Source organism: Xanthomonas sp. 3498 (assembly GCF_014199795.1).
Lineage (GTDB): Bacteria > Pseudomonadota > Gammaproteobacteria > Xanthomonadales > Xanthomonadaceae > Xanthomonas_A > Xanthomonas_A rydalmerensis.
Window position 1 is genome coordinate 337331 of sequence record NZ_JACHOH010000003.1, and the last position, 54527, is coordinate 391857.

Below are 54527 nucleotides of genomic sequence, written 5' to 3' on the forward strand. Positions count from 1 at the left end.
CGCAGTGGTATTTCCAGCGCCACATCGCGCACCTGCCGGCCGCCGGCGAGATCGTGCTGATGGACCGCAGTTGGTACAACCGCGCCGGCGTGGAGCGGGTCATGGGCTACTGCAGCGATGCCGAGTACCACGCCTTCCTGCGCCAGACCCCGCTGTTCGAGCGGCTGCTGGTGGACGATGGCATCCGCCTGTTCAAGTACTGGCTGTGCGTGGACCAGGCGCAGCAGGAAAAGCGTTTCGCCGAGCGCCTGCACGACCCGCTGAAGGGCTGGAAGCTGTCGCCGGTGGACCTGAAGTCGCGCAGCCAGTACGCCGACTACACCCGCGCCCGCGAAGCGATGCTGGAGGCCACGCATCGCGACTATGCGCCGTGGACCCTGGTCGACTTCAACGACCAGAAGCGCGGCCGCCTGACCCTGATCCGGCACCTCCTCGATCAGTTGCCGGAAACCCGCCTGCACGAACCGGACCTGGACCTGCCGCCGCTGAAGCACAAGCTGCACAAGGAAAAGTTCGGGCTGCTGCAGCCGATTCCGTCGTATGAGGCCGGGAGTGGGGATTAGGGATTGGGGATTGGTTGAGGCGCGCGGTCGTCGCCTTCCGACAGCGCCTCGCTTGGCGCGCCCACCCAGGGATAGTGCGTCGCGGCTGAAGCCGCTCCTACAGCGATTCGACCGCGATCTGAGGCGACCTGATGGCGCCTCCGCACGCACGCAAGCGCGCATTCCAATCCCCAATCCCGAAGGCCCAGTCCCAGGCGGCGACCACGCCGCCCAGCCAACCGACACCCTCACCCCGCCGCCTTCCCCTTGCCCTGACCGGGTGCCGGGCCACCGGCAGCGGCGATCGCGCTTTCGATGTCCTTCGCGTTGACCGGCCCCAGGAACTGCTTGGCGACCTTGCCGTCGGGCGCGATCAGGTAAGTCATCGGCAGCCCGCGCGGGGTGGCGAAGTCCGCCGGCGGCGCATAGGTGTCGACGATGACGATCGGGTAGGCGACCGGATGCTGCTTCAGGAACGCCTGCATCTCCGCCGGCTCGATGTCCTCGTAGGCCAGGCCCACCACCTCGATGTTGTCGCGCATGACATGCAGGGCCGACAGCTCCGGCATCTCCTTCAGGCACGGCGCGCACCAGGTGGCCCAGAAATTCACCACCACCCACTGCCCGCGATGCGCGGCCAGGTCGTACTCGCGGCCGTCCACCGCCTTCATCTTCAGGGTCGGCTCGGGGCGGGTCTCCTGCACCACGGACGGTCCGGCCGCCGGGGTGGCGGGGGCCTCCGGCGCTGGCGGAGCGGGCGGCGGCTTGGGCGCGGAGGATGGCGCGGTGGTCGCGGTGCCGTCGGCCGGCTTGGGCGTGGGCTGGCGGTCGCACCCGGCCAGCAAGGCGGCGGCGGCGAACAGCGGGAACAACAGGCGCATGGCGGTCATGCAAGGTCTCCGATCTCGGTGTAGAGGTCGCCGACGCGACGCTTGAGCACGTCGCGCAGCGGCAGGCGCAGTTCGTCCAGCGCGCGGCACGCCGCCTGGCCCAGGGCGTCGTCGCGGCACGGCAAATAGGTCTCGACGACGGGGATGCGCAGCTGGCAATTCTCGTACAGCTCGGCCACCGGCAGGTCGCTCAGGTCGCGGGCCAACAGCCAGTCGCCCTGCTCGGTACGGCGGAGCAGGCGGATGCGTTCCAGTTCGCACAGCAGTTGCTGCATCAACGAGTCGGTCAGCATCGGCTCCAACTGCAGGATCTGGTCCTCCTGCAGCCCGCAGCCCTGCTTGCGCGCCTGCGCGAAGCGCCCGAGCAGGCGCAGCAGGCCATAGATCTCGTAGCCGGCCGGCAGGCGCATCGAGGCCGGCTGGTAGCGGAACGCGGCGATCGAGGACGACACCGAGGCACCGAGCAGGATCGCGATCCAGCTCAGGTAGATCCACAGCAGGAAAATCGGCACGAACGCGACCGTGCCGTAGATCCGCTGGTACGACTGGAAGCTGCCCAGGTACAGGCTCAGCCCCCACTTCACCAGTTCCAGCAGCAGCACCGCCAGCAGCGCGCCCGGCACCGCGTGGCGCAGCTTGACCGTGTGGTGCGGCACCACCCTGTACACCAGGGTGATGCAGACGAACTCGATCAGCACCGGCGCCACGCTCAGCACCACCTGCGCCAGCAGCCGGCCCTCGCTGGTCTTGAACAGCGGCAGCGCGAAGAACCGTGCCGACACCGCCAGCGATGCCGCGGCCAGCAGCGCGCCGAGGGTCAGCACGGTCCAGTACACCAGGAAGCGGGTCAGCTGCGGCCGCGCCGACACCACCCGCCAGATCTGGTTGAAGGTCTGCTCGACGCTGTTGAGGGTGATCAGCAGCGAGACCACCAGCGCGACCACGCCGGCGGTGGTCAGTTGCCCGGCGCTGGCCGAGAACTGGCGCAGGTAGGCCTCCACCGAGCGCGCGGCGGCCGGCACGAAGTTGGAGAAGATGTAGTCGCTGAGCTGGTCGCTCCACTTGTCGAACACCGGGAACGCCGACAGCACCCCGAACACCACCACCGCCAGCGGCACTAGGGCGAAGATGGTGGTGTAGGCCAGCGAGGCCGCGGCCTGGAACAGGCGGTCGTCGATGAAGCGCCGCCACAGGAAGCCGGCGAAGCTGCGCATGCGCGCGCGGTCGCGCAGGCGATCGGCCCAGAGATTGACGGTGTCCAGCGGCTGCATCGGGCAAGGGTACCCGATGCGCATGGACGCCGGCATCGTCGATACTGGCGGTCGTTTCGATCCACGAGAGGGCCGCATGGCCGAGATTCTGGTCCTGTACTACAGCCGCGGCGGCTCGGTGGCGCGACTGGCGCGGCAGATCGCGCGCGGCGTCGGCGAGGTGCCGGGCATGGCCGCGCGCCTGCGCACCGTGCCGCCGGTGGCCGCGGTCACCCAGACCAGCGCACCGCCGGTGCCCGACAGCGGCGCGCCGTACGTGGATGCCAGCGACCTGCGCGACTGCGTGGGCCTGGCGCTGGGCAGCCCGACCCGCTTCGGCAACATGGCCGCGCCGGTCAAGCACTTCATCGACGGGCTCGGCGCCGACTGGGCCAGCGCCACCCTCGCCGGCAAGCCGGCGGCGGTGTTCACCTCGACCGCGTCGCTGCACGGCGGCCAGGAAGCCACCCTGCTGTCGATGCATCTGCCGCTGCTGCACCACGGCTGCCTGATCGTCGGCATTCCCTACACCGAACCGCTGCTCAGCAGCACCCGCAGCGGCGGCACGCCGTACGGGGCCAGCCACGTCGCTGGTGCCGACGACGATCCGCAACCCAGCGAGGAAGAAGCGCAACTGGCGCGCGCGCTCGGCCGGCGCCTGGCCGACATCGCGCAGCGACTGGCGGCACCATGAGCGGGGGGCGCCTGCGGGTGGCGCTGGGGGTGACGCTGCTGGCGCTGGCGGCGCTGTTCGCGGCCTGGTTCCACGACGATCGCCACCGTCTCGCCGCCCTGCTGGTGTTCGCGCTGCCGCCGCTGCTGCTCGCCGTGGGCGTGCTGCGCGGCTCGGCGCTGGCGCGGTTCTGGAGCGGCGTGGGCGCGCTGCTGTGGTTCAGCCATGGGGTGATGACCGCCTGGAGCCACCCGCCGCAGCGCGGCTACGGCTGGGCCGAACTGCTGCTGGCGCTGCTGGTGGTGGGCCTGTCCAGCGCGCCGGGCATCCGCGCGCGTTTCGCCCGCCGTCGCGGCGCCGCCGGGCGCGACTGAGCGGCCATCCCGCCGCGCCCGGTATCATGGACGGCCTGCGCGGCCACGGCCGCGTCCCGACATGCTTCTAGGAACGCCAATGGAAGAACTCCTGATCGTCACCACCGGCGGCACGATCGACAAGATCTACTTCGACGACAAGTCCGACTACCAGATCGGCGACCCGCAGATCGGCCAGATCCTCAAGGAACTGGGCGTGACCTTCCGCTTCACCGTGATCCCGATCATCCGCAAGGATTCGCTGCACATCACCGACGAGGACCGCGAGCTGATCCGCGCCACCATCGCCGCACAGTCCGCGCGGCATGTGCTGATCACCCACGGCACCGACTCGATGGTGCAGACCGGCAAGGTGCTGCAGGCGATCGAGGGCAAGACCATCGTGATGACCGGCGCGCTGAACCCGGCGCGCTTCCGCGGTTCCGACGCCGAGTTCAACATCGGTTGCGCGGTCGGCGCGGTGCAGTCGCTGCCGGCCGGCGTCTACATCGCCATGAATGGGCGCATCTGGGACCCGCAGAAGGTACGCAAGAACGTGGCGGCCAACCGCTTCGAAGCCGCCTGAGCGACCGCGATGTCCAAGGCGACGCGCGCAACCAAGGCGTTGGACGCGGCCGGCATCGTCTACCGGCTGCATCCCTACGACTACGCCGCCGAAGCCGGCGCCAAGGGCCTGCAGGCCGCGCAGGCGCTGGGCCTGCCGCCGGAGCGGGTGCTGAAGAGCCTGATGGCCTGGGTCGACACGCGCGCGGTCTGCGTGGTGGTCCCGTCCGATCGCCGGGTGCAGTTGAAGAAACTGGCCGCGGCCGCGGGCGGCAAGGCGGCGCGGATGATGGAGGCGGCCGAGGCCGAGCGCCGCACCGGCTACAAGGTCGGCGGCATCAGCCCGCTGGGCCAACAGCGGCCGGCGCCGGTGCTGGTGGAGCAATCGGCATTGGGCGCGGGCAGCGTGTGGTTCAACGCCGGGCAGCGCGGCCTGCTGCTGGAGATGGACGCCGCGCAGATCCTCGATGCGCTGCAGGCGCGTGCCTGCGATCTGTGCGAATGATGGCGACGCAGGAGCGAATGGCGTAGAGCGTGCTCCCGCCGATCGCCGTGCCGGGCAGCGTCCTGTCCGTGGCATTGGCACGCACCGAAGCCCACGCCGTCGTGCCAGCGGCCGGATCCGCACGACAAGTGCAGCGATGGCTGACATGGCGTAGCGCGGTGGCACGCCACGCGACAGCGAGCCCCTGCGCCCATAAAAAAGCCCCGCGCCGAAGCGCGGGGCGACCGAGAGTGGCAGCATCGGCGTCCTGCCGAGCGCTGCGATCCGGCACCGGGAGGTGCGCGGCGGCCATGGCGGCCGCCGCGACGGATGCCTCAGTAGTCGGCCTTCAGGCTGAGCCCGGAGAACGTGCTGTACGCCTTCACCCGCACGTAGTAGGTGCCGGCCTGCGGGGAGTTGAAGGTGCAGCTCTCGTTGTTGCCGTTCTTGTACGGACGGCAGTCGTAGGCCGAATCGGTCGGCGCGCTGCCGAAGCGCACGTACAGGTCGGCATCGCCGCTGCCGCCGGAGGTGGTGACCACCAGGCTGCTGGCACCGGACGGCACCTTGACCGTGTAGTTCAACGAAGAGCCGCTGTTGGCGCTGAGGTTGGTGACCGCCACGCCGTCCTGCAGCTCGTTGCTGCTGCTGCCGCCACCGCCGCCGCTGCTGCCGCCGTTCTGCGCCGCGGTGACCGCCGCGTTGGCATCGAGCAGGCCGGCGCCGCACCCCTGCGAGCAGGAGAAGCTGGCAGCGGTGTTCTTGATGGTGCTTTCCACCTGCGCCGGGGTCAGCGCGGTCGGCGCCACCGACTGCATCAGCGCAACCACGCCGGCCACGTGCGGGGTCGCCATCGAGGTGCCGTTGTACGAGGCATAGCTGGGGTTGCCCGGGGTGGTGGTGCCGTCGTTGAGGGTGGACAGGATGTTCGAGCCCGGCGCGGAGATGTCGATGCCCGCGCCGTAGTTCGAGTAGCTGGCCTTGGCCCGCGACGAGGTGGTGGCCGCCACCGCGATCACGTTGTTGCAGTTGGCCGGCACCGAGCTGGACACGTTGGTCGAGCTGTTGCCCGCCGCCACCACCACCGTGGTGCCGCGGCCGACCGCGCCGTTGATGGCGTTCTGGTAGGTGCTCGAGCAGGTGCCGCTGCCGCCCAGCGACATGTTGATCACTTCGGCCGGGTTCTGGTTGGCCGGCACGCCGCTGACGGTGCCGCCGGAGGCCCAGGTGATCGCATCGGCGATGTCGGAGGTGTAGCCGCCGCACTTGCCGAGCACGCGCACCGGCAGGATCTTGGCCTTGAACGCGGTGCCGGCCACGCCGGTGCCGTTGTTGGTGACCGCGGCGATGGTGCCGGCCACGTGGGTGCCGTGCCAGCTGGAATTGGAGGCCGGCGAACCGGAGTAGCACTCGCCGGCGGCGGCCCAGTCGCCTTCGTCGGACGGGTCGCTGTCGCGGCCGTTGCCGTCGCGTGCGGCATCCGCATCGCTGATGAAGTCGTAGCCCTGCAGGACGTTGGCGTTGAGATCGGGGTGGCTGGTGATGCCGGTGTCGATGACCGCCACGACCACGCCGTCGCCGGTGGCCTTGTCCCAGGCCGAGCGCACGTTGATGCCGGCATTGCTGGTGCCGAAGGCCCACTGGTCGCCCAGGCGCGGATCGTTCGGGGTCAGGGCGATGGTCATGCGCTGGTCGACCTCGACGTACTCGACGTTCGGGTCGGCGGCGATCTGCCGCATCAGCGTCTCGGCCTCGGCACGGTCCAGTGGACGGCTGGCCTTGACCACTTCCGGCCCCACCGCCAGGCGGCGCAGGCTGGTCAGGCCGAGCGCGCGGCCGTTCTTGGCCGGCAGCGCGGCGGCGGCCGATTGCAGCGTCGCGCGCAGCGCCGCCGAGGGCGCGGCAGCGGCCGCGGAGGCGCTGGAGATGCTGACCGGCGCGGCGTCGCGGGTCTTGACGATGAAGCGCTGCACGGTCGGTTCGGAAGACAGGCCGGAGAGGTTCACGTCACCGGCAAACGCTGGGGTGGCCAGCAGCAGCGAGGTGAGAGCAGAGGCGCCCAGCACCACCAGCCACGGACGCTGGCGCGAACCACGATGCGACATTTCGGACATTCGGACTTCCTTTCGGTTGAGTAGCCGCCTGACGGCGGTGTTCCGCGCTGCACCGGCCCGGCCTTAACCTGAACCTGGCATGCATTGCGAGCCCGGTCGACCCCTGTGTTGCCGACCATTCATCGAACCTAGCTCAGTACAAGTGCGTATGGAGCGGGCTGTGACGGAAATCCGTTGTACAAAACAATGAAATGCAATGGGATTCGATGTAATAAAGTGATTATTACCTCATTTTTGCTGCAGTGCAGCATGCCAAGACGCCAAATTTGGCAAATTCAGGGCAGCCTTTTGGCACTCGCGCGACGTCTCGGCAAGACAAGAGACAACAGATACAGACAGGCCGGGAGGGTCGGCAGGACACCTCGCCGCACCGGGATGGACACGAAATGTCCAGCGCGCGGACTCCTCCGTTGGAGAGGACAGGAGCGCGTCGGGCGCATGGACGGGGCACCGACGCCTCAGGCGCCGCGCCACCAGCGCGGATGCCGCGCGCGATGGTGGACGCCATCGCCGGACACCCCTGCGCCTGGGGCGCGAAACCCGCACGCCAGGGCGGCCGATGCCCCCCCGGCGTCGGGGGGCGGGGCTCAGCCCAGCCGCACCAGCCAGCCGTGGCGATCGGCCACGCGACCGTACTGGATGTCGGTCAGTTCCTGGCGCAGCGACAGCGTCACCGGGCCGGCCGAGGCGGTCAGGTCGCCGACGGCGAAGTCCTTGCCCTTGAGCTGGCCGATCGGGGTCACCACCGCGGCGGTGCCGCAGGCGAACACCTCGGCGATCTCGCCGGAGGCCACGCCGTCGCGCCACTCGTCGATGCTCACCTGCCGCTCCACCACCCGCATGCCGCGGTCGCGGGCCAGTTGCAGGATGCTGTCGCGGGTGATGCCTTCCAGGATGCTGCCCGACAGCGCCGGGGTGACCAGGCTACCGTCGCGCATCACCAGGAACACATTCATGCCGCCCAGTTCCTCGATGTACTTGCCCTCGACCGGGTCGAGGAACAGCACCTGCGAGCAGCCCTGTGCCTGCGCCTGCTGCTGCGGCAGCAGCGAGGCGGCGTAGTTGCCGCCGCACTTGGCCGCACCGGTGCCGCCCTTGGCGGCGCGCGCGTAGTCGGTGGACAGCCAGATCGCCACCGGCGCCACGCCCTTGGCGAAATAGGCGCCCGCCGGGCTGGCGATGACGTAGTAGCCTGCCTTCTGCGCCGCGCGCACGCCCAGGAACGCCTCGTTGGCGATCATGAACGGACGGAAATACAGGCTGGTCTCCGGCGCCGACGGCACCCAGGCCGCATCGACCGCGATCAGCTGCCGCAGCGATTCCACGAACAGCTCCACCGGCAACTCCGGCAGCGCCAGGCGCTGCGCCGAGCGCTGCAGGCGCTTGCCGTTGGCCTCCGGGCGGAAGGTCCAGATCGAGCCGTCGGCATGGCGATAGGCCTTGATGCCTTCGAAGATCTCCTGGCCGTAGTGCAGCACCGAGGCGGCCGGGTCCAGCGCCAGCGGGCCATAGGCACGCACTTGCGCGTCGTGCCAGCCCTGCTCGCGGCTCCATTCGATGGCGACCATGTGGTCGGTGAAATAGTTGCCGAAGCCCGGCGCGGCGAGGATCTGCGCGCGCGCCTCGGCGCTGCGCGCGGCGGTGGACGGGATCAGGCGGAACTGCGTGGACGGCTCGGTAGCGGACACCGGGAATTCCTGTGGTAGTCGAGGGATGGCCAGGGCCGCCGGGCATGGCGGCCGCGGCGGCGGCGCCCGATCCGGGCTCCGGCACGACGCGCGGGGCGTCGCGCGTGGGTCAGAGCATGCCGGTTTCCAGGCGCGCGGCCTCGGACATCATATGCCGGCCCCATGGCGGATCGAACACCAGCTCGACGTCGGCCTCTGCGATGGTCGGGATCATTTCCAGCTTGCTGCGCACGTCGTCGACCAGGATCTCGCCCATGCCGCAGCCCGGCGCGGTCAGGGTCATCTTGACCTCGACGGTGCGCTGGCCATCCTCGCGCGCGTGCATGGTCACGTCGTAGATCAGACCCAGATCGACGATGTTGAACGGGATCTCCGGGTCGAAGCAGGTGCGCAGCTGCTGCCAGATCAGCGCTTCGACCTGCTCGTCCCCGGCATCGTCGGGCAGTTCCAACCCCGGCGGCGGCTCCTTGCCGATGGCATCGCCGTCCTTGCCGGCGATGCGGAACAGGTTGCCCTCCACGAACACCGTGTAGCTGCCGCCCAGGGCCTGGGTGATATAGCCATAGCTGCCGGCCGGCAGGGTCACAACGTCGCCCTGCGGCACCATCACCGCCGCGCAATCGCGTTCGAATTGGACAGGTTCACTGCTGCGTGAGTACATGGGGGCGATATGGGGACGGGCCCCGCCGGTGCAAGTCGTGCAGTTTATCCGAGTGCGCGGGGCGCGCGCCGGAAGTATCCTGTACGCCTTCTCCGGGAACATCGAATGCCGCCTTCCTCCACGCCGGCCAGGCCCTCGCACTGGCTGTGGCCCCTGCTGCTCGCCATGGGCTGTTTCACCGCACTGATCGCCTGGTTGCTGGTGGCGCTGTCGCTGGGTCGCCAGGCCGGCTGGATGGCCGTGGTGGTGGCGCTGGAGAGCGCCTGGATGCTGCGCCTGGGCAACCTGCCGCGCGGCCCGCTGCGCATCGCGGTGGCGATGCTCGCCACGGTGCTGGTGATCGTCGCCGCCAACTGGGGCATCGCCGCCGCGCAGATGGGCGCGGGGCTGGGCCTGAACGTGTGGGATTCGTCGCTGAAGATGGGCGCCCAGTACGCCTGGACCCTGACGATGCTGGCCAATAGCCCCAGCGATCTGCTGTGGCTGGGCATCGGCGTGGTCACCGCGTACTTCAGCGCGCGCTGAGGCGGCGGGTCGCGGTAGACACCGCGCCTACGAGCGAGGCAAGCCGGCTGGCCGCGGCGACAGGCCTCTCTCATCCTCCCTGCTTTCGCCACGCACGACGTTGGCATTTGTAGGAGTGGCTTTGGCCGCGAGGGGCGTTACCGGTAACGCCCCTCGCGGCCAAAGCCGCTCCTACGGTTCCTGCGAGCGCACCTGCGATCGCTGTCCGAAACTTCCTTGAACGCGACAGCAGGAGAGGTCCCAGAGCGCCGTCCCTGCCTCACTGTCGCGCCCGCGGCACTCAATGCCCGCCGCCGTCCAGCGCCTTCAGTTCGCTGACCAGGGCACCGGCCGCCTCGGCGCCGTCGCCGTAGAGCATGCGGGTGTTGTCGGCATAGAACAGCGCGTTCTCGATGCCGGCGAAGCCAGTGCCCTTGCCGCGCTTGATGACGATGACGTTCCTGGAATTGACCACGTCCAGGATCGGCATGCCGTAGATCGGGCTGGCCGGGTCGGTCTTGGCCACCGGGTTGACCACGTCGTTGGCGCCGATCACCAGCGACACGTCGGTGCTGGCGAACTCGGGATTGATGTCGTCCATGTCGGCGATCAGATCGTAGGGCACGCCGGCTTCGGCCAGCAGCACGTTCATGTGTCCGGGCATGCGCCCGGCCACCGGGTGGATCGCGAACTTGACCTTGACCCCGCGTTCGATCAGCCGCTGCGCCAGTTCCCAGATCTTGTGCTGCGCCTGCGCCACCGCCATGCCGTAGCCCGGCACGATCACCACGCGCTCGGCGTAGGCCATCATCGCCGCCACGTCGCCGGCCTCGATCGGCTTCTGGCTGCCGGCGATCGCCTGCGTCTGACCACCGCCGCCGAAGTTGGAGAACAGTACGCCGCGGATCGGCCGGTTCATCGCCTTGGCCATCAGCCGGGTCAGCAGGATGCCGGCCGCGCCGACCATCATGCCGGCGATGATCAGCGCCTCGTTGCCGAGCACGTAGCCCTCGAACGCCACCGCCAGGCCGGTGAAGGCGTTGTACAGCGAGATCACCACCGGCATGTCGGCGCCGCCGATCGGCAGCGTCATCAGCACGCCCAGGGCCAGCGCCAGCACGAAGAACAGCACGATCGCCAGCGGACTGAGGCTGATCGCGGCCCACGCACCCACGCCCAGCATCGCCACGCATACCAGCAGGTTGAACGCTTGCTGCCCGGGGAACGTGACGCGCTTGTCCAGGCGCCCGTCGAGCTTGGCCCAGGCGACGATCGAGCCGGACAGCGACACCGCACCGATCGCCGAACCGATCACCGCCAATGCAAGCGTGGTCGCATCCGGCTGGCGTGCGGCCAGCGCGGCGATCGCGGCCTCGCTCCAGTGGGTCGTATCGCGGCGCATCAGGAACGAGAAGCGCAGCAGTTCCACCGCACCGATCGCCGCCGCCGAGCCGCCGCCCATGCCGTTGTACAGCGCCACCATCTGCGGCATGTCGGTGATCGCCACCTTCTTGGCCGAGATCCACGCCGCGGCGGTGCCGAGCGCGATCGCCAGCACGATCAGCGGCAGGTTGTGCAGGCCCGGCAGCAAGAAGGTGGCGGCGGTCGCCAGCAGCATGCCGAAGCCGGCCCAGCGGATACCGCTGCGCGCGGTCCTGGGCGAGGCCATGCGCTGCAGGCCAAGCAGGAACAGGGTGGCGGCGACCAGATAGCTGCTCTTGATCAGGATCGGCAACAGTTCCATCAGCAGGCGTGCTCCGAAAAAGGACATCTGCCCGAGCGGCAGCAAGTGGGAGAGAACGCCCGACGCGATGCCGAGCAGCAGCACGAGCAGGGCGACGGCGACCAGCGCCGCGACGATGCGCAGGGGCCGCGCATTCAATCCTTCGCCTTGGTCTTGGAGGCGTCCGGCTTGCTGGACTTGAACATGTCCAGCATGCGCTCGGTCACCACGTAGCCGCCTGCAGCGTTGCCGGCGCCGAGCAGCACCGCGACGAAGCCGATGGCTTTTTCCAGGGTGGTGTCGGCATGGCCCAGTACCACCATCGCGCCGATCAGGACGATGCCGTGGATGAAGTTGGAACCGGACATCAGCGGGGTGTGCAGGATCACCGGCACCCGCGAGATGATCACATGCCCGGCGATGGCCGCCAGCATGAAGATGTACAAGGCCACGAACCCGTCGCTCATCGCACCGTTCTCCCGGGCGCCGCGCCCGTCCGCCGCATCATAACCGCCTGCTGAACCGCTGTGCGATGCCGCCATGCGGTGGCGCAAAGACGCGCGGCGCCGGCCGGTCAACCGCGACCGCCATGGCGCGTTTACCACGGCATCCCCCTGCCAGGAAGCTAAGCTGTGCTGGTGAGCACGCCCGCCCTCGCACCGCCGTCGACCGATGCCGATCCCGAACAGCGCCCGTTGCCGGCGTCGCTGGATGCGTTCCTGGCCGAGATCGGGCCGCGCGCGTTCCGCTTCGCCGAAGCCGGCCTGCGCCAGCGCGAGGACGCGCTGGACGCGGTGCAGGACGCGATGATCAAGCTGCTGGCCTATCGCGAGCGCCCAGCGCAGGAATGGACGCCGCTGTTCTGGAGCATCCTGCGCCGGCGCATCATCGACCTGCAGCGCCGCCGCAACTTCCGCCTGCGCTTCTGGGCACCCAACAGCGAGCGCGATTCGGACAGCCCGCCGGACTGGGCCGACGACGGCCCCAATCCGTCCGAGCAGCACGAGCGCCGCCAGACCCATGCACGGCTGGTGACCGCCCTGCGCGCGCTACCGGCGCGGCAGCGCGAGGCCTTCACCCTGCGCGTGCTGGAAGAGCTGGACGTGGCCACCACCGCACGCGCGATGGGCTGCTCGGAAGGTTCGGTGAAAACCCATCTATCGCGCGCCCGCGAGGCGCTGCAGAAACATCTGGAGGACGTCCGATGACATCCGCTCCCACCCGATCCGCGGACTTCGATGCGCGCCTGCGTGCCGTCCACCAGGCAGGTTTGCAAGCCCTGCCCGCCCCGACCCTGGCGCGGCTACGCGCCGCACGCCAGCAGGCCAGCCAAGCGCACACGGCGCCGGGCCGGCGCTGGGGCTGGCTGCTGGCAGCGGTGCCGGCGCTGCTCGGTGCGGCGCTGGGCGTGCACCTGCTGCTGCGCCCGGCACCCTCGGTGCCGACCAGCACCGCCAGCGTGGCCACCGACACCACCGCCGCCGCGACCACGTCGGCGCGCGCCGGCGCGAGCACCGACACCGACCAGGCCGCGACCGCGATGCTGGACGAAAATCCCGACCTGTACCTGTGGCTGGGCTCCGATACCTCGCTGGCAATGGAATGAACCCGATGACTCGCTTGATCCGTCTTTCCCTGGCGCTGGCGCTGCTGGCAGGCAGCGCCGTCCCGGCCGTGTTCGCCGCCCCGCCCCCCCCGGGGCCGCCGCCACCGCCGTCCGCGGCCGATCGCGACGACGATGCCGGCCCGCCACTGCCCGACTGGGAGCATCTCAGCCCGCAGCAGCGCGAATTGCTGATCGCCCCCCTGCGCCAGCGCTGGAACGATGCCCCGCAGCAACGCCGGCGCATGTTCGAGCACGCGCAGCGCTGGCAGTCGATGACCCCGGAGCAACGCGACCGCGCGCGCAAGGGCGCCCGCCGCTATGAGGACATGACCCCGCAGCAGCGCGAAGAGGCGCGGGTGCTGTTCGACCGCATGCGCGCGCTGCCGCCGGACCAGCGCAAGGCGCTGCGCGACCGCTGGGAAGCGATGACGCCGGCACAACGCGCCGCCTGGATCCGCGCCAATGCAGGCCCGGACAGCGTGCCGCCGGTGGAGTCTGCCAGGTAAGCGGACGGCGCTTTCCCTCCGCGCCGGTCGAGGTTGATGCGCACGTCGCGCGGTGCCTTGCGGTACGTGTTGGGTGATGGCTTCCAGGGAGACCGTCGCGGGACAACCTGTAGGAGCGGCTTCAGCCGCGACGGCGTTCCCGGGAACGCCCGTCGCGGCTGAAGCCGCTCCTACATGGGAAAAGCAACCTGCGAGGTGCTGGATCAAGTGGCCTGCAATGACGCCTGCCAGTTCGCCCGGTGTAGTAACGCGGATATCGGCGTCTGGAATGCAGCCCCCCCTCTCACCGGCTCAACGACCCACAACGCCAGCTCACGCCGTCCAGCGCGTCTTCGCCAGCAGTTCGTCGTTCCAGTCGTAGGCGATCGCGCCGTCCTTCAGGAACAGCGCGACGAAGTTGTAGACGTTGCGCGCGTACATCTCGCTGGCGTGCACCGCGCCCATGCTGGCCAGGTCCAGCGGACCGGCGATAGTCACGCCGGCGTGTTCGATGGTCTCGCCCGGCCGGGTCAGTTCGCAATTGCCGCCGGTCTCGGCGGCCAGGTCCACCACCACGCTGCCGGGTTTCATGCCGGCGACCATCGCCGCGCTGAGGATCTTCGGCGCCGGCCGCCCCGGCACCGCGGCGGTGCATACCACCACGTCGATACCCTTCAGGTGCTCGGCGAGGCGCCGCTGCTGCTCCGCACGCTCGTCGTCGGTGAGTTGCCGCGCGTAGCCGCCCTCGCCGGCGGCGCTGACCCCGAGGTCGAGGAACTTGCCGCCCAGCGATTCGATCTGCTCGCGGGTTTCCGGGCGCACGTCGAAGCCCTCCACCTGCGCACCCAGGCGCTTGGCGGTGGCGATGGCCTGCAGGCCGGCCACGCCGGCACCGACGATCAGCACCTTGGACGGGCGGATGGTGCCGGCCGCGGTGGTCAGCATCGGGAAGAAACGTGGCGCCAGCTGCGCAGCGATCAGGGTCGCCTTGTAGCCGGCCATGCCGGCCTGCGAGCTGAGTACGTCCATCGCCTGCGCGCGGGTGGTGCGCGGCAGCCGTTCCAGCGGGAAGGCGACCAGTTGCCGCGCCTGCAGCGCCGCTGCACGCGTCGGATCGGCCTGCGGCTGCAGGATGCCGACCACGCCGGCGCCCTCCTTGAGCTGCTCCAGCGCCAGCGCCGGCAGCGGCTGCACGCACAGCACCAGATCCGCCTGCGCCGGGCTGTCGGCATCGGCCAGGCTGGCGCCGGCAGCCAGATAGGCCGCATCGACGAAGCCGGCCGACACGCCGGCCTGCGGTTCGACCCGCACCTGCGCACCCAGGGCGACCAGTTTCTTGACCGTCTCCGGCGTGGCCGCCACACGGCGTTCGCCCTGCGCCGACTCCTTCACCACCAGCACCTGCACTGCCATGCGATTCCCCGTGCCTTGCCCGTCGTCCGCGCCGATCCTACAGGGTCCGCACGCCAGGTGGAGGCGAAGCGCCCACTAGGCGGGCATCCGTGGACAGGCACGCTGGCGACGCGCGCCCGATAGCGCGGACCCACGCGCCGCAATCGGTACAAGCCAAGCAACGCGTGACCACGTTTGACGCCACGGCAGCGCTCATCCACGCCCCCGCGACGGCCCGCTCAGTGCAAGGTCGCGCTGTGCGGATCGAGGCGATCGATGACGCCCTGCATGGCGCTGTCGAAGGCACCGTCGTCGACGTGCGCGCGCAGCCGGCCCAGCCGCACCATCACCGCCAGTTCTTCCGGCGAGGCAACGCAGAAGCGCACGCCGCGCCGGTTGACGAACAGCAGCCGCGACGAGATCGGGCTCACCCACGACAGCTTGCCGGCCTGCATCTTGCCGTCGCGGTCGACGAAATCCAGCCAGGTGCCGATGGGCATCGCGCGGAAGCGGTCGGCGTCTGCATTGTCGAAATCGTCCATGGTCTGCGGCGGCGCCACCTCCACCGGCTGCGCCTCCTGCACCGGCGGCTGCGGCAGCGCCACCTGCGGCAGTTCCGGCAGCGGCCGCTCCAGTTCCGGGCGCAGTTCGGCCACCGCCTGCAGCGTGTCGTGCAGCGCATCGATCGCCGCCGTCGCGGCTTCGGCATGCAGGCCGACGCTGGCGAAGACCCGCTGCAGCGCCCCCTGCCAGGCCTGTAGCCAGGGCTTGCCGACGATGTGCCGCTGCGCCTCGGCGGCTTCCTCGAGCAGGCCGTCGGCCAGCGCCAGTGCATCGCGCACGCCGGGGCCGCCCTCGCCTTCGCGCAGCATCGCCATGGTCAGATGGTGTTGCCACGGCTGGCGCAGGAAATCCTGCAGCGCCTGCGGTAGTTGCCGGCCCTGCAGGCGCACCTGCAGTTCGGCCTCGGCGCGCTGCCGCGCCAGTTCCAGTTTCTCCTGGCCGCGCTGGGTTTCGGCGGCACGGCGCTCGGCGATCTCGATGCGGCGGCGGTGCTGCACCAGGAAATCGCGGAACTCCTCTTCCAGGGTCAGGAAGATCGCCAGGTTCTCGTTGAAATCGGCCACCAGCCGGTCGATGATCTCCTCGACCTTGCCCATCAGCACGCGCTCGGCCTGGCTCTCGCCGGTGTTGCCCTCGCAGGCCTCGGCCAGCGAGTTCAGCAGGCGCCGCGCCGGATGGGTCTTCTGTACGAACATGCGCCGGTCCAGCAGCGCGACCTTGACGAAGGGCACCACCAGCCGGCCGATCAGTTCGCGCGAGCGGCCCTCCAGGTCGCGCTCGTCGAGCATCACGTCGAACAGCATGCCGACCAGATCGATCGCGTCTTCGTCGACCGGATCCAGCCGCGCATGCGCCGGGTCCACACCGAACTGGGTGGCGTTGGACAGCACCTCGCTCTTGAGCCGCTGCGCCAGCGACTCGCTGTCGTCGCCGATCGCCGCACGCAGCGTGGCACTGGGCGTGGCCTGCAGCAGCGACAGCACCGACATCATCTCGCGCTGGCTCAGCGGCCGTTGCTGGCCGACCGCCGCAGTGGCCGCGGAGGTGGCGCTTTCGCGCGCGTTGCGGGTCTGCTGCAGCAGCTCGTGCAGCGCTTCCAGCAACACGCCCTGGCTGCCGCCGGGCAGGCGCGCCTCACCGTCGTCGTAGCGCTCGCCGGCCTGCAGGCCGCCGCGGCGCTCGGCCCAGCGGTTGACGAAACGGTTGGCCCAGGCCGGTGCGTAGTGTTCTTCGTCGTCGCCAAGCTCGGCACCGACGCCGGCATCGGCCGCCGCGCCGGCCTCGCGCGACGGGCGCGGCTCCGGCGGTGGGGCGCGCCGCGGCGGCGGTGGCGGCCGCGGCCGCGAGATCTCCGGCATCACCCCGGCCTGGGCGAGGCTGTCGTCCAGGTCCTGGTAGAGCTTGCCGACGCCGGCGGTGAAGTCGCGCTCGCACAGCTTGATCAGCACCAGCCGTACTTCCGGGGCCAGGTCGCTGGTGGAGAAGGCGGCATGCACGGCCACGCCGATGTGTTCGGGGCCGATCGGATTGGTGTCCGCATCCAGTTCCAGGCCGCCGGCGATCCAGCCCAGGCGCCGGTCGATGCGGGTCAGCAACGGCTTCCACTCGCGCAGCAGCACGCTGGCCAGGTTGCGCACCGCCAGCCGCGATTCCAGTTCGTGTTCGGAGATCAGGCTCAGGCCCTGCCCATAGCCGGCCAGCGCGACTTCCGCCGACAGCGGCGCGCCGGCCTCCAGCGCCTCCCAGGCGGTGTGCAGCTGCGCGCGGAAGCGTGCGGCGATCTCGTCGCGGCGACGGCGCAGTTCGCGCATGCCGTCCAGGAACAGCAACTGCGACGCGCCGGCGCTCTCGGCGCGGTCGAACAGCACGTCATCGAAATGCGCCAGCGCCTCGGCGAAGGCCTGGCCCAGCACCGGCAGCATGCCCTCGCGCGCCTGCGTCAACAGGCGCGGGTCACGCGCCGGGTGTGCGTGCGGGCTGGGGCTGAAACTCATGCGCAACGGCTCCGCGCCATGGACGACGCCAGATGAAAGAGTGGTGGAGGACGAACAGACGCGGCCCCTGTTTCCGCTCCTGCATGGTAGGCAAGGTAGCTGAATATCGACCGTGATGGGCTACGCATTTCTCGCTCCAGAACGTGACCCCGAGCAGAATCGTAGTGCTTGACGGCGTAACTCCGCGTGCAGCGCGGCCTGAATCCGCACGCGCTCAGGCCGCGACCGCCACCCGTTCCAGGCGGTCGACCACGCCCTGCATGGCGCTGTAGAAGGCGTCGTCGTCGCGATGCAGGCGCAGCCGATCCAGCCGCGCCATCACCGCCAGCGCCTCGGCCGAGGCGACGCACAGCCGCCCGCCGCGGCGGTTGACGAACAGCAGCCGCGCCGAAATCGGGCTCACCCAGGTCAGCTTGCCGGGTTGTACGCGGCCTTCGCGGTCGACGAAGTCCAGCCAGGTGCCCATCGGCAGGGTGCGGAAGTAATCGGCGGTGATGTGATCGAAATCGGTGGGCTGGGCCGGCTCCGGCAGCGCCGGCACCGGCTCGGCGGCGGGCGGTTCCGGCAACTCCACGCTGGCCGCGGGCAACGCGGCCTGCAGTGGCCGCGCGTGCGCCACGTCGTCCAGCGCCGTGTGCAGGGACTGCCAGGCGGCCTCGGCTGCCGCCGCGTCCAGGCCGACGCTGGTCCACAGCCGGGTCAGCTCGGCGCGCTGCGGCTGCAGCCAGCCTCCCGCGGGCGCTGCGCCCGACTGCGCCTGGCGACACTGCGCCAGCACCGCATCGCCCAGCGCCAGCGCCGCGGCAAGCACGCTGCCCTGGCCGTCGTCGCGCAGCGCCGACTGCTGCACGTACTGGCACCAGGACTGGCGCAGGAAGGCCTCGATCGGCGGCGGCAGGGTCAGGTCGTCGCCGGCCTGCTGCAACAGCTCGTGCACGGCCTGTGCGGCACGCTGCCGGGCGACCTCGCGGCGTTCCTCCGCTCGTTGCAGTTCGGCCGCGCGGCGCTCGGCGATCTCCACCCGGCGTCGGTACTGCTCATAGGCGCTGCCGAACTCGGCCTCCAGCGCCAGGAACACCGACAGGTGCTCGTCGAAATCGCGCACCACCCGTTCCACCGCCGCCTGCGCCTGCGCCTGCAACGCCTGCTCCGGGCCGGTGCTGCCGGCATTGCCGTCGCAGGCGTCGGCCAGCAGGTTGAGCAGGCGCCGGGCCGGATGCCCGTCGCGCACGAACAGGCGCCCGTCGATCAAGGCCACCTTGGCCATGGGCACCAGCATCTGCCCCAGCAGTTCGCGCTGCGGCGGCTGCAGCACGCATTCCTCGAGCATGACGTCGAACAGCAGGCCGACCAGATCCAGCGTGTCCGCATCGGCCGGATCCAGGCAGGTGCCCGCCGGGTCCAGGCCAAGCGAGGCGCCGACACCGGCGATCTGCCGGCGCAGGCCCTGCGCCAGCGGGCCGCCGTGCTCGCAGACGGCGGCGAATCCGGCCAACGGCATGGTCTGCAACAACGACAGCACCGACAGCAGTTCGCGCGGCGACAGGCAGCGCCGAGCCTCGCCCGGGCCCGCCTCCGGCTGCGCCTCGTGCAGCAGCGCGCGCAGCGCCGGCGGCAGCACCTCCTGCTCGTTGCGCGCGTGCGCGTCCAGCGCGCGCGCGGCGCGGCGCTGCGCGGCGGTCAGCGGTGCGGCGGTGTCCCAGTTCTCGAAGAAGCGGCTGATCCAGTCCGGCGCCGCCTCGTTGTCGCTGGCGCCCAGGCGCGGGATGGCACGGCGGCGTGGACGCCCACTGGGCAGCGCACGGGCGCGCGCGACCTCGTTCAGGCGCTGCTCCAGTTGCGCGTACAGCTCGCCGACGCGCTCCTGCAGTTCCTCCTCGCAGATCTTGACGATCGCCAGTTGCACCTGCGGCGCCAGCACCAGCCCGTGCAGCGCCGCGTACACCGCCGCGCCCACGTGCTCGGGACCGAACGGGTTGTTGTCGGCATCGATGCGCTGGCCGCCGGCGATGAAGCCGAGGAACCGGTTCAGCCGCATCAGTTCCGGCCGCCAGCGGTGCTGGATCGCGCCAGCCAGGTTGCGCACCGCCAGGCGCACGTCCAGCTCCTGTTCCGAGACCAGGCTGAGGTCGCCGCGCTCGCGCGCCAGGCTGCGTTCCACCGACAGCGGGCGGCCGGCCTCCAGCGCCTGCCAGGCCTGGGCCAGGTGCGCGCGGAAACGCGCGGCGATCGGCTCGCGCTGCTGGCGCAGCAACTGGATCGCCTCGAAATAGTCGTTCTGGGTCGGCCCGGCGCGCTCGGCCATGCGGAACAGCGCTTCGGCCAGCACGTCCAGCACCTCGCCGAAGGCGCCGGCGAGCGGCACCGACACCACATCCCGGACCTGCTCGAGCAGATCCGCGTTGCGGCTGGGCGACAACTCTTCAGCGTATTCAGCAAGGGTCATGGCAGTGTGATACGCAGGCAGCAGTGAGACCGACGTCAATTCGGAAGCTAGCGGCAGATCAGCAACACAATGTGATTGTCCGTGTAACCGCGGCATCCGCTGCCGCCTGCGAGCGCCCGACTATAATTTCGCGCCCGCCCCACGGAATCGAGACTATGCGCACAATTCATTCGCTGCAAGCGCTGGATGCGCGCCGTTCAGTGCCATCCAAGCAGCTCGGCGAGCCGGGACCGGACACGGACACGCTGCTGGCCATGCTGCGGTCGGCGGTCCGTGTCCCCGATCACGGAAAGCTGGTGCCGTTCCGCTTCCTGCGCATCGCCGGCCCGGCGCGCCAGGCGCTGGGCGACATCCTTGCCGAGCGCACCCGGGAGCGCGACCCGGGCGCCTCGCCGGCGGCGGTGGAGAAGGACCGCGAGCGTTTCGCCCATGCGCCCGTCGTGATCGCGGTGATCACCTGCCTGCAACGCGGGCACAAGGTGCCGGAAATCGAACAGTGGCTCACCGCCGGTTCGGTGTGCTTCGCGTTGCTGCAGGCGGCACAGGCCTACGGCTTCGGCGCGCAATGGCTGACCGGCTGGATGGCGTATGACGAAACGGTGACCGCACGGCTCGGCCTGGCCGAGCACGAGCACGTCGCCGGCTTCATCCACATCGGCACCGCCCGCCTCGACGTACCGGAGCGCGAGCGGCCGGATCCGCGCGCGCTGCTCAGCGACTGGACGCCGTGAACGCAGGGCTGCCCCTGTCGCGGCCGCTGTACCTGGTCGACGCCAGCCTGTACGTATTCCGCGCCTGGCATTCGATTCCCGACGAGTTCCAGGACGCGCAGGGCTGGCCGACCAACGCGGTGCACGGCTTCGCCCGCTTCCTGCTCGACCTGCTCGAGCGCGAACGCCCGCAGCACATCGTGATCGCCTTCGACGAAGCGCTGGACAGCTGCTTCCGGCATCGCCTGTACGCGGCCTACAAGGCCAACCGCGCGCCGGCGCCGGATGCGCTGCGCCGCCAGTTCGCGCACTGCAAGGCACTGTGCGCGGCCCTGGGCCTGGGCGTGCTGGCGCACCACGACTACGAGGCCGACGACCTGATCGGCAGCGCCCTGCACAGCGCACGCGGCGACGGCTTCCATGGCGTGATCGTCTCGGCCGACAAGGACCTGTCGCAGTTGCTGCTGGAGTTCGACGAACAGTGGGACTACGGCCGCGGCCAGCGCTGGGGCGCGGCCGGGGTCAAGGCGCGCCACGGCGTGCATGCGCACCAGATCGCCGACTACCTGGCGCTGACCGGCGATGCGATCGACAACATCCCCGGCGTTACCGGTATCGGCGCCAAGTCCGCGGCGATCCTGCTGGCGCATTTCGGCGACCTCGACACACTGCTGGCGCGGGTCGACGAAGTGGCGTTCCTGCGCCTGCGCGGCGCCGCGCAGATGGCCGTGCGCCTGCGCGAACAGCGCGAGCACGCGCTGCTGTGGCGGCAGCTGACCACCATCGCCCTGGACGCGCCCCTGCACACCGCCGCGCCGGGTTTCGCCCGTGGCGTGGCCGATGCCGACATGCTGCAGGGCCTGTGCGAGGCACTGCGCTTCGGGCCGCTGACCCGGCGCCGACTGCTGCAGGCGGCCGGCCTGGAGTTTGCGGCCGGCTGAGCGATGGCCTCGCCGTTGCGACCCGACAACACTGCCGAATCGAGGCCGGCGCGCCCTTCAAGGTCAGATGCTCCGGTTGTGCAAGGTCTGGCCTTGGCCGCTACGCCCCGGCGAACCACGCGACGCCGGCGCCGCGTCGCACCCGCCAACCGCAGGCCGCGTGGCGCACATCAAAACGACAGCGCACGCTCTACACTGCACCGCATCGCCGGACCGCGCCGCGCGCGACCGCGCCTTCTTCCTCCGCTACCTGCGAGCCGCCCATGCCCCGCCACGATTCCCCGCCCCGCGTCGTCTACGAAGGCAAGTACCAGCGCATGGTCGTGCGCGGCACCTGGGAGTATTCCGAACGCGTGCATGCCGGCGGCCTGGCCGCGATCATCGTGGCGGTCACGCCGGACGACGAGGTGCTGTTCGTCGAACAGTTCCGCGTGCCGCTGCAGGCGCGCACCATCGAGATGCCGGCCGGGCTGGTCGGCGACATCGATGCCGGCGAATCGATCGAGGTGTCGGCAGTGCGCGAACTGGAAGAGGAAACCGGCTGGACCGCCGACCACGCCGAGGTATTGCTGATCGGCCCGACCTCGTCCGGGGCCAGCAACGAAAAGATCGCCTTCGTCCGCGCCAGCGGCCTGCGCAAGGTCGGCAACGGCGGTGGCGACGCCAGCGAGGACATCACCGTGCATTCGGTGCCGCGCACCCGCGCCGCCGCGTGGCTGGTGCAGAAGATGGGCGAAGGCTACGAGCTGGACGCGAAGCTGTGGGCCGGGCTGTGGATGATCGAACACCACTTGGACGGCACGCCGCGTGTCTGAGCTGCACGCGTCCGCCCTGCCAGCGCTACTGGGCGCCGACGACCCGGCGGTATTCAGCGTCCACCGCCCGCACGGCACGTCGCCGTTCGTGCTGCTGGCCGACCACGCCGGGCAGGCGGTGCCACGCGCGCTGCACGGCCTCGGCCTGGCGCAGGCGGAACTGGACCGGCACATCGGTTGGGACATCGGCATCGCCGGCACCACCCGTGCGCTATCCGCGTTGCTCGACGCCTGGGCGATCGAACAGACCTATTCGCGGCTGCTGATCGATTGCAACCGCCCGCTCGCCTCGCCGACGCTGATCCCGTCCGTCAGCGACCGCACCGTGGTGCCGGGCAACGCCGCACTGACGGCGGCGCAGCGGCAGCAGCGCATCGACGCCGTGCATGCGCCCTACCACGCACGCATCGCCGCCGAGCTGGACGCACGCCGTGCCAACGCGCGACCCACCGTGCTGGTGATGATGCACAGCTTCACCCCGGCGCTGGACGGCGCGCCGCGGCCCTGGCATGCCGGCGTGCTCTACCACCGCGACACCCGCTTCGCCCATGCGCTGCTGCAGGCGCTACGCGAGGAAGACGACCTGCTGGTCGGCGACAACGCGCCGTACGCGGTCAGCGACAGCAGCGACTACGCGGTGCCCGTGCACGGCGAAGGCCGCGGCCTGCCGCATGTGGAACTGGAGATCCGCCAGGACCTGATCGCCGACGCCGCCGGCCAGCTGGCCTGGGCGCAGCGGCTGGCGCGGATCTTCAGCGCCTTGCAGCCGCAGTTGCTGGCGTTGGAGTAAGCCGAGGCGGACGCAAGCCCAGCGATCTCCCATGCCTCGCGCGACAGGCAGGGCGCTGCACCGCACGCGCCGCGCGGGTAGCGCAGGCACAACGCGATGACCACGCCCAGGACCGCGAACAGCGCAGCCCCGTACTGCGCCCGCGCCAACCCATCCAGCGCCGCCGCACTGGCGGCCAGTTGCGCGCCGCGCGCCACATTGGCCACCATCACCAGCACTGCCAGGCCCACCGCACCACCGATCTGCTGCGCGGTGGCGGCCATGCCCGAGGCCACGCCCTGCTGCGGTGCCGGCACGCCCTGGCCGGCCACCACCCACATCGCCGTCCAACTCATGCCCTGCCCCACGCTGAGCATGAGAATGCCCGGCAGCAACGGCCAATAGCCTGCGCCGTGCGGCAATGCGACGGTCGCTCCCGCGATGCCCAGCGCACCTGCGCCGAATCCCCAGGCCAGCACCTGCCGCGGCGAGCGCCGCTGCAGCAAGCGTTCGGCGATGCGGATGCCGACGGCGCAGACCACCGTCGGCGGCAGGAACGCCATGCCGGCCTGCAGCGGACTCCAGCCGTAGCCGTCCTGAAAGTACAGCGCCAGATGGATCTCAACGCCGTGCGCATGCTGGTGCAGGTGGCGGAGGCGCGCAGTTTCACCGTCGCCGCTGGCCAGCTCGGGGCCAGTCAATCGGGCCTGTCCCGCGCGATCGGCAGGCTGGAGGCGGCGCTCGGCGTCAAGCTGTTGCAGCGCACGACCCGCAACGTCGGGCTGACCCCGGACGGACGCCAGTTCGTCGAGCAGGTGGCGCCGTTGCTGAGCGGCCTGGACGAGGCCGAGCGGCAACTGGCGGACCGCTCCTGCACGCCGTCCGGCACGCTGAAGATCAGCGCGCCGTCGATGTTCGGCCGCAAGGTGCTGGTACCGCTGCTGGCCCCATTGCTGGCGCGGCATCCGCAGCTACGGGTGGAGACCGTGCTCAGCGATCGCCTGGTCGACCTGGTCGAGGAAGGTTTCGACGCCGCATTGCGCACCGGCCCCATCGCCGACAGGCGCATCGTCGCACGGCCGCTGCGGCCGCTACGCTGGGTGACCGTCGCCAGTCCCGCCTACCTGGCCGCACACGGCACGCCTACCGACCTGGAGACGCTGCGCGATCACGCCTGCCTGGCCATCCGCAATCCGCGCAGCGGGCGCCTGGCGAACTGGCAGTTCCTGCAGGACGGACAACGCTGCGGATTCGCGCCGCCGGCGCGGATGGTGTTCGACCACGGCGATCCACTGGTCGAAGGCGCCATTGCCGGCATCGGCATCGTGCAGGTGATGGATTTCGCCGTGGCCGATGCACTGGCCGACGGACGCCTGCAACGTGTGCTGCAGCCGTTCGAAGGCCGCAGCCGCACGCTGTCGTTGATCTATCCGCCGTCACGGCAGCGCTCGGCCAAGCTGCACGTGTTGACGGACGCGCTGCTGGCCGGGAGCTGGTGAAGCCCGCCCACCGCCGATGGCATGGCAACGCGCGGCAGAGACGGCGCACGCCAGGCGCACAACCCGTCGTCTATTTCAGCGTCGGCACCGACATCCACGGAAACGCCTTGTAGCCTTGCGCCTGCAAGGGGGCGCCAAGTGCGGCGAAGTCGGTCGCGATCGCCGTGGCGCGGCGACGATCCAGTGCCTCGCCTACTGTCAGCAAGCCGGCACGACAGGCGGCCAGCGCCTGCCCGATCGGCCAATCCAGCAGGCGCGCGACCTGCTGCGCCACCGGCTTCACGTGTTCGGGCGGGCAGCTTGCAAGCACCAGGTCGAACGAGGCAAAGATGCCTGCACCGACGCCAGCCGCACGCGCTGCCTCCCATGCGTCCTCGTCCGCCTCGCCGAGGGCTTCGTCCACGCCCTCGACCTGCAGGAACGCGTCGTACTCGGCGTAGTAGGCCAGTGCCTGCGCGTAGTCCTGCAAGGTCGACAACGGGCATTGCCGCTTCTGCACGTCCAGCACGTCGGCAAACGTTGCCGGCTCCAGGTACGGCGCCAGGCCCAGCGCGCGCGCCGCCGGCGGCGCTGCACCAGCGTCGTCGAACGCGGTAGCTTCGTCGGGCGGCAACCAGAAGCGCGCCTGTAGGGGTTCCTCGCCGGTGGCATGCACCCAGCCGAACGCCTCGCGCACGTGAGCGTCGTCGTTGCAGGCGGCAAAGGCGTCCAGCGTCTGGCGCAAGGTCAACAGCGGCATCATGCGTCGTCGGGCAGGCAGTGCGCGGCAGCGCAGTCTACGTCAGGCGTGCGCATGCCTGGCGCCGAGGCGCCGAGACCGGGCCATTCACTGTACTCCCCGGGCGACGCACCGCACGTGGACGCGCGGTGCCCGGTCGACGGCAGGCACTCGCTGGCTTGGCCACCGCCGACCACATCCGGCGCCGACCGCGCCGCGATGCGATCGCGGTGCCGCAGCGTGCGGCCCGACCCAACTGGCGCTGGCGATCCGCCAAGAACCCGATCGCCGCCGCGGCCCGGGACCCACGCCCGCCGAGGATGCCGAACAGGCGAGTGGGCGCCTTCACGCCCACCTGAGCGTGCGCTGCGCACTCTCGGACTACGCCGTCCACATCCGGACGTCCCGCCACGCACCGGACCGCCCATGCTCATTCGTCTCGGCTACGAGATCCGCTACCACTTCCCGCAGCCGACCCCGGTGCTGGCCATGCTCGATATCCACGACAGCCGTCGCACCGACATCGTCGTCGCCACCGCGCTGCAGACCGAACCGGCGATCCCGCTGCGCGGCTACCGCGACCAGTTCGGCAACAGTTGCACACGCATGCTGGCCCCGGCCGGCGTACTGACGCTGCGCGCCGACGCGGTGGTGCGCGACAGCGGCCTGCCCGACCAGTACCGCTACGACGCGCCGCAGACGCCGGTGGAACAGTTGCCGGACGACACCCTGGTGTACCTGCTCGGCAGCCGCTACTGCGAGACCGATCTGCTCAGCAGCATGGCCTGGGACCTGTTCGGCAGCGCGCCCACCGGCTGGGCGCGGGTGCAGGCGATCTGCGACTACGTGCATGCGCAGATCGAATTCGGCTACGCCCACGCGCGTTCGACCAAGAGCGCCGCGCAGGCGCTGCAGGAAGGCCGCGGCGTGTGCCGCGACTTCGCGCATGCGGCCATCGCGCTGTGCCGCTGCATGAACATCCCGGCGCGCTATTGCACCGGCTATCTGGGCGACATCGGCGTCCCCGTCTCGGACGCGCCGATGGACTTTTCCGGCTGGTTCGAGGCGTTCCTCGATGGGCATTGGTACACCTTCGATGCGCGCCACAACCTGCCGCGCATCGGCCGGGTGCTAATCGCGCGCGGCCGCGACGCCGCCGACGTCGCGATCAGCAACACCTTCGGCGACAACACCCTCGAATCGTTCGTGGTGTGGACCGAGGAAACCGACCAGGCGCGCCTGGACCCGCGCCCCGCCGCGGCAGGCACCGCCGGCACAACGGCACTGCACGACGCCGGCCTGCCGCTGTAGTGCGCTTGCGCTGCATGCCGTGCCCGGCGACGGCAGCGCCTGCACGGCGGAAACCCGCAACGACGCGCGCGCCTGAATCCTCCGGGCACGGCATGCGCCAGCGCCGGCGCACGCCGTTCCCGCGTCAGGCGAAGCCGTCGGTAGCGCGCACCAGTGCGTCGACGTTCTCGGGCTCGAACGCGGAATGGCCCGAGGCCGGCGTGATCTGCAGCGTCGCCTTCGGCCAGGCCTTGGCCAGGTCCCAGGCGTTGGCCAGCGGGCAGACCACATCGTAGCGGCCGTGCACGATCACCCCGGGGATGTCGGCGATACGGTGCGCGTCGCGCAGCAGTTGGTCCTCGACCTCGAAGAAACCGCCGTTGACGAAGTAGTGGTTCTCGATGCGGGCGAAGGCCAGCGCGAAATGCGGGTCTTCGTGGCTGTCGACGAAATCGGCATCCACATGCAGGAAACTGGTCGCCCCTTCCCACACGCTCCAGGCCTTGGCCGCGGCCAGGCGGGTGGCCTCGTCGTCGCTGGTCAGGCGTCGGTGGAAGGCGGAGATCAGGTCGGCGCGCTCCACCGGCGGGATCGCCGCGATGTAGTGCTCCCAGGCATCGGGGAACAGGCGGCTGGCGCCTTCCTGGTAGAACCACTCCAGTTCCCAGCGGCGCAGCATGAAGATGCCACGCAGCACCAGCTCGGTGACGCGCTCAGGATGCGTCTGCGCGTAGGCCAGTGCCAGGGTCGAGCCCCAACTGCCGCCGAACACCTGCCAGCGCTCGATGCCCAGGTGCGTGCGCAGCCGCTCGATGTCGGCGACCAGGTCCCAGGTGGTGTTGTCGACCAGGTCGGCATGCGGGGTGGAACGGCCGGAGCCGCGCTGGTCGAACAGCACGATGCGGTACTTGGCCGGATCGTGGAAGCGGCGCATCTTGGCGTTGCAGCCGCCGCCCGGACCGCCGTGCAGCAGCACCACCGGCTTGCCTTGCGGGTTGCCGCACTGTTCGTAGGACAGGGTATGCCGTGCGTCCACCGGCAACATGCCGCTGTCGAACGGCTCGATCTCGGGATACAGCGTGCGCATGGCGACTCCTGCGGGAAAACCGCGATTCTACCCATGCGCGCCACGATGGGCGGCGCCGACCGGCAACGGCCGGCCGCGAACGGACCTGGCGCAGCGCCGATCGGCCGGGGTCGGGATTAACCGAGAGCCGGCGCGCCTCTGCCGCCAGGGGCGTCCTGCAGCCGCTGCTGCGCTTCCATGGCCAGGTGTTGCTCGCGCTGCTGGTTGAACGCCTGCGTCTGCTGCACCGTCTCGTGCATCGGTGCCGCCGCCTGCGCCACGTCCGTGGCGGCGCGAAACCCCGGCGTGGTACCGGACACCCACAGCTTGTCGCCGGCCACCTGCACCCGGTCGATCTTGTCCGCGCCGGCGATGCCTGCCTGCTTGGCGCCGAGCATCGCCTGCGCGACGTGCGCATCGTCGATATGCGCCGGCACGTCCTTGCGGATGCGCGCGAACATGGCCTGATCGGACGCAGGCAGCGCGCCCAGGTTCTGCGCACGATCGGCCGTATGGCCGGCCGACGGTGCCGAGTGGGCTCCTGAAGCAGGCGTCGTCGCCGCGCCATGCGGATGCGTCGCGGCAGGCACCTGCGGGTGCGGCTGCGCGGGCGCGTTGGCCGGCGCGCTGCGCTGGAACCACTGCCCGGGATGGGTCAGCGTGTCGTAGGCCTGGCCCGCCGCGTGCTTGGCCGCATCGATGCCCTGCGTGGCGGTCTGTTTTGCGGTCTCGTACGCCTGCGTACCCACCCGCGCGGCGCTGTCGGCCGCTTGCTTCGCCGCATCATAGGCACTGGTGGCCGCACGTCCAGCTTGCTCCGCGCCTTCGGTCACTGCGTGTTTGGACGCGTCGTAGGTCTGCGTGACCGTGCGCTCGACATGCTCCACACCGCTTGCGACCACATGCTTCGCCGCGCCGTAGGTTTGAGTGGCCGCGCGCCCAACCTGCTCCGCGCCTTCGGTCACCACATGCTTCGCGGCGTCGTAGGTCTGGGTGGCGGCGCGACCAACCTGGTGCGCGCCTTCGGTCACCACGTGCTTGGTCGCGTCGTAGGTTTGCGTCACCGCACGTTCGGCGCGATCGATCCCATCGGAGACCGTTTGCTTGCCGAGTTGATAGGTCTGCGTGGCGGTTTGCGCCGCGACCCGCGCACCATCGTAGGCATCGACGATGTGATTGGCGACGTTGGCCACGCGCGCCTGTACACGAGGATCATGGATCTTCTCGACCACGGCTTCGGCCGCCGCGTGTGCGCCTCGCTCCACGGCGCCTTTGGCCGACTCGAGCCCGCCGCTCACCCAACGTGCTGCCGCATCCGTACCCTGGCCATGCAGACGGGCGGCTTCGCCCACCACATGTCCGGCAAATGGCGCCACGGGGATGAAGGGTCCGGTAAAGCGCCCACCCTCCCGCGCCACGATCGCTATGCGCTCATCCAGCGCTTGCACGTAGCGACCGCCGGCGCGCACGGCATCGGCGCCGGATTGCAGGCCATGTTGCACGCCCCGCACGACGCCGTTGCCTTCGATCCCGTCTCGAATGGGCTGCTCGGCATGCAAGGTCAGGTATTCGTTCACTTGCCGCTGGACCCCGGGGGGCAGCAGGCGCTGGCCATCGCCTGCCTGCATCTGCCGCAGCGCCAGCGACAGTTCCCCGCGGTGATGGGTGACATCGCTTTGGAACTGCGCGATGGCCGCTTCATGCGCCGCAGAGCGCTGCACCGCCTCTGCGAAGCGGGTGGGTTCCAGCATGTTGCCCGGACTCTGGCTGCCGAAGTGTTGTTGGCCGCCGTGATCGCCCAGGCGCATCGCGATCAGCACGTTCGGGGGCGGCGCGCCGGCCGGCGCGTCCAGGTAACGGCCAGCACGCAGGCTCTGGATGTCGTCCTGGCTGGCCAGCGATACCACCTTGCCGACGTGCGGGCTGGCCGCGCTCACCACATCGCCGGCCATGCGGTAGTTGGTGAGTTGGCAGCCGGGCTGCGGCGCACCGCCGGTGAGCTGTGCCGCGCCGTAGGCGTTGAAGGTGGCGCCGCGCAGCCCGTATCTGGCCGCCTCGATTTCCGCCAGCGCACCGCCGAGGGAATGGCCGGCGACCGAGACCTGGTCCCTGGGGATGCCACGGTCGGCCGCCTTGGCGAGCATCTCCGCGGTGAACGCATCGGCGGCGGCTTTTTGCGGATTGACGTTGTCGCGCACCATCTTGGCGTCGACAGCGATGTCCTGCAGCGTGGTCAGCGCATGGTCCCGTCTTTCCGCGCTGGTCGCTCCGGAAAACAGCGCCGGATCGGTGCCGCGATAGGCGATGACGATGTCATGCGGCGCCGCCACGTTTTGATAGGCGGTTGCATGAAAGCCGGTAATCGGGTCGCTCGCATATCCGAAGACGGTGTAGTCCTTGCCGTCCAGGGCAACGGCCTTGGACGTTTCGACATCGCGCTGCGAGCGGTTGACATAGGCGTCGTTGGCAGCATCGGCGCGCACCTGATCGATGTGGCTCATGGGATGACATCCTTGACGACGACGGTGACGGGAAAGTACGCATCGGGATGCTGGACGACGTCGGGATCTTCAGCGGTCAGGGTCTGCGCACCATGGCGCGCGGCGGCGGGGTCGCCGTACACGCTCTTCTTGAAATAGCTCGTCTGCAGGCCATCGCGCAGGAGGGTATTCAACGTGTGGCTCCAGTTGAACCTGACGCCCTTGGCGACCGCCGTGATGGCGACACTGGTCACGTCCCAGTGGCAGACGCCAAGTTTGTAGTAGTCCTCGTCCTGCAAGGCATCGCGATAGAAATACCCTTTCCACGTGTGCTCGTCCATGCGGGTCATTTCAATATCGACGCCAATGTTCGGCACGTCCTGCTCGCCGAGGAATGAGTCCATCGGCAAGCATTTCTTGTTGACCACGTCATATCCGATGTAACCCTCGATCGAATCCCACGGCCCGGGAGCCTGCGACGTGGCGATGACCTCGTAGCGCTTGACCGGGTGTGGATTCTTCGCGGGGTTTTTCGGACTGCCGTGCGTCATGGAACATCCTGCCGTCAGGGTGATGGAAAGGGTGAATGCAGCCAGAGCCATTCGGGTTTTCATGCGGGCACTCTACGCCGCGGCCGACAGGCGCGCCAACGCGATGGCGATATGGCGCTCCAGCCTGCCTCCCCCTCCCCGGCGCCGCTCGTAGCGGTCATGCACCGCGACAGCCCCAACCGTCTTGCAGGCAATATTCAACGTGCAGCACGGTACCGCGGCGCGTCGATTACACGCGAAGGCAGGCCGGCAGGCGTGGCCTGGGAAAGGTCCAGGCGGCACGGACATTCCTCACGCCGGTCTGCGACGGCGCTGCCCACAGGCCCCGCTGTTGATGCGAGGCGTCGTTGCCGAATCGGCGGATCACGTTTTGTCTACGAATAACGCGCGCCACCGCCCGAACCGAGCGCGCTCAAGCACGTCGCGGCGTTCCATCCACCGCTGCCGGCTTACGCCGCCAGGCGCTGCCCCAGCGTGACCCGATCCCGCGCTTCCAGGTCCTGGTAGGTCGCCACTTCGTCGAAGCCGGCTGCATCGAGCAGCGCGCGGACCGCCGGACCCTGGTCCCAGCCGTGTTCCAGCAGCAGCCAGCCGCCGGGCAGCAGATGCGCCGGCGCATCGGCGACGATCCGGCGCAGGTCGTCCAGGCCATCGGGACCGGAAGCCAACGCGCTGGCCGGTTCGTAGCGCAGGTCGCCCTGCTGCAGGTGCGGGTCGTCGGCAGCGATGTACGGCGGGTTGCTGGCGATCAGATCGAAGCGCTGGCCGACCAGCGGCGCCAGCCAGGGGCCGTGAGCGAAGGCGACGTTGCCCAGGCCGTGCGCGTGCGCATTGGCCTGCGCCACCGCCAGGGCGGCCGCACTGAGGTCGGTGGCCAGCACCTGCGCCTGCGGCCGCTCGCTGGCCAGGGCCAGGGCGATCGCGCCACTGCCGGTGCCGAGGTCGGCGACGCGGCGGCCCGGTGCCAGGTCCAGCCGCTCCAGCGCCAATTCCACCAGCCGCTCGGTGTCCGCGCGTGGGATGAGCGTGGCCGGTCCGACCGCCAGGTCCAGGGTCCAGAACCCGCGCCGGCCGGTCAGGTAGGCCACCGGCTCGCCCTGTACACGCCGGTCCAGCAGCGCCTGGAACCGGCCCGCCGCCTCGTCCGCCAGCGGCTCGCGGGCGTGCGCGAACAGCCATGCACGGTCACGCTGCAGGGCGTGCAGCAGCAGGGCTTCGGCATCGCCGCGCTCGACCTGGGTGCAGGCCGCGCGCAGCAGGGACTCGGGGGTAGGCGCATTCATCGCTGTCACGATGACGCAGCGAGCGCGGAAAAGCCAACGTGGTAGAACGGACCGACGCCCATGCGCCAAGGGTGGCTGGCGCCATCGTGCGGCAGTGCAGCAAAGAGCCAGGCTTGAGAATCGATAGAAGAAACCTATCTATTCAATTCCATCAATCGATTTGAGGGATCTATTGGCGCCCCCTATCATGAGGCTCGTTCCATCCCCCGACCCCTATTGCAACCACGAGGAAACTCCATGTCGTCTTTGATCAACACCCAGGTCCAGCCGTTCAAGGCCAACGCCTACCGCAACGGCGAATTCATCGAAGTCACCGACGCGGACCTGAAGGGCAAGTGGTCGGTGCTGATCTTCATGCCGGCCGCCTTCACCTTCAACTGCCCGACCGAAGTGGAAGACGCCGCCGAGCATTACGCCGAGTTCCAGAAGATCGGCGCCGAGGTCTACATCGTCACCACCGACACCCATTTCTCGCACAAGGTGTGGCACGAAACCTCCCCGGCGGTGGGCAAGGCCCAGTTCCCGCTGGTCGGCGATCCGACCCACCAGCTGACCCGCGCCTTCGGCGTGCACATCGAGGAAGAAGGCCTGGCCCTGCGCGGCACCTTCGTGATCAACCCGGAAGGCGTGATCAAGACCCTCGAGATCCACGACAACGCGATCGCCCGCGACGTCACCGAGACCCTGCGCAAGCTCAAGGCCGCGCAGTTCGTCGCCGCGCACCCGGGCGAGGTGTGCCCGGCCAAGTGGAAGGAAGGCGAGAAGACCCTGAAGCCGTCGCTGGATCTGGTCGGCAAGATCTAAGCCGCCCTCGCTCCCATCTCCGCCTAGCGCGGGGGTGGGGGTGAACCGCAGCCGGCATCGCCCGCCGGCGCCGGCTGCGGTTCATCCCTCCTCCCAATACGCGGCGCGCTGCTCCGGCAGCTCGCCTCCCCCTCGTTTTGCCCAACGTCAGGAGTCCGCCATGTTGGATGCCGATCTGAAAACCCAGTTGAAGGCCTACCTGGAGCGGGTCGTCCGGCCCATCCACATCACCGCGTCGGTGGACGATGGCGCCAAGTCGCGCGAGATGCTCGACCTGCTCGAGGACCTGGTGCTGCTGTCGGACAAGATCACCCTGGACGTGCACCGCGACAGCGGCGAACGCGCGCCCTCGTTCGCGCTGAACAGCCCGGGCCAGGACATCCACCTGCGCTTCGCCGGCCTGCCGATGGGCCACGAGTTCACCTCGCTGGTGCTGGCGCTGCTGCAGGTCGGCGGCCACCCGTCCAAGGCCACCGCCGAACTGATCGAGCAGGTGCGCAACCTGCCCGGCGAGTACCGCTTCGAAACCTATTTCTCGCTGTCCTGCCAGAACTGCCCGGACGTGGTGCAGGCGCTGAACCTGGCCGCGGTGCTGAACCCGAACATCCAGCACGTGGCGATCGACGGCGCGCTGTTCCAGGACGAGGTCGAGGCGCGGCAGATCATGTCGGTGCCGACCGTGTACCTCAACGGCGAAGTGTTCGACCAGGGCCGCATGACCCTGGAGCAGATCGTGGCCCGGCTCGACACCGGTGCGGCCAAGCGCGATGCGGCGGCGATCGCGGCCAAGGCGCCGTTCGACGTGCTGGTGGTCGGCGGCGGCCCGGCCGGCGCGGCGGCGGCGATCTATGCCGCGCGCAAGGGCATCCGCACCGGCGTGGCGGCCGAGCGTTTCGGCGGCCAGGTGCTGGACACCATGGCGATCGAGAACTTCATCTCCGTGCAGGAGACCGAAGGCCCGAAGATGGCGGCGGCGCTGGAGCAGCACGTGCGCCAGTACGACGTGGACATCATGAACCTGCAGCGCGCCGAACAGCTGGTGCCGGCCGGTGCCGACGGCCTGGTCGAGGTCAAGCTGGCCAACGGCGCCTCGCTGAAGAGCCGCACGGTGATCCTGTCCACCGGCGCACGCTGGCGGCAGATGAACGTGCCCGGCGAAGACCAGTACCGCAACAAGGGCGTGGCCTATTGCCCGCACTGCGACGGCCCGCTGTTCAAGGGCAAGCGCGTGGCGGTGATCGGCGGCGGCAACTCCGGCGTGGAAGCGGCGATCGACCTGGCCGGCATCGTCAGCCACGTCACCCTGGTCGAGTTCGACAGCAAGTTGCGCGCCGACGACGTCCTGCAGCGCAAGCTGCGCAGCCTGGGCAACGTCGACATCCTGGTCAACGCGCAGAGCACCGAGGTGCTGGGCGACGGGCAGAAGGTCACCGGCCTGGTGTACAAGGACCGCGTCGGCGGCGACGTGCATCGCGTGGCGCTGGAAGGCATCTTCGTGCAGATCGGGCTGTTGCCGAACACCGAATGGCTGCAGGGCACGGTGGCGCTGTCGCCGCGCGGCGAGATCGTGGTCGACGACCGCGGCCAGACCTCGCTGCCGGGCGTGTTCGCCGCCGGCGACGCGACCACGGTGCCGTACAAGCAGATCATCATCGCCATGGGCGAAGGCTCCAAGGCGGCGCTGAGCGCGTTCGACCACCTGATCCGCCACAGCGCACCGGTCGCCAGCGGCAGCGTCGCCGAAGCGGCCTGATCCGCACCCGTCCCGCGCCGCATTGCCGGCGCGGGGCCAGGGCGTGCCACCTCCAACGCGCACGCCCCCATCTGTCTCGCCGTCACGTGCACCACACGCTCTATGCTGTGACCCTGCGTCACCTCCCGCCGCTGCGTCTCAAGGACTCCGCCGATGAACCTGCGTGATCTGAAATACCTGGTGGCGCTGGCCGATCACAAGCATTTCGGGCGCGCCGCCGCGGCGTGCTTCGTCAGCCAGCCGACGCTGTCCACGCAGATCAAGAAGCTCGAGGACGAACTGGGCGTGCCGCTGGTCGAACGCGCCCCGCGCAAGGTCATGCTGACCCCGGCCGGGCGCGAGGCGGCCAGCCGTGCGCGCGGCATCGTCGCCGAGATCGAGCAGATGAAGGAGGCGGCGCGGCGCAGCCAGGATCCCGAAGCCGGCACCGTGCGCCTGGGCATCTTTCCCACGCTTGGCCCGTACCTGCTGCCGCACGTGATCCCGCGCATCCGCGAGCGCTTCCCGCAGCTGGAACTGCTGCTGATCGAAGAGAAGAGCGACGTGCTGCTGGCCCGTCTGCGCGAGGGCCGGCTGGACGCGGCGCTGCTGGCGCTGCCGCTGCACGACGAGCAATTGCACGCCGAATTCCTGTTCGAGGAACCGTTCGTGCTGGCGGTGCCCGAGCAGCATCCGCTGGCGCGGCGGCCGACCCCGCTGACCATGGACGAACTGCACGCGCAACGCCTGCTGCTGCTCGAGGACGGGCACTGCCTGCGCGACCAGGCGCTGGACGTGTGCCATCTGTCCGGCGCACTCGAGAAGGCCGAGTTCCAGGCCACCAGCCTGGAGACGCTGCGGCAGATGGTCGCCGCCAACGTCGGCGTGACCCTGTTGCCGTTGCTGGCGGTGCAACCGCCGGTGGCCAATCCGCCGAATCTGCGCCTGCTGCCGTTCGCGCCCGACGGCGGCCCAAGCCGGCGCATCGCCATGCTGTGGCGGCGCAGTTCGGCGATGGGCGCGTTCCTGCAGCAACTGGCGCACCTGTTCGGCGCGCTGCCCGAAGACCTGTTCACCCTGCCGGCGCAGGCCCCGCTGCCGAGCCAGACGCCGCGCCAGGTGGCCTGAGCAGGGCCGGCCTGGCCGCGGCGTCGCATCGGCGCCGGCTTGCTTGCACAATGGGAACGGGGGCGGCGCGGTGCCGCCCCCGTTCGTTGTGCCAACCAAACCGGAGCCTGTCCATGACCTCGCAACACCACAGCGGCCTGCCGCCCTCGTTGATCGTCTCCAGCCGCGACCTCGCGCGCCTGGAAGCCCTGCTCGACTCCCCTGCCTTGCACCAGCACCCGGCCGCGCTCGCGCTGGGCGCAGAACTCGACCGCGCCACCGTCGTGGCACCGGACCAACTTCCTCCCGGCATCGTCGCCATGCATTCCCGCGTGGAATGCGAAGACGAACTGCACGGCGAACGCCACCACCTGACCCTGGTCTATCCGCACGAAGCCGATGCCGCGCATGCGCGCATCTCGGTGCTGGCCCCGGTCGGCAGCGCCCTGCTCGGCCTGGCCGTAGGCCAGTCCATCGACTGGCAGGCGCCCGGCGGACGCCCGCTGCGCCTGCGCGTGACCGCGGTGCAGCGCGCCGACGACGACAACGCGCGCGCAGCGCGTTAACGTGCGCGGCCCTATCCTTGTTTCCACGCGTTTTCCCACTCGTTCCCGAGAGATACCGATGACCTCTTCCGCCCCCTCCAAGCTCGCCCAGTTGCGCGAGTTGTCCGTGGTCGTGGCCGATACCGGCGACTACGACGCGATCAAGCGGCTCAAGCCGGTGGACTGCACCACCAACCCGACCCTGGTGAAGAAGGCGCTGGACCTGCCGGTCTACGCCGACCTGATCGACGAGGCGCTGGCCTGGGCGCGCGGCCGGGATGGCGACCACGCCGCCCTGGTCGACGAGATCGCCGACCGCCTGACCATCGGCGTCGGCGCCAAGCTCAGCGCGCTGGTCCCCGGCCGCGTCTCCACCGAAGTGGACGCCGACCTGGCCCACGACACCGCCGCCACCATCGCCAAGGCGCACAAGTTCATCGCCATGTACGCCGAACATGGCATTGCCAAGGACCGCATCCTGATCAAGGTCGCCGCGACCTGGGAAGGCATCGAGGCCGCGCGGCAGCTGCAGAAGGACGGCATCGACTGCAACCTGACCCTGATCTTCAACCGCACCCAGGCGCTGGCCTGCGCCGAGGCCGGGGTGTTCCTGATCTCGCCGTTCGTCGGCCGCATCCTCGACTGGTACGTGGCCAAGGGCCAGACCCCGGCGACCATCGACGACGACCCGGGCGTGCAGTTCGTGCGCGGCGTCTACGACGAGTTCAAGCGCCGCGGCTCGCAGACCGTGGTGATGGGCGCCTCGTTCCGCTCCACCGCGCAGATCGAGGCACTGGCCGGCTGCGACCGCCTGACCATCTCGCCGGACCTGCTGGAGAAGCTCGACGCCGACCATGGCCCGCTGCCGCGCAAGCTCTCGCCCGGCCAGGCCGACGGCGCCAAGGTGGAACCGATCGACGCCAAGCGCTTCGCCGACGACCTGGCCGCCGATCCGATGGCCACCGAGAAGCTGGCCGGCGGCATCGACACCTTCGCCAAGGACCTGCAGACCCTGCGCGACACGATCCGGCACAAGCTGGTCGGCTGAGCGGCGCAGCCCCAAGCGCGGCGATGCCGCGCTTGGGTGCGGGAATGGGGAATCGGTAAAGCGGTCCCTGGCTCGCTGCCGCCGCCCTCTCGATCGGATGCCGCCGGTGCAGGCGGTCGCACCGCGCGAGTACCAATGCGCACTGCACACGGGACCCTGAAAACAGCCGCGGGCGCAATGCACCTCACCCACGATGCTTTCGACACCGCGTTGGCGCGGCCGCAACTTTCGCCGGGCTATGCTGCGCGCCCGAATGCAGAGGCAAGGCAATGGCAACGATCGCGGTAGTGATGGTGGACGGCGTGGCGGACTGGGAAATCGGCATCATCCTGCCGGCGGCACGGGCCTGGTTCGGCGACGAGATCCAGATCGCCAGCATCGACGGCAAGCCGGTCGGCTCGATCGGCGGACTGGACCTCCACCCCACCTACGCGCTCTCGGACCTGGCGCCGCTGGACGCCGACCTGTGGCTGCTGCCCGGCAGCGACCGCTGGCAGGCCGGCGAGATCCCGGGCCTGAGCGGGTTGTTGCAACAACGCCTGGAGGCTGGCCGCGGCGTGGCGGCGATCTGTGGCGCGACCCTGGCGCTGGCCTACGCCGGCCTGCTCGACACCCGCCCGCACACCAGCAATTCCGAAGCCTTCCTGCGCGAGCACGCCGGCGTCTATGCCGGCAGCGCGCACTACCAGGACCGCCGCGTGGTCAGCGCCGGTGGCCTGATCACCGCCCCGGGCACCAGCCCGGTCAGTTTCGCCGAGGAATGCCTGCGCCTGCTGCATCCCGAACGCGAGGAGCAGATCGCGCAGATGCGGCAGATGTTCGCGGCCGAGTTCGTTTGAACAACACGCGCGCCGCGTTCCGGCGCGCGTCGGTTCAGGCCTCCAGCCCGATCGGGCAACTCACCCCGGTGCCGCCTAGCCCGCAGTAGCCGCCTGGATTCTTCGCCAGGTACTGCTGATGCTCGTCCTCGGCGTAGTAGAACGGCGGCGCCGGGAAGCGGATCTCGGTGGTGATGGCGCCGTAGCCGGCGGCGTTCAGGCGCTGCTGGTAGGCGTCGCGGCTGGCCAGCGCGGCGTCGTACTGGGCCTGGGTGGTGCAGTAGATCGCCGAGCGGTACTGGGTGCCGGTGTCGTTGCCCTGGCGCATGCCCTGGGTGGGGTCGTGGCTCTCCCAGAAGGTCTGCAGCAACTGCTCGAAACGCACGGCCTGCGGATCGAACGCCACCAGCACCGCCTCGGTGTGGCCGGTCTGGCCGGAGCACACTTCGCGATAGGTGGCATTGGGCGTCTGCCCGCCGGCGTAGCCGACCGCGGTGCTGAACACGCCCGGCAGCGACCAGAACTTGCGTTCGGCGCCCCAGAAACAGCCCAGACCGAACTGCACCTGCTCCAGCCCGGCGAAGGCGTCGCGCAACGGATGGCCATTGACGAAGTGACGGTTGTGCAGCGGCAGCGGCTGCGCGCGTCCCGGCAGGCTCTCGCCCGGACGCGGCAGACGCTGCTTGAAGGCACCGATTCCCAACATGGCACGGACTCCTGGCAGCGACGGCGATGCCTTGTGGATGGCGCTGCCCGATGGCCGTTTCAAGGCCGGGATTGGGGAATCGGGATTGGGGATTGGCAAAAGCGGGATGCTGCCTTTGCGAATCCCCAATCCCCAATCCCGGCACCCAACCTACATCGCCCGCGTCACCTGCCCGCCCAGGCCTAAGGCCATCAGCACTTCCTGGGCCTTTTCCAGCAGTTCGTCGGCCACGCAGACCTGGACCACGCCGAACGGCAGTTCGCCCGCGCCGCCGAGCAGGGCCTCGCCGAACACGAAGGCGGTGATGCCGGCGTCCTCCAGTGCGTGCTTGGCCAGATGCGCATCGATCAGGTGCTGGGCACGGTAGGCGATCTGCATGATCGGCTCCTCAGCCGTGTGTGGCGACCGCACGCGCGGCGCGGCGCACGCCCGAGGACGGGCGCTTGGCGCGGATGACGAGGCTGAGCAAAGGCATGGCGCGTTCTCGCAGTGGAAGATCGGCAGAGTACGCCGTGGGCACAGGTCGCAACCAGCCGCCGGAAGCCCTTTTGCGTCAACAAACGTCAACATACGGTCAACTTTTGTTGACGCGAGTAGACTGTTGCGCACCCAATTTGTTGACGCGCGCATGTCCGACACCCCCGCCACCGACGTCTCCGCCCCGGCCGAGAAGAAAGACTTCATCCGCCAGATCGTCCGCGAGGACCTGGCCAGCGGCAAGCACACGGCCATCCGCACCCGCTTCCCGCCCGAGCCCAACGGCTACCTGCACATCGGCCACGCCAAGGCGATCTGCCTGGACTTCGGCATCGCCGCCGAGTTCGCCGGGCGCTGCAACCTGCGCTTCGACGACACCAATCCGGCCAAGGAAGACCCCGAATTCGTCGCCGCGATCCAGGACGACGTGCGCTGGCTGGGCTTCGACTGGGCCGAGTTGCGCCACGCCTCGGACTATTTCGAGGTGTATTACCTGGCCGCCGAGAAGCTGATCCGCGACGGCCACGCTTTCGTCTGCGACCTCTCCGCCGAGCAGGTGCGCGAGTACCGCGGCACGCTCACCGAGCCCGGCCGCGACTCGCCGTACCGCACCCGCAGCGTCGAGGAGAACCTGGACCTGTTCCGGCGCATGCGCGCCGGCGAGTTCCCGGACGGTGCGCGCACCCTGCGCGCCAAGATCGACATGAGCAGCGGCAACATCAACCTGCGCGATCCGGCGCTGTACCGCATCAAGCACGTCGAGCACCAGAACACCGGCAACGCCTGGCCGATCTACCCGATGTACGACTTCGCGCATTCGCTGGGCGATGCGGTGGAAGGCATCACCCACTCGCTGTGCACGCTGGAGTTCGAGGACCACCGCCCGCTGTACGACTGGTGCGTGGACAAGGTCGACCTGGCCGGCCACCCGGAGCTGCTGCAGCCGCTGCTGGACAAGGGCCTGCCGCGCGAGGCGGGCAAGCCGCGGCAGATCGAGTTTTCGCGACTCAACATCAACTACACGGTGATGAGCAAGCGCAAGCTGACCCAACTGGTGACCGAAGGCCTGGTCGACGGCTGGGACGATCCGCGCATGTACACCCTGCAGGGCCTGCGCCGCCGCGGCTACACGCCGGCCGCGCTGCGCCTGCTGGTCGACCGCGTCGGCATCAGCAAGCAGAACTCGGTGATCGATTTCTCGGTGCTGGAAGGCTGCCTGCGCGAAGACCTGGACGCGCATGCCGCGCGGCGCATGGCGGTGATCGAGCCGCTGAAGCTGGTGTTGAGCAATCTCCCGGAAGGCCACAGCGAGACGTTGACCTTCTCCAACCATCCCAAGGACGACAGCTTCGGCACGCGCGAGGTGCCGTTCTCGCGCGAGCTGTGGATCGAGCACGAGGATTTCGCCGAAGTCCCGCCCAAGGGCTGGAAGCGGCTGGTGCCGGGCGGCGAAGTGCGCCTGCGCGGCGCCGGCATCGCCCGCGTCGACGAGGTGATCAAGAACGACGCCGGCGAGATCGTGGAACTGCGCGGCTGGCTCGACCCGGAATCGCGTCCGGGCATGGAAGGCGCCAACCGCAAGGTCAAGGGCACCATCCACTGGGTCAGCGCCGCCCACGCGGTGGAGGCGGAGATCCGCCTGTACGACCGCCTGTTCTCGGTGGAGAAGCCCGACGACGAGTCCGACGGCAAGACCTACCGCGACCACCTCAACCCCGACTCCAAGCGCAGCGTGCGTGGCTACGTCGAACCCGCCGCCGCGCAGGCCGCGCCGGAGCAAGCGTTCCAGTTCGAGCGCACCGGCTATTTCGTCGCCGACCGCTACGACCACCGCGCCGACGCGCCGGTGTTCAACCGCAGCGTGACCCTGCGCGATACCTGGAGTGCCGGCCAGGGCGGCGCCTGAGGCGTTGCTGCGCGTGTGGTCCTCACGGCCGCACGCGTCAGCGCACGCCATCGCCTGCAATGAGTCAGCGCCGGCCACGACCGGCGCACGGTATGCGCCGCCACATCGCCAGGCGCACCGCAACCGACCCGCTCGACGCGTCCGTAGGAGCGGCTTCAGCCGCGACAAGGCGTTACCGCGAATGCCCGGTCGCGGCTGAAGCCGCTCCTACAACGGCGGTGCCCGCATCGGGATCTTGCAAAAAACCCCAATCCCCAATCTCAGCCCTTCCCCTCACAACTACCCGCGCGCTAGCGTAACGGGCATGTCCCCCGCCGCCTCCCTCAGCCTGCGCAGCTACGGCCGCGACGGCGCCGCTCATCAGCATGGCCACGTGCAGCTGGTGCTGCCGCTGCACGGCACGCTGGAACTGGAAGTGGACGGCCGCGGCGGCTATCTAGACCGCTTCCGCGCCGCGGTGGTCGCGCCGCAGACCCGGCATGCGCAGTCCGCGCTGGACGCAAACCGCTTCCTGATCGTCGATTGCGCCACCGATGCGTTCGGCGACGATGCGCTGGAACGCCTGCGGCGACAGCCCTTTCTCGACCTGCCCCCGCCCTTGCAGGACCTGCTCGCCGCGCAGGCGCTGTATCCCGACCTCGACCTCACCCATGCTCGCGCCGGCGCAGCCGTGCTGGCCTGGCTGCAGGCGGACACCGCACCCCGTGGCTGGCAGCGGCTGCAGGCGCTGTGCCGACGCGTCGAGGCCGCGCCCGGCCAGGACTGGCCGGTGCGGCGCATGGCGCAGGTGGCGCACCTGAGTCCGAGCCGCCTGCACGCGCTATTTCGCGCTGCATTCGGGCGCACGCCGCAGGACTGGGTGGCGGCGCGGCGGCTGGACTGGGTGCGCCAGCAACTGGCGCACGGTACTCGGCCGATCGCCACAATCGCCCAGGACAGCGGTTATGCCGACCAGAGCGCGCTGACCCGCGCATTGAAGCGCAGCACCGGGCAGACGCCGGCCGCCTACCGCCGCCGCCATCGTCCAGCACCAGGACAGGAGTCTGGGACAAGCCGGCGCCCGCCGCTGGCGGCATGCTGAGCCGACACCGCAGCAACGGAACCGGAACGCATGCGCGAACGTCTATGGGCAGGGGTCGGCAGCGGCATGGCCGCGGGCGCGCTGTGGGGACTGGTGTTCCTGGTGCCGCAACTGCTGAGCGCCTTCTCGCCGCTGCAACTGGCGGTCTCGCGCTACCTGGCCTATGGCGCCATCGCCGCCCTGGTGCTGCTGCCGCGCTGGCGCACCGCGACCGCGCCGCTGGGTGCCGCCGAATGGTGGGCGCTGCTGCGCCTGAGCCTGCTCGGCAACATCGTCTACTACGTGCTGCTGGGCAGCGCGGTGCAGTGGGCCGGCGGCGCCGCCACCGCGCTGATCATCGGCCTGTTGCCGGCGGCGGTCACCGTGATCGGCTCGCGCGCGGCCGGCGCAGTGCGGTTGCGCCGGCTCGCCGCGCCCTGCGCGCTGTGCGTGCTCGGCGTGGCGCTGGTCGCGGTGCAGACCCTGGCCGTCGCGCGGCCGCATATTCCGGCCAGCCTCGGCCTGCGCGCGGCCGGGCTGGCGTGCGCGGTCGGCGCGCTGGCGTGCTGGACCGCCTATTCGATCAAGAACGCGCGCTGGCTGCGGCGACGCCCGGACTTGTCCGGCCGCGACTGGTCGCTGCTGACCGGCGTGGTCACCGGCGCGCTGGCCCTGGCACTGGCGCTGCCGGCCTTCGCCCTGGCCGACACGACACATGCCGGCCCCGACTGGATGCGCTTCTGGGGCCTGGCCCTGGTGCTGGCGCTGTTCGCCTCGGTGATCGGCAACGCCTGCTGGAACCACGCCAGCCGGCTGCTGCCGCTGACCCTGGTCGGGCAGATGATCGTGTTCGAGACGGTCTTTGCGCTGCTGTACGGCTTCCTGTGGGAGCAGCGCTGGCCGAACCCGCTGGAACTGCTGGCGATCGCCTGCCTGCTCGGCGGCGTGCTGTGGTGCACCCTGGTGCATGCGCGGCCGCAATCCCCTGCGCACGAAGCCAAGCCCGGTTAAGCCACGCTGCCTAGACTGGCGCAGGTCCTCCCCACGGGAATCGCGCCATGCACACCGTCCTGCGCCGTAGCTGCCCCGCCCTCGCCCTGACCATCGCACTCGCCGGCTGCGCCTCCTCCCCCGCCTCGTCCGGCGCGGCGCCGGATTCAGCCGCCACCGCCAGCGCACCGGCAACGACCGGCAAGTGCGACGCGGTCCCCGACCACGCCTACGACCTGCCGGCCGGACGCTTCGATGAGGTAGCGCAGCAACTGGCCCACGCCACCGGCTGCATGGTCGTCTACCGCGACCCCAGCCTCGCGTCGCTGCCGGTCAACGCGGTGAAGGGACAAGTCAGCATCCGCCAGGCGCTGCACCAGGCACTGGACGGCACCGCGTTGCGGATCGCACAGGACAGCGCAGACGCGATGACCGTCGTGCGCCGCTGACCCGGCGGCGGCGCGGTGGGTTGCTACCATGGCCGCACTCCACCGCACGGAAGGTCGCCATGCCCCGCCATTTCGCGTCGTTGCTGTGTTCCCTGTGCCTGATCGCCGGCATGTTGCTGTCCAGCGCCTACGCGCGCAGCGAAACCGCCAAACCGTCGGAACCGGCGCCGGCACCCACGGCGTCCGCGCCAGGCCTGCCGATCAAGGTCGACAGCAGTTGCCGCACCGATGCCGACTGCACGGTCAAGAACGTCGGCAACTGCTGCGGCGCGATGCCGGCGTGCGTCAACCGCGACAGCCCCACCGATCCACAGGGGGTGATGGCGCAGTGCCAGGCCAGCGGGCGCATGAGCGTGTGCGGCTCGCGCGCCATCGCCGGCTGCTCCTGCGTGGCCGGGCAATGCAGCGCGCGCCCCGCCCAAGCCGATACACTGCGCGCCCCCCAGCCTGCCGAACCCGTCCACTGATGCTCTACGCGCAAGTCCACCTCACCCTGCCCGCCTGGATCCACGAGGCGGTCGATCCGCAGGCGATCTACGCCAGCGACGCCGACAAGGTCGCGCTGGCGGTGGAATTGTCGCGACTGAACGTGGACGCCGGCAGCGGCGGCCCGTTCGGTGCGGCGGTGTTCGGCCCGGACCACCGCATCATCGCCGTCGGCGTGAACCGGGTGGTGCCGCAGACCACCTCGCTCGCGCATGCCGAGAACATGGCCTACATGCTGGCCCAGCAGCGCCTGCAGACCCCGCGCTTGAACGCGGTGCTGTCGCCGGTGACCCTGGCCACCTCCTCGCAGCCGTGCTGCCAGTGCTACGGCGCGACCATCTGGGCCGGTATCGACCGCCTGCTGATCGGCGCCAGCGCCGAGGACGTGATGGCGCTGACCCCGTTCGACGAAGGTCCGCTGCCGGCGGACTGGGTCGGCGAACTGCAGCGCCGCGGCATCGAGGTGGTGCGCGGCCTGCACCGCGACGCCGCCTGTGCGGTGCTGCGCCGCTACGGCGAACTCGACAGCCCCCGCTACTGACGCCGCCGGCGAAGGCTTGCCCATGTCCTCCGAGAACGGCCCGCTGGTCCACGGCCTGCTGTGCTACTGCCGGCCCGGCTTCGAACCCGAACTGGCGGGCGAGCTCAACGCCCGCGCCGGCGAGGCCGGGCTCGCCGCCTACGCGCGCACCGAGCGCAACAGCGGCTATGCGTTGCTGCTCGCCGACACCGCAGTGCCGGCGCAGGCGCTGCCCTGGCGCGGGCTGATCTTCGCCCGGCAGAAGCTGCACCTGCTGGCCGAACTGCGCGACCTGCCGGCCAGCGACCGCATCGCACCGATCCTGCAGGCGCTGGCCGGGCAGCCGCGCTTTGGCGACCTGTGGGTCGAACATCCGGACTCGGACGCCGGCAAGCCGCTGTCGGGCCTGGCGCGCAGCTTCGGCAACGCGCTGCGACCCGCCCTGCGCAAGGCCGGCCTGCTCAGCGACAAGCCGCAGCCGCGGCTGCCGCGCCTGCACGTCTGCTTCGTGACCGGCACCCACGCCCTGCTCGCGGTGGCCGACAGCGAGGACAGCGCGCCGTGGCCGCTGGGCATTCCGCGCCTGAAGCTGTTGCCGGAGGCCCCCTCGCGCTCGGCACTGAAACTGGAGGAAGCGCTGCTGGCACTGCTGACCCCGCACGAGCGCGAGACGCTGCTGCGCCCGGGCATGCGCGCCGCCGACCTCGGCGCCGCCCCCGGCGGCTGGACCTGGGTGCTGACCCGCCAGCACCTGCACGTGACCAGCGTGGACAACGGTCCGCTGCGCCAGCACGTGCTCGACAGCGGCCTGGTCGACCACCTGCGCGCCGACGGCTTCCACTGGAAACCACCGCAACCATTGGACTGGATGGTCTGCGACATGGTCGAGCAACCGCGCCGTGTCGCCGAGCGCATGGCCACCTGGTTCCGCGAGGGCTGGTGCCGGCACGCGATCTTCAATCTGAAGCTGCCGATGAAGAAACGCTGGGATGAGACCCGGCTATGCCTGGACCTGTTCGCCGAACGCGCCGAGCGCCCGCTGCAGCTGCGCGCCAAGCAGCTCTACCACGACCGCGAAGAGATCACGGTGCTGGCGATACCGGGCTGAGCGGCGGCGCGTCCACATCCGGCGTTTCGTAGGCGCGGCTTTAGCCGCGATGGGCTTTCCCGATAACGCCCATCGCGGCTAAAGCCGCGCCTACCAAGAGCGCATTGGCTCCGCTCGCCGCTACAGCACGATCCGCGCCCCATCCGCACGCGCCGAACGCTGGATCGCCTCGACGATGCGGATGTCGCGCAGGCCTTCTTCGCCGGGCACGCGCAGCGGCGTGCCGTGCAGGATCGCCAGCGCGTCCTCGTCCATCTGCAGCGCCTGCTGGTGCCGCACCCGCGCGTCGAACAGGCGGCCGTCGCTGGCCCGGCCGCGCACGCCGTCGTAGGCCTGGAACGGCGCCAGTTCGTACCAGCCGTTCGCGCACTCGGCGCGCAGCAGGTTCATGGTGCGGCCGAAGCTGGCCGCGCAGGTGGCGGTCACCTCGTGCGGGAATTCCAGGGTGAAATGCATGTGCTCGTCGACCTCGTCGAACAGCGCCGGCCGCTCCGTGGAACGCCGCGCGCTGACCGCCAGCGGCTCGGTGCCGGTCGTGTAGCGCGCCGCGTTGAGCGGATACACGCCCATGTCGTACATCGCGCCGCCGCCATACTCCGCGCGCAGCCGCCATGGCCGCTGCGCCGGGTCGGTGTCGCCATAGCCGGCGTAGCCCGCCTCCGCGCGCACGCGGCGCATCGCCCCGAACGGGCGTTCGCCGGCCAGGGCAATGAGGCGTCGGGTATTGGGCTCGTGCTGCATGCGGTAGCCGATGCTCAGCCGCACCTTGTTGCGCGCGCAGGTCTCGATCATCGCCTGCGCCTGCTCGGCATGCAGCGCCATCGGCTTCTCGCACCACACGTGCTTGCCGGCGGCGGCGGCGCGGATGCTCAGCGGCGCGTGCAGGTGCGGCGGCGTGACCACGTAGACCACGTCGATGTCCGGGTTGTCGGCGATGCGCTCCAGGTCGTCGTAGCTGTAGACGTTGCGATCCGGGATGCGATAGCGCGCCTGCCACTGCGGGATCTTCTGCGGCGAGCCGGTGACGATGCCGGCCAGGCGACAATGCCTGGTCAGAGTGAGACCCGGCGCCAGACGGCTGCTGGCGTACTCGCCCAGCCCGACCAGGGCCACGCCCAGCGGCTTGCGCCGCCGCGATGGCGTCGCCGCCCACCCCATCGGTCCCAGCATGCCGGCACCGGCCGCGGACAGGCCGGCAAGCAACAGACGGCGGCGATTCGGCGAGGAAGGTGACATGCGCGACTCCAACCGGACGGTCTCTGCACCCTACCCGCATGCGCCGCATCGGCACTGTGAGCCACATCGCGCGATGCGCCATGGCCTCTGGCACACTGCCGCCTCCGCTTTTCCCGGAGACGCCGATGCGCTGCCGCCCACTGCTCGCCGCCCTCGCCCTGCTGCTGGCTGCCCCGGCCGGCGCGCAGGAGCCCCTGTTCCAGGCCCGCGACCTGGTCGGCGACGGCGTGTTCACCGACAAGATCGAAGGTCCTGCGACCGGCCCCGATGGTGCGCTGTACGTGGTCAACTTCGCCCACGACGGCAGTATCGGCCGGGTCCAGCGCGATGCCGAGGGCCGCGCGCAGGCCACCCTGTTCGTGGATCTGCCTGACGGCAGCATCGGCAACGGCATCCGCTTCGACCGCCGCGGGCGTATGTATGTGGCCGACTACGGTAAACATCGCATTCTGCGCATCGCCCTGCGCAGCAAGCGCATCGAGGTCTACGCCGCGCTGCCGGGCGCGTTCCAGCCCAACGACATCGCAATGGCGCCGGACGGCACCCTGTACGCCAGCGACCCGGACTGGAAGCACAATGGCGGCCAGCTGTGGCGCATCGACCGCGACCGCAGCGCGCATCTGATCGAGACCGGCATGGGCACCACCAACGGCATCGAGGTCAGCCCCGACGGCAAGCGCCTGTACGTCAACGAGAGCGTGCAGCGGCGGATCTGGGTCTACGACCGTGCCGCCGACGGTGCCGTGTCGAACAAGCGGCTGTTCGCCAGCTTCGCCGACGCCGGCCTGGACGGCATGCACTGCGACGTCGACGGCAACCTGTACGTGGCCCGCTACGACGCCGGCAAGGTGATCGTGCTGGCGCCGGACGGCACGCTGCTGCACGAGGTCGCGACCAAGGGCCGCAAGCCCACCAACCTGGCCTTCGGCGGCGCCGACGGACGCGATGTCGACGTGACCCTGCAGGACCGCGGCGCGATCGAGACCTTCCGCAGCGACCGCCCCGGACGCGAGTACGGACGCTGATGGGATGCGTATCGCAGCGGCGTCTCAGCCCGCGCAATGGCCACCTGGCATCCTGGCTGCACTGACTGGAGGGCCGCGCACATGCAGCCGATCGAACTGAACAACCCGGCCGGCTTCGCCGACGAATTCCTGCGCCTGACCCTGCTGCAGGGCTTCCAGTCGCTGACCAAGCGCGACCTGGAGCTGCTGATCTTCGTTTTGCTGGAACGCGACGGCGCGATCTCGCGCAGCGATTCCAACAACGCGGTGGCGATGCGCCTGCGGGTGACCCCGGCCAAGGTCAAGGGCCTGCGCCGCGACGGCTATGCGCGTTGGCGCGCGCTGGTGCCGGAAGAGGGCGAGGCGGCGCTTGAGCGCATCGTCGCCACCGTGCTCACCGAGGACAACCTGCGCGCCGGGGCCAAGCACGTCAGCGAGCGCAGCAAGAAGGACGGCTTCCTGGCGATCCGCATCGAGCATCCCGACGACCAGCAGCGCTTCGAACAGGCCATCGTCGACGTCGGCGCCATGCCCGTGTACGAGCGCAATCGCGACGTGATGGCGGTGCGCTTCGACACGCTGCTGAAGATCGCCGAGCGCTGGGGCTACCTGCAGCCGGACCCGGAGAAGATCACCCAGGAGTTGCAGAAGCTCGCGCCGGCCGCCGAAGAGGTCGCCGACCTGTTGAAGAAGGACGTGAGCAAGCTACGCTGGGAGGATGTGCGCCGCGCGCTCAACAGCCTCGGCGCCAAGGCCGTCGCCAGCACCGCCGAGGGCGGGCTGAAGGGCCTGTTGAAGCTCGCGTTCCCGTTCATCCCCGGCTGAGCGCCGGGGCCGCCATTCCATCGCTGTCCCGGAGTTCCGTCGTGTCCATGTCCTGCCGTTCCCTCGCCCTGCTCTGCTGTCTGTGCGCCTGCGCCGCACCGGCAGCGGCGCAGAACCTCACCGCCACCTCCAGCGCCACCACCGAGCCGCTGCGCGATGCGCCGATCAACGTGCGCGCGCAGCCGCTCAGCAACGGCGTGGTGACCCACCAGGTGCAGTTGCCGGCGACGCCCGGCGAAGCGCAGGTCACCGTGCGCAGCATCCAGCCCGACCGCGTCGCCGGCAGCTACCGTATCGACTTCGAGGCGCTGGACACCGACCACGACGGCTACATCAGCCGCAGCGAAGCGCAGGCCAACCCGTCGCTGGCCGACGAGTTCGACGCCTTGGACACCACCCACAGCGGCCGCCTCAGCCGCGCGCAACTGGCCGGCTGGCTGTAGCGGTGAACGGCATGCGTCCGGCGCCACCATGGCGGACGCCGGCGCACCGTCGGCCGCCTTGCGGACGCATTGGAAACGCTTGCTAAACAGCGCCGGCGCGCACGTGCGAATGCCCGATTTTTTTAGTGTCGATTAATTCGGCCAGGCCTATGGTCTTGACTCCTTCCCAGCAACAGGAGTCGTGCCATGAACCGCATCGTTCCTCGTCTCGTCCCGTTCGCGTTTGCGCTGCTTGCCGCGCCGGCGCTGGCCATGGCGCAGTCGGCGCCGGACGAAGTGACCCTGCACCAGAACGGCCAGATCATCAATGTCACCTCGGTCGAACCGAACTCGATCGTCGGCGACTACCACATCGACTTCGCCAAGCTCGACCGCAACCATGACGGCTACATCAGCCGCGCCGAGGCCAAGGCCGATCCCACGCTGTACGCCGAGTTCGACGCCGTCGACGTGCATCATCACGGCCGCCTGAGCAAGGCCGACCTGCAAGGCTGGATGTCGACGTGACGCGACCCACGCGTCGCACGACCCGCATCCTTTCCACCACACGCGCCGCCTGCGGCCTTCCCGCCGCAGGCGGCGCGACTGTTTTCTGAAGCGGCAACGCCGCAGACACCCGTCACGCGATGGTCGAAGCGTCGCGCAAACCATTCACTGCAGCTGCCGCCGCCATCGCCACTGCGTCGATCGCCGCGCCGCGCGCCTTATCCGAGCCTGGCCGTCCTGCCTCGCCCGCCGCGCTGACGACCGCTACAGCGTCCCTTCCTGCAGCGGCGCATCCTGCGCCCCACCCCACGGGTCGTCCAGCAGATAGCACGCCGACACCGGCTGCGTCGCCGGCACCAGGGTGAATCGGTAATACACTTCGTCATCGCCTTCGCAGACCTCGTAGTACAGCGCGTAGTCGCCGGGCTGCAGCGCCAGTGTCACATCGAAGGCCTCGGCGGCAGACGCCACCTGCACCCGCGCGTCCGGATTCACCCGGAACGGCACCTGCATGCGCCGCTGCGCGCGTGGGTCGGGCGCGAACGCCGTGGCCAGCACCAGGTGCACCTGCGCGCCGAACGCGTCCTCGGGCAGCGGGTCGAACACCACGTAGTCGCGGTGCAGGATCGCTCCCTGCTCCAGGTTGCGCGGCCCCCAGCGGCAGGCGGCCTCGTCGAAGTCGCGGGCGCGCAATTGCACCTGGCTGTGGGAAATCAGCAGATCCACTGTCTGTGTCGCGTCTTGCATCGTCATCCTCCATGGCAGGGACGCGGCCTGCGTGCTGCGCTTCGCGCCCTACCCTCACCCCAACCCCTCTCCCGAGGGGAGAGGGGCTCAAGCAACCAGCCGAAGCTGGCTCTTCCTTCTGCCTCCGGGAGAAGGTGCCCCGAAGGGGCGGATGAGGGTACGGGCGCCGCTCGGCGCGTGGTCGGATCCTGCGGCCGCCGCATCCGGCCGGAGCGTGCGCTTACACGCCGGAAGCGCGCTTCCAGAAACCGTGCATCAACAACGGCAGCTTGCCGGCCAGGCCCAGCAACGGGCCGCGCAGCAGGGTCAGGTGCAGATCGTCGTTGGAGAACAGGCGATTGATCGCATCGAAACCATAGGCGGCGACAGTGTTGTCGCTGCGGCGACCGCGCGCCCAGCGCGCCAGCCGCTGCGGCGCCGCCCAGTCGACCCGCTGCGCCTGCGCCTGCCGCACCAACGCCGCCAGCGCGGCGACGTCGCGCAGGCCCAGATTGACGCCCTGCCCGGCCAGCGGATGCACCACGTGCGCGGCATCGCCCAGCACCAGCAGGCGGCCGCGCTGGTAGGCCTCCACCAATTGCCGGCGCAGCGGGAAGCCCAGTCGCGGCGACAGCGCGCGCACCGCGCCCAGGCGGGCGCCGAAGGCCTGGGTCAGTTCGGCGCCGAACGCCGCGTCGTCCAGTGCCAGCACCCGCGCCGCCTCGGCCTCGGGCAGGGTCCACACGATCGAACTGCGGCCATCGGCGAACGGCAGGAACGCCAGCGGCCCGCCCGGCAGGAAACGCTGCCAGGCGGTGTCCTGGTGCGGCTGTTCGGTCTGCACGAAGGCGACCACGCCGCGCTGGCCGTAGTCGTGCGCCGGCGCGTCCAGTCCGGCCAGCCCGCGCAGCGTGGAATCGGCGCCGTCGGCGGCGATCGCCAAGCGCGCGTCCAGGCGGCTGCCGTCGTCCAGGCGCAGTCGCGCGCGCTCGGCCGAAGGCTCCAGCGCCTCCACGCGCGCCGGGCAATGCACCTGCACGCCGGCCGCCGGCAACGCCGCCCACAGCTGTTCGACCAATAGAGTGTGTTCGACGATCCAGCCGAGCTGGTCGCGGCCCAGGGTGTCGGCGTCGAAGGCCAGCTCGCCACCGCCGCCGGCATCCCACACGCGCATGCGCCGGTACGCGCTGGCGCGCTGCGCCAACACCTGCGGCCACACGCCCAGGCCCTGCAAGAGGGCCGCGTTGTCGGGGGCGAAAGCGTACACGCGTAGGTCCGGCGTGTCCGCCGACCAGCGTGGCGGCTCGCGGCCCTCGACCAGGGCCACCGCCAGGCCTTCCGCAGCCAGGGCCAGCGCGCAGGCCGCGCCGACCACGCCGCCGCCGACCACCACCACATCCAGCACGCCGCGCCGGCTCATGCGCGCGCCTCCCGGCACAGTTGCGGCACGTCGCCGCGGAAGCCCATCGCGCCGCCGACCAGGAACGACTGCAGCGGCGCGGCCTGCGCCGCCGCCAACAGGCCCAGGCTGCGCAGCGGGCGCAGCAGCGGTGTGGGATTGGCGGTCAAGCGCGCCAACCCGCCGGAGAACGTCACCGTGCGCTGGCGATCCTGCTCGCGGCGCTGCGCGTACTGCTGCAGCAGCGCCGGCGCGCCCGGATCGGTGCCGTCGCGCTCGATCAGCTCGGCCAGGGTCAGCGCATCGCGCAGACCCAGGTTGAAGCCCTGCGCGCCCAGCGGGTGCAAGGTTTGCGCGGCATTGCCCAGCAGCACCGCGCGCGCGTCGGTCAGCCGCTCGGCCAGCACCTGCACGATCGGGTAGGCGCTGCGCTCGCCGCTGCCCAGCAGGCGACCGACGCGCCAGCCCAGCGCGTCCTGCAGCCGCTGCAGCCAGGCGCCCTCGTCCAGCGCGGCCACCGCCGCGGCGTCCTCGGCGGCGACTGCGTGGATCGCGCCGTAATGGCGATCGCCGCGCGGCAGTAGCGCGGTCGGGCCGTCGTCGCGGAAGCGCTCGTAGGCGGTGCCGTCGGGCTGGCGGCTGCCGCGTACCCGCGCCACGAACAGGGTCTGTTGGAAATCGTGTCGCGTTGCGGCGATGCCCAAGGCCTCGCGCACCGCGCTGGCGCTGCCGTCCGCACCGACCAGCAGACGCGTGTGCAGGACCTCCTCGTTGCCGTCGCGCACGATGCGCAGACGGCGCACGCCGTCTTCGGCGTCGGCCTCCAGGGCCACGAACTGCGCCGGGCGGTAGCGGGTCAGCCGCACCGTCGCCGCCAGGCTGGCCTCCAGCGCCTCGCCGAAGTCGCGCGCCACCACCACCTGGCCGAAGGCCTCGCGCCCGTAGTCGGCAGCTTCCAGCCGCACCCGGCCGAAATCGCCGGCACGGCTGACGTGGATGCGGCGGATCGGCCCGGTCGGCGCGCGCAGCCGCTGCATCACCCCGAGCGCGCTCAGCGCGTTGACCGTGGCGGCGGCGAAGCTGAGGTTGCGCTGGTCGAACACCGGCGGCAACGCGCCCGGCGGCGCAGCCTCGACCAGGCCCACGTCGATCCCCAGCCGGTCCAGGGCGATGGCCAGGCTGGCGCCGACCAGGCCGCCGCCGACGATCACTACGTCATGTCGTTTGCTCATCCGGCCATGATACGACCCGCACCCGTCTGCCCGGTGAGCGCCGCCGCCCGGCTTGCGCAGCGCAAGCCGCCCCTGGCGCGCGGCACTCGCGGGCGCCACGCTTCCAGTAGAATCCGGGGTCTTACGTGCACCGGTGCCCGCCGCCATGACGCCTTCCGCCCACCGCCTCCCCGCCCTGCTGCTGTTGACCGCGCTGCTGGCCGCGACCCGTATCAACCACTTCGGGGCGATCCCGGACGCGTCGTGGGCGGTGTTCTTCGTCGGCGGCTTCTACCTGCGCAGCTGGACCCGCTGGGCCTTCCCGCTGCTGATGGCGCTGGCGGTGCTGGTCGACTACCTGGTCATCCGCGGCCAGGGCCTGGATTTCTGGCAGCACTACTGCGTGTCGCCGGCCTACTGGTGCCTGATCCCGGCCTACTTCGTGCTGTGGGCCGGCGGCGCGTGGCTGGCGCGGCGCTATCGCGGTGCCGACTGGCGCGCGCTGGGCCTGGCCGCCGCCAGCCTGCTGGTCACGGTGGCGCTGTGCCACCTGCTGGCGCAGGGCAGCTTCTACTGGGTCAGCCGCAGCGTGCCGAACCCGACCCTGGCCGGCTGGTGGCAGAACTACAGCGACTGGCTGTTGCCATACCTGGGCAGCGCCAGTCTGTACGTAGCGCTGGCCGCGGCGATCCAGGTCGGCGTCGAGCAGCTGGCGCGACTGGGCCAGCGCGGCCAGCCGGTCGGTCACTGACCGGGATGGGCAACCGCCTCTCCAAGATCTACACCCGCACCGGCGACGACGGCAGCACCGGCCTGGGCGACGGCAACCGGGTCGGCAAGGACTCGGCGCGGGTCGCCGCCTACGGCACCGTGGACGAGGCCAACTCGGCGATCGGCGTGGTCCTGGCCTGCGCGCTGGCCGAGGACGTGCGGCAGCTGCTGACCGCGATCCAGCACCAGCTGTTCGACCTCGGCGGCGAGCTGTGCATCCCCGGCCACGCCGCGATCCATGCCGCCGACATCGACGCGCTGGAACGGCACCTGGACCGCTACAACGACGCCCTGCCGCCGCTGCAGGACTTCATCCTGCCCGCCGGCGGCGAGGCCGCGGCGCGCTGCCACCTGGCCCGCACCATCGTGCGCCGCGCCGAGCGCGAGACGGTGGCGCTGTCGCGCCAGGACGCGGTGCGCCCGGAAGCGGTGCGCTACCTCAACCGCCTCTCCGACCTGCTGTTCGTGCTGGCGCGGGTGCTGGCGCGGGCCGACGGCCACGGCGAAGTGCTGTGGCGCCACGACCGGCGCCAGGCCTGAGCGAGGCCCGGGCCGCGGCCGCGCATGCTGATCTACACCCATCCTGCCTGCCTGGGTCACGCGCCGGGACCCGAG

General features: G+C 70.2%; 56 protein-coding genes and 1 pseudogene (2 of these 57 running past the window's edge). 35 read left to right on the top strand and 22 right to left on the bottom strand.

The window, feature by feature from the left end; genetic code table 11:
* Positions 1-563, top strand: partial view of a polyphosphate kinase 2 gene (gene ppk2, locus GGR66_RS11290; protein WP_160966972.1) — the 3' portion only. 226 nt of this gene lie to the left of the window's left edge; only the last 563 of its 789 coding nucleotides appear in the window; its start codon lies beyond the left edge, outside the window; it ends in the stop codon at positions 561-563.
* Between the two features lie 227 nt (positions 564-790).
* Here the strand turns inward: ppk2 and GGR66_RS11295 are convergent, their stop codons facing one another.
* Both GGR66_RS11295 and GGR66_RS11300 read right to left on the bottom strand, forming a co-directional pair.
* On the bottom strand, positions 791-1432 hold the full coding sequence (locus tag GGR66_RS11295; protein WP_326520991.1) for a TlpA disulfide reductase family protein: 642 nt from the start codon (positions 1430-1432) through the stop codon (positions 791-793).
* The gene (locus GGR66_RS11300; RefSeq protein WP_167087655.1) at positions 1429-2703 is read right to left on the bottom strand and encodes a YihY family inner membrane protein; all 1275 of its coding nucleotides are present in this window, start codon (positions 2701-2703) and stop codon (positions 1429-1431) included. The genes GGR66_RS11295 and GGR66_RS11300 overlap by 4 nt, the downstream gene beginning before the upstream one ends.
* 76 nt (positions 2704-2779) lie before the next feature.
* On the opposite strand from GGR66_RS11300, the gene wrbA reads away from it, so the two are divergent.
* The 4 genes from wrbA to ybaK all read left to right on the top strand — a co-directional run bounded on the left by wrbA (position 2780) and on the right by ybaK (position 4777).
* A complete protein-coding gene (gene wrbA, locus GGR66_RS11305) occupies positions 2780-3376 on the top strand; it encodes an NAD(P)H:quinone oxidoreductase (protein WP_160966970.1) in 597 nt (198 codons plus the stop codon).
* A complete protein-coding gene (locus GGR66_RS11310) occupies positions 3373-3729 on the top strand; it encodes a DUF2069 domain-containing protein (RefSeq protein WP_160966968.1) in 357 nt (118 codons plus the stop codon). Before wrbA ends, GGR66_RS11310 begins: the two co-directional genes overlap by 4 nt.
* Before the next feature lie 79 nt (positions 3730-3808).
* Positions 3809-4294: an asparaginase domain-containing protein gene (locus tag GGR66_RS11315; RefSeq protein WP_017909075.1), complete on the top strand. Its 486-nt coding sequence runs from the start codon at positions 3809-3811 to the stop codon at positions 4292-4294.
* Between the two features lie 9 nt (positions 4295-4303).
* A complete protein-coding gene (ybaK, locus tag GGR66_RS11320) occupies positions 4304-4777 on the top strand; it encodes a Cys-tRNA(Pro) deacylase (protein ID WP_160966966.1) in 474 nt (157 codons plus the stop codon).
* Positions 4778-5091: 314 nt separating this feature from the next.
* Here the strand turns inward: ybaK and GGR66_RS11325 are convergent, their stop codons facing one another.
* The 3 genes from GGR66_RS11325 to sufT all read right to left on the bottom strand — a co-directional run bounded on the left by GGR66_RS11325 (position 5092) and on the right by sufT (position 9219).
* A complete protein-coding gene (locus GGR66_RS11325; RefSeq protein WP_184448292.1) occupies positions 5092-6870 on the bottom strand; it encodes a S8 family peptidase in 1779 nt (592 codons plus the stop codon).
* A gap of 587 nt (positions 6871-7457) precedes the next feature.
* Positions 7458-8558, bottom strand: a complete 1101-nt coding sequence (locus GGR66_RS11330) for a branched-chain amino acid aminotransferase (RefSeq protein WP_184448293.1) — start codon at positions 8556-8558, stop codon at positions 7458-7460.
* Between the two features lie 109 nt (positions 8559-8667).
* On the bottom strand, positions 8668-9219 hold the full coding sequence (sufT, locus tag GGR66_RS11335; protein WP_160966962.1) for a putative Fe-S cluster assembly protein SufT: 552 nt from the start codon (positions 9217-9219) through the stop codon (positions 8668-8670).
* A gap of 105 nt (positions 9220-9324) precedes the next feature.
* Here sufT and GGR66_RS11340 point away from each other — a divergent pair, with 105 nt between their 5' ends.
* Positions 9325-9744: a hypothetical protein gene (locus GGR66_RS11340; RefSeq protein WP_160966960.1), complete on the top strand. Its 420-nt coding sequence runs from the start codon at positions 9325-9327 to the stop codon at positions 9742-9744.
* Between the two features lie 280 nt (positions 9745-10024).
* On the opposite strand, the gene GGR66_RS11345 is transcribed toward GGR66_RS11340, so the two are convergent.
* Together GGR66_RS11345 and GGR66_RS11350 are read right to left on the bottom strand one after the other, a co-directional pair.
* Entirely contained in the window at positions 10025-11494 is a 1470-nt protein-coding gene (locus GGR66_RS11345; RefSeq protein WP_184448481.1) for an NAD(P)(+) transhydrogenase (Re/Si-specific) subunit beta, read from the bottom strand.
* Between the two features lie 107 nt (positions 11495-11601).
* Positions 11602-11913: an NAD(P) transhydrogenase subunit alpha gene (locus GGR66_RS11350; protein WP_017909519.1), complete on the bottom strand. Its 312-nt coding sequence runs from the start codon at positions 11911-11913 to the stop codon at positions 11602-11604.
* A gap of 165 nt (positions 11914-12078) precedes the next feature.
* Between GGR66_RS11350 and GGR66_RS11355 the strand changes: the two genes are divergently transcribed.
* From GGR66_RS11355 to GGR66_RS11365, 3 genes are read left to right on the top strand one after another with little or no spacing between them, the layout of a single operon-like run.
* Entirely contained in the window at positions 12079-12654 is a 576-nt protein-coding gene (locus GGR66_RS11355) for an RNA polymerase sigma factor (RefSeq protein WP_160966958.1), read from the top strand.
* Positions 12651-13052, top strand: coding sequence for a hypothetical protein (locus GGR66_RS11360; RefSeq protein WP_184448294.1), 402 nt, complete (start codon positions 12651-12653; stop codon positions 13050-13052). Before GGR66_RS11355 ends, GGR66_RS11360 begins: the two co-directional genes overlap by 4 nt.
* A 5-nt stretch (positions 13053-13057) precedes the next feature.
* Entirely contained in the window at positions 13058-13558 is a 501-nt protein-coding gene (locus GGR66_RS11365) for a DUF3106 domain-containing protein (RefSeq protein ID WP_184448295.1), read from the top strand.
* A gap of 312 nt (positions 13559-13870) precedes the next feature.
* Here GGR66_RS11365 and GGR66_RS11370 read toward each other — a convergent pair whose 3' ends face one another.
* From GGR66_RS11370 to GGR66_RS11380, 3 genes are all read right to left on the bottom strand, one after another.
* Positions 13871-14950 carry an NAD(P) transhydrogenase subunit alpha gene (locus GGR66_RS11370; RefSeq protein ID WP_184448296.1) on the bottom strand — a complete coding sequence of 360 codons (1080 nt, stop codon included), beginning with the start codon at positions 14948-14950 and terminating at the stop codon, positions 13871-13873.
* 218 nt (positions 14951-15168) lie between these two features.
* Positions 15169-17487: a DUF1631 domain-containing protein gene (locus tag GGR66_RS11375; protein ID WP_184448297.1), complete on the bottom strand. Its 2319-nt coding sequence runs from the start codon at positions 17485-17487 to the stop codon at positions 15169-15171.
* Between the two features lie 214 nt (positions 17488-17701).
* Positions 17702-19933, bottom strand: coding sequence for a DUF1631 family protein (locus GGR66_RS11380; protein ID WP_184448298.1), 2232 nt, complete (start codon positions 19931-19933; stop codon positions 17702-17704).
* A gap of 155 nt (positions 19934-20088) precedes the next feature.
* On the opposite strand from GGR66_RS11380, the gene GGR66_RS11385 reads away from it, so the two are divergent.
* The 4 genes from GGR66_RS11385 to GGR66_RS11400 all read left to right on the top strand — a co-directional run bounded on the left by GGR66_RS11385 (position 20089) and on the right by GGR66_RS11400 (position 23189).
* A complete protein-coding gene (locus tag GGR66_RS11385; protein WP_184448299.1) occupies positions 20089-20664 on the top strand; it encodes a nitroreductase in 576 nt (191 codons plus the stop codon).
* Positions 20661-21584 carry a 5'-3' exonuclease H3TH domain-containing protein gene (locus GGR66_RS11390; RefSeq protein WP_160966944.1) on the top strand — a complete coding sequence of 308 codons (924 nt, stop codon included), beginning with the start codon at positions 20661-20663 and terminating at the stop codon, positions 21582-21584. Before GGR66_RS11385 ends, GGR66_RS11390 begins: the two co-directional genes overlap by 4 nt.
* Positions 21585-21847: 263 nt before the next feature.
* Positions 21848-22399: an NUDIX hydrolase gene (locus GGR66_RS11395; RefSeq protein WP_160966942.1), complete on the top strand. Its 552-nt coding sequence runs from the start codon at positions 21848-21850 to the stop codon at positions 22397-22399.
* Positions 22392-23189, top strand: a complete 798-nt coding sequence (locus GGR66_RS11400; protein WP_326520993.1) for an N-formylglutamate amidohydrolase — start codon at positions 22392-22394, stop codon at positions 23187-23189. Before GGR66_RS11395 ends, GGR66_RS11400 begins: the two co-directional genes overlap by 8 nt.
* 80 nt (positions 23190-23269) lie before the next feature.
* On the opposite strand, the pseudogene GGR66_RS11405 reads toward GGR66_RS11400, so the two are convergent.
* Positions 23270-23803: pseudogene (locus GGR66_RS11405) on the bottom strand (MFS transporter); the annotation flags it as partial.
* On the opposite strand from GGR66_RS11405, the gene GGR66_RS11410 reads away from it, so the two are divergent.
* Positions 23783-24667, top strand: a complete 885-nt coding sequence (locus tag GGR66_RS11410) for a LysR family transcriptional regulator (RefSeq protein WP_184448300.1) — start codon at positions 23783-23785, stop codon at positions 24665-24667. The pseudogene GGR66_RS11405 and the gene GGR66_RS11410 overlap by 21 nt on opposite strands.
* Before the next feature lie 70 nt (positions 24668-24737).
* On the opposite strand, the gene GGR66_RS11415 is transcribed toward GGR66_RS11410, so the two are convergent.
* Complete coding sequence (locus tag GGR66_RS11415; protein ID WP_184448301.1) at positions 24738-25409, bottom strand: hypothetical protein; 672 nt, start codon at positions 25407-25409, stop codon at positions 24738-24740.
* Between the two features lie 402 nt (positions 25410-25811).
* On the opposite strand from GGR66_RS11415, the gene GGR66_RS11420 reads away from it, so the two are divergent.
* A complete protein-coding gene (locus GGR66_RS11420) occupies positions 25812-26696 on the top strand; it encodes a transglutaminase family protein (protein WP_184448302.1) in 885 nt (294 codons plus the stop codon).
* 124 nt (positions 26697-26820) lie between these two features.
* On the opposite strand, the gene pip is transcribed toward GGR66_RS11420, so the two are convergent.
* The 4 genes from pip to prmC all read right to left on the bottom strand — a co-directional run bounded on the left by pip (position 26821) and on the right by prmC (position 32055).
* The gene (gene pip / locus GGR66_RS11425; protein ID WP_184448303.1) at positions 26821-27762 is read right to left on the bottom strand and encodes a prolyl aminopeptidase; all 942 of its coding nucleotides are present in this window, start codon (positions 27760-27762) and stop codon (positions 26821-26823) included.
* Positions 27763-27878: 116 nt separating this feature from the next.
* Positions 27879-30242, bottom strand: coding sequence for a hypothetical protein (locus GGR66_RS11430; protein WP_184448304.1), 2364 nt, complete (start codon positions 30240-30242; stop codon positions 27879-27881).
* On the bottom strand, positions 30239-30835 hold the full coding sequence (locus GGR66_RS11435; RefSeq protein WP_255421665.1) for a hypothetical protein: 597 nt from the start codon (positions 30833-30835) through the stop codon (positions 30239-30241). Before GGR66_RS11435 ends, GGR66_RS11430 begins: the two co-directional genes overlap by 4 nt.
* A 386-nt stretch (positions 30836-31221) precedes the next feature.
* Positions 31222-32055, bottom strand: a complete 834-nt coding sequence (prmC, locus tag GGR66_RS11440; protein ID WP_184448305.1) for a peptide chain release factor N(5)-glutamine methyltransferase — start codon at positions 32053-32055, stop codon at positions 31222-31224.
* A gap of 237 nt (positions 32056-32292) precedes the next feature.
* On the opposite strand from prmC, the gene ahpC reads away from it, so the two are divergent.
* The 6 genes from ahpC (at position 32293) to GGR66_RS11470 (ending at position 38130) form a co-directional block, all read left to right on the top strand.
* Complete coding sequence (ahpC, locus tag GGR66_RS11445; RefSeq protein ID WP_043093067.1) at positions 32293-32859, top strand: alkyl hydroperoxide reductase subunit C; 567 nt, start codon at positions 32293-32295, stop codon at positions 32857-32859.
* A 160-nt stretch (positions 32860-33019) separates the two neighbouring features.
* Positions 33020-34612: an alkyl hydroperoxide reductase subunit F gene (gene ahpF / locus GGR66_RS11450; protein ID WP_184448306.1), complete on the top strand. Its 1593-nt coding sequence runs from the start codon at positions 33020-33022 to the stop codon at positions 34610-34612.
* Positions 34613-34765: 153 nt separating this feature from the next.
* A complete protein-coding gene (locus GGR66_RS11455) occupies positions 34766-35719 on the top strand; it encodes a LysR substrate-binding domain-containing protein (protein ID WP_184448307.1) in 954 nt (317 codons plus the stop codon).
* A gap of 113 nt (positions 35720-35832) precedes the next feature.
* The gene (gene rnk, locus GGR66_RS11460) at positions 35833-36264 is read left to right on the top strand and encodes a nucleoside diphosphate kinase regulator (protein ID WP_167087300.1); all 432 of its coding nucleotides are present in this window, start codon (positions 35833-35835) and stop codon (positions 36262-36264) included.
* 58 nt (positions 36265-36322) lie between these two features.
* Entirely contained in the window at positions 36323-37291 is a 969-nt protein-coding gene (locus GGR66_RS11465) for a transaldolase (protein WP_184448308.1), read from the top strand.
* 269 nt (positions 37292-37560) lie between these two features.
* A complete protein-coding gene (locus GGR66_RS11470) occupies positions 37561-38130 on the top strand; it encodes a type 1 glutamine amidotransferase family protein (RefSeq protein ID WP_184448309.1) in 570 nt (189 codons plus the stop codon).
* Between the two features lie 34 nt (positions 38131-38164).
* Here GGR66_RS11470 and msrA read toward each other — a convergent pair whose 3' ends face one another.
* Positions 38165-38815 carry a peptide-methionine (S)-S-oxide reductase MsrA gene (gene msrA, locus GGR66_RS11475; protein WP_184448310.1) on the bottom strand — a complete coding sequence of 217 codons (651 nt, stop codon included), beginning with the start codon at positions 38813-38815 and terminating at the stop codon, positions 38165-38167.
* A 150-nt stretch (positions 38816-38965) separates the two neighbouring features.
* Entirely contained in the window at positions 38966-39193 is a 228-nt protein-coding gene (locus GGR66_RS11480) for a DUF2007 domain-containing protein (RefSeq protein ID WP_017915895.1), read from the bottom strand.
* Between the two features lie 250 nt (positions 39194-39443).
* On the opposite strand from GGR66_RS11480, the gene GGR66_RS11485 reads away from it, so the two are divergent.
* The 7 genes from GGR66_RS11485 to rlmM all read left to right on the top strand — a co-directional run bounded on the left by GGR66_RS11485 (position 39444) and on the right by rlmM (position 45811).
* On the top strand, positions 39444-41198 hold the full coding sequence (locus tag GGR66_RS11485) for a glutamine--tRNA ligase/YqeY domain fusion protein (RefSeq protein WP_184448311.1): 1755 nt from the start codon (positions 39444-39446) through the stop codon (positions 41196-41198).
* Positions 41199-41502: 304 nt separating this feature from the next.
* Positions 41503-42279, top strand: a complete 777-nt coding sequence (locus tag GGR66_RS11490) for an AraC family transcriptional regulator (RefSeq protein ID WP_184448312.1) — start codon at positions 41503-41505, stop codon at positions 42277-42279.
* A 30-nt stretch (positions 42280-42309) separates the two neighbouring features.
* Positions 42310-43269, top strand: a complete 960-nt coding sequence (locus tag GGR66_RS11495) for a DMT family transporter (RefSeq protein WP_184448313.1) — start codon at positions 42310-42312, stop codon at positions 43267-43269.
* A gap of 47 nt (positions 43270-43316) precedes the next feature.
* A complete protein-coding gene (locus GGR66_RS11500; RefSeq protein ID WP_184448314.1) occupies positions 43317-43697 on the top strand; it encodes an STN domain-containing protein in 381 nt (126 codons plus the stop codon).
* A 59-nt stretch (positions 43698-43756) separates the two neighbouring features.
* Entirely contained in the window at positions 43757-44164 is a 408-nt protein-coding gene (locus GGR66_RS11505) for a hypothetical protein (RefSeq protein WP_184448315.1), read from the top strand.
* On the top strand, positions 44164-44724 hold the full coding sequence (locus tag GGR66_RS11510) for a nucleoside deaminase (protein ID WP_184448316.1): 561 nt from the start codon (positions 44164-44166) through the stop codon (positions 44722-44724). Before GGR66_RS11505 ends, GGR66_RS11510 begins: the two co-directional genes overlap by 1 nt.
* A gap of 22 nt (positions 44725-44746) precedes the next feature.
* Positions 44747-45811 (top strand): 23S rRNA (cytidine(2498)-2'-O)-methyltransferase RlmM, encoded by a 1065-nt coding sequence (gene rlmM, locus GGR66_RS11515; protein ID WP_184448317.1) that lies wholly within the window; start codon positions 44747-44749, stop codon positions 45809-45811.
* A 120-nt stretch (positions 45812-45931) separates the two neighbouring features.
* Here rlmM and GGR66_RS11520 read toward each other — a convergent pair whose 3' ends face one another.
* Positions 45932-47047 (bottom strand): Gfo/Idh/MocA family oxidoreductase, encoded by a 1116-nt coding sequence (locus tag GGR66_RS11520; RefSeq protein WP_184448318.1) that lies wholly within the window; start codon positions 47045-47047, stop codon positions 45932-45934.
* A 125-nt stretch (positions 47048-47172) separates the two neighbouring features.
* On the opposite strand from GGR66_RS11520, the gene GGR66_RS11525 reads away from it, so the two are divergent.
* From GGR66_RS11525 to GGR66_RS11540, 4 genes are all read left to right on the top strand, one after another.
* Positions 47173-48072, top strand: a complete 900-nt coding sequence (locus GGR66_RS11525) for an SMP-30/gluconolactonase/LRE family protein (RefSeq protein ID WP_184448319.1) — start codon at positions 47173-47175, stop codon at positions 48070-48072.
* Between the two features lie 81 nt (positions 48073-48153).
* Complete coding sequence (locus GGR66_RS11530; RefSeq protein WP_160970597.1) at positions 48154-48876, top strand: hypothetical protein; 723 nt, start codon at positions 48154-48156, stop codon at positions 48874-48876.
* 47 nt (positions 48877-48923) lie between these two features.
* Positions 48924-49319 (top strand): EF-hand domain-containing protein, encoded by a 396-nt coding sequence (locus tag GGR66_RS11535; RefSeq protein ID WP_160970595.1) that lies wholly within the window; start codon positions 48924-48926, stop codon positions 49317-49319.
* A 186-nt stretch (positions 49320-49505) separates the two neighbouring features.
* On the top strand, positions 49506-49826 hold the full coding sequence (locus GGR66_RS11540; protein WP_160970593.1) for a hypothetical protein: 321 nt from the start codon (positions 49506-49508) through the stop codon (positions 49824-49826).
* A 243-nt stretch (positions 49827-50069) separates the two neighbouring features.
* Here the strand turns inward: GGR66_RS11540 and comJ are convergent, their stop codons facing one another.
* The 3 genes from comJ to ubiH all read right to left on the bottom strand — a co-directional run bounded on the left by comJ (position 50070) and on the right by ubiH (position 53162).
* Positions 50070-50552, bottom strand: coding sequence for a competence protein ComJ (gene comJ / locus GGR66_RS11545; protein WP_184448320.1), 483 nt, complete (start codon positions 50550-50552; stop codon positions 50070-50072).
* 220 nt (positions 50553-50772) lie between these two features.
* Positions 50773-51951 carry a UbiH/UbiF family hydroxylase gene (locus GGR66_RS11550; protein ID WP_184448321.1) on the bottom strand — a complete coding sequence of 393 codons (1179 nt, stop codon included), beginning with the start codon at positions 51949-51951 and terminating at the stop codon, positions 50773-50775.
* Entirely contained in the window at positions 51948-53162 is a 1215-nt protein-coding gene (gene ubiH, locus GGR66_RS11555) for a 2-octaprenyl-6-methoxyphenyl hydroxylase (RefSeq protein ID WP_184448322.1), read from the bottom strand. Before ubiH ends, GGR66_RS11550 begins: the two co-directional genes overlap by 4 nt.
* Before the next feature lie 145 nt (positions 53163-53307).
* Here ubiH and GGR66_RS11560 point away from each other — a divergent pair, with 145 nt between their 5' ends.
* The 3 genes in view from GGR66_RS11560 to GGR66_RS11570 are tightly spaced (at most 24 nt apart) and all read left to right on the top strand, a layout consistent with a single transcriptional unit that may run on beyond the window.
* Positions 53308-53892 (top strand): hypothetical protein, encoded by a 585-nt coding sequence (locus tag GGR66_RS11560; RefSeq protein WP_160970585.1) that lies wholly within the window; start codon positions 53308-53310, stop codon positions 53890-53892.
* Positions 53893-53897: 5 nt separating this feature from the next.
* Positions 53898-54452, top strand: coding sequence for a cob(I)yrinic acid a,c-diamide adenosyltransferase (locus GGR66_RS11565; protein ID WP_160970583.1), 555 nt, complete (start codon positions 53898-53900; stop codon positions 54450-54452).
* Between the two features lie 24 nt (positions 54453-54476).
* On the top strand, positions 54477-54527 hold the start of the coding sequence (locus tag GGR66_RS11570) for a histone deacetylase family protein (protein WP_184448323.1). The gene runs 858 nt beyond the window's last position; 51 of the gene's 909 nt are visible here — the first part of the coding sequence; its start codon is at positions 54477-54479; the stop codon falls past the right edge of the window.

What these genes read in the sequence shown, in the direction of transcription:
- GGR66_RS11295 (WP_326520991.1), bottom strand. Translation starts at nt 1,432, where the DNA reads ATGACCGCCATGCGCCTGTTGTTCCCGCTGTTCGCCGCCGCCGCCTTG.
- GGR66_RS11300 (WP_167087655.1), bottom strand. Translation starts at nt 2,703, where the DNA reads ATGCAGCCGCTGGACACCGTCAATCTCTGGGCCGATCGCCTGCGCGAC.
- wrbA (WP_160966970.1), top strand. Translation starts at nt 2,780, where the DNA reads ATGGCCGAGATTCTGGTCCTGTACTACAGCCGCGGCGGCTCGGTGGCG.
- GGR66_RS11310 (WP_160966968.1), top strand. Translation starts at nt 3,373, where the DNA reads ATGAGCGGGGGGCGCCTGCGGGTGGCGCTGGGGGTGACGCTGCTGGCG.
- GGR66_RS11315 (WP_017909075.1), top strand. Translation starts at nt 3,809, where the DNA reads ATGGAAGAACTCCTGATCGTCACCACCGGCGGCACGATCGACAAGATC.
- ybaK (WP_160966966.1), top strand. Translation starts at nt 4,304, where the DNA reads ATGTCCAAGGCGACGCGCGCAACCAAGGCGTTGGACGCGGCCGGCATC.
- GGR66_RS11325 (WP_184448292.1), bottom strand. Translation starts at nt 6,870, where the DNA reads ATGTCCGAAATGTCGCATCGTGGTTCGCGCCAGCGTCCGTGGCTGGTG.
- sufT (WP_160966962.1), bottom strand. Translation starts at nt 9,219, where the DNA reads ATGTACTCACGCAGCAGTGAACCTGTCCAATTCGAACGCGATTGCGCG.
- GGR66_RS11340 (WP_160966960.1), top strand. Translation starts at nt 9,325, where the DNA reads ATGCCGCCTTCCTCCACGCCGGCCAGGCCCTCGCACTGGCTGTGGCCC.
- GGR66_RS11345 (WP_184448481.1), bottom strand. Translation starts at nt 11,494, where the DNA reads ATGTCCTTTTTCGGAGCACGCCTGCTGATGGAACTGTTGCCGATCCTG.
- GGR66_RS11350 (WP_017909519.1), bottom strand. Translation starts at nt 11,913, where the DNA reads ATGAGCGACGGGTTCGTGGCCTTGTACATCTTCATGCTGGCGGCCATC.
- GGR66_RS11360 (WP_184448294.1), top strand. Translation starts at nt 12,651, where the DNA reads ATGACATCCGCTCCCACCCGATCCGCGGACTTCGATGCGCGCCTGCGT.
- GGR66_RS11365 (WP_184448295.1), top strand. Translation starts at nt 13,058, where the DNA reads ATGACTCGCTTGATCCGTCTTTCCCTGGCGCTGGCGCTGCTGGCAGGC.
- GGR66_RS11370 (WP_184448296.1), bottom strand. Translation starts at nt 14,950, where the DNA reads ATGGCAGTGCAGGTGCTGGTGGTGAAGGAGTCGGCGCAGGGCGAACGC.
- GGR66_RS11375 (WP_184448297.1), bottom strand. Translation starts at nt 17,487, where the DNA reads ATGAGTTTCAGCCCCAGCCCGCACGCACACCCGGCGCGTGACCCGCGC.
- GGR66_RS11380 (WP_184448298.1), bottom strand. Translation starts at nt 19,933, where the DNA reads ATGACCCTTGCTGAATACGCTGAAGAGTTGTCGCCCAGCCGCAACGCG.
- GGR66_RS11385 (WP_184448299.1), top strand. Translation starts at nt 20,089, where the DNA reads ATGCGCACAATTCATTCGCTGCAAGCGCTGGATGCGCGCCGTTCAGTG.
- GGR66_RS11395 (WP_160966942.1), top strand. Translation starts at nt 21,848, where the DNA reads ATGCCCCGCCACGATTCCCCGCCCCGCGTCGTCTACGAAGGCAAGTAC.
- GGR66_RS11410 (WP_184448300.1), top strand. Translation starts at nt 23,783, where the DNA reads ATGGATCTCAACGCCGTGCGCATGCTGGTGCAGGTGGCGGAGGCGCGC.
- GGR66_RS11415 (WP_184448301.1), bottom strand. Translation starts at nt 25,409, where the DNA reads ATGATGCCGCTGTTGACCTTGCGCCAGACGCTGGACGCCTTTGCCGCC.
- GGR66_RS11420 (WP_184448302.1), top strand. Translation starts at nt 25,812, where the DNA reads ATGCTCATTCGTCTCGGCTACGAGATCCGCTACCACTTCCCGCAGCCG.
- pip (WP_184448303.1), bottom strand. Translation starts at nt 27,762, where the DNA reads ATGCGCACGCTGTATCCCGAGATCGAGCCGTTCGACAGCGGCATGTTG.
- GGR66_RS11430 (WP_184448304.1), bottom strand. Translation starts at nt 30,242, where the DNA reads ATGAGCCACATCGATCAGGTGCGCGCCGATGCTGCCAACGACGCCTAT.
- GGR66_RS11435 (WP_255421665.1), bottom strand. Translation starts at nt 30,835, where the DNA reads ATGAAAACCCGAATGGCTCTGGCTGCATTCACCCTTTCCATCACCCTG.
- prmC (WP_184448305.1), bottom strand. Translation starts at nt 32,055, where the DNA reads ATGAATGCGCCTACCCCCGAGTCCCTGCTGCGCGCGGCCTGCACCCAG.
- ahpC (WP_043093067.1), top strand. Translation starts at nt 32,293, where the DNA reads ATGTCGTCTTTGATCAACACCCAGGTCCAGCCGTTCAAGGCCAACGCC.
- ahpF (WP_184448306.1), top strand. Translation starts at nt 33,020, where the DNA reads ATGTTGGATGCCGATCTGAAAACCCAGTTGAAGGCCTACCTGGAGCGG.
- GGR66_RS11455 (WP_184448307.1), top strand. Translation starts at nt 34,766, where the DNA reads ATGAACCTGCGTGATCTGAAATACCTGGTGGCGCTGGCCGATCACAAG.
- rnk (WP_167087300.1), top strand. Translation starts at nt 35,833, where the DNA reads ATGACCTCGCAACACCACAGCGGCCTGCCGCCCTCGTTGATCGTCTCC.
- GGR66_RS11465 (WP_184448308.1), top strand. Translation starts at nt 36,323, where the DNA reads ATGACCTCTTCCGCCCCCTCCAAGCTCGCCCAGTTGCGCGAGTTGTCC.
- GGR66_RS11470 (WP_184448309.1), top strand. Translation starts at nt 37,561, where the DNA reads ATGGCAACGATCGCGGTAGTGATGGTGGACGGCGTGGCGGACTGGGAA.
- msrA (WP_184448310.1), bottom strand. Translation starts at nt 38,815, where the DNA reads ATGTTGGGAATCGGTGCCTTCAAGCAGCGTCTGCCGCGTCCGGGCGAG.
- GGR66_RS11480 (WP_017915895.1), bottom strand. Translation starts at nt 39,193, where the DNA reads ATGCAGATCGCCTACCGTGCCCAGCACCTGATCGATGCGCATCTGGCC.
- GGR66_RS11485 (WP_184448311.1), top strand. Translation starts at nt 39,444, where the DNA reads ATGTCCGACACCCCCGCCACCGACGTCTCCGCCCCGGCCGAGAAGAAA.
- GGR66_RS11490 (WP_184448312.1), top strand. Translation starts at nt 41,503, where the DNA reads ATGTCCCCCGCCGCCTCCCTCAGCCTGCGCAGCTACGGCCGCGACGGC.
- GGR66_RS11495 (WP_184448313.1), top strand. Translation starts at nt 42,310, where the DNA reads ATGCGCGAACGTCTATGGGCAGGGGTCGGCAGCGGCATGGCCGCGGGC.
- GGR66_RS11500 (WP_184448314.1), top strand. Translation starts at nt 43,317, where the DNA reads ATGCACACCGTCCTGCGCCGTAGCTGCCCCGCCCTCGCCCTGACCATC.
- GGR66_RS11505 (WP_184448315.1), top strand. Translation starts at nt 43,757, where the DNA reads ATGCCCCGCCATTTCGCGTCGTTGCTGTGTTCCCTGTGCCTGATCGCC.
- GGR66_RS11510 (WP_184448316.1), top strand. Translation starts at nt 44,164, where the DNA reads ATGCTCTACGCGCAAGTCCACCTCACCCTGCCCGCCTGGATCCACGAG.
- rlmM (WP_184448317.1), top strand. Translation starts at nt 44,747, where the DNA reads ATGTCCTCCGAGAACGGCCCGCTGGTCCACGGCCTGCTGTGCTACTGC.
- GGR66_RS11520 (WP_184448318.1), bottom strand. Translation starts at nt 47,047, where the DNA reads ATGTCACCTTCCTCGCCGAATCGCCGCCGTCTGTTGCTTGCCGGCCTG.
- GGR66_RS11525 (WP_184448319.1), top strand. Translation starts at nt 47,173, where the DNA reads ATGCGCTGCCGCCCACTGCTCGCCGCCCTCGCCCTGCTGCTGGCTGCC.
- GGR66_RS11530 (WP_160970597.1), top strand. Translation starts at nt 48,154, where the DNA reads ATGCAGCCGATCGAACTGAACAACCCGGCCGGCTTCGCCGACGAATTC.
- GGR66_RS11535 (WP_160970595.1), top strand. Translation starts at nt 48,924, where the DNA reads ATGTCCTGCCGTTCCCTCGCCCTGCTCTGCTGTCTGTGCGCCTGCGCC.
- GGR66_RS11540 (WP_160970593.1), top strand. Translation starts at nt 49,506, where the DNA reads ATGAACCGCATCGTTCCTCGTCTCGTCCCGTTCGCGTTTGCGCTGCTT.
- comJ (WP_184448320.1), bottom strand. Translation starts at nt 50,552, where the DNA reads ATGCAAGACGCGACACAGACAGTGGATCTGCTGATTTCCCACAGCCAG.
- GGR66_RS11550 (WP_184448321.1), bottom strand. Translation starts at nt 51,951, where the DNA reads ATGAGCCGGCGCGGCGTGCTGGATGTGGTGGTGGTCGGCGGCGGCGTG.
- ubiH (WP_184448322.1), bottom strand. Translation starts at nt 53,162, where the DNA reads ATGAGCAAACGACATGACGTAGTGATCGTCGGCGGCGGCCTGGTCGGC.
- GGR66_RS11560 (WP_160970585.1), top strand. Translation starts at nt 53,308, where the DNA reads ATGACGCCTTCCGCCCACCGCCTCCCCGCCCTGCTGCTGTTGACCGCG.
- GGR66_RS11565 (WP_160970583.1), top strand. Translation starts at nt 53,898, where the DNA reads ATGGGCAACCGCCTCTCCAAGATCTACACCCGCACCGGCGACGACGGC.